Origin of the sequence: Streptomyces sp. NPDC001744, assembly GCF_042892575.1 — a bacterium.
GTDB lineage: Bacteria > Actinomycetota > Actinomycetes > Streptomycetales > Streptomycetaceae > Streptomyces.
The window spans coordinates 113,771-170,040 of sequence record NZ_JBIAUG010000005.1 but is presented as its reverse complement, the minus strand read 5'-3'; the positions used below and the strand labels follow the sequence as shown (position 1 = coordinate 170,040).

The window sequence follows — 56,270 nt, the reverse complement described above, 5'->3', positions numbered from 1 at the left end:
CCGGTTGCCGCGGCCGACGACGCCCTCGTCGCCGGACTCGATCGAGCTGCCGGTGAAGGTGAGGTACAGCTCGTCCTTCTCCGGCACGTCGCGCGTGTTGAGCCGGAAGCGCGTCTCGGCTCCGGGCAGGCGGAGGCCGGCCAGCCGGTGGCACTCGGCGAGGACGCTCTCGGTGTTCCGTACGTACTCCGCGCGGCTGGCGATGAGCCGCGACTTCTGCGGGACGCAGAGGACGACGTCCGCCTGGTCACCGTCCCAGTAGCCCATGAGCTTCACGTCTGATCCGCACCAGGCATGGGAGAGGGTGAAGTCGCTCTCCCCGGAGAAGTGGTCCACCAGTTCGCGGACGAACGACTCGAAGGGGTTCTCCGGCGCCCAGCCGGTTCCGAGGGAGGTGTCGTTCGACAACCGGACCCGGCGCTCACGCAGGTCGTCGAGGGAACGGGGGTTGAACCAGCGGGTGCGGTCCGGCACCGCGTCACCGGTGACGACCGCTCCGGGGCTGGAGTTGCTGGTGATGTTGAAGATGATGTTGAGGTGCTCCGACACCTCCGGGAGCCGCTCGGCGAAGAACGCCCTGACCTCGGCCTCGATGATCTCCTCGACGGGAATCTTCTCGCCCCCGCACATGGGCGCGGCCCGCCCGTTGACCAGGACGCGCACAGGGGCTGTCATGCGGCCGGCGCCGTAGCGGACCTCGCTGGCGCCGCCGAGGAGGGCGAGCTTGTCGAAGTTGTGGTGCAGCACCGCGCCGAAGCGCTCGACGGTGTAGCGGCTGTACGCGCGGGACAGCCGCTCGGCGAGGTGGTCGGCCAGGGTGTCCGGGTGACCGAGCCCCTTCCGCTCGACGATCGTGGTCGCACCGGGCCTGGCGGCGCCCGTCTCAATGGACAGGCAGCCACCCTCGGTCGTGATGGTTTCGCGCATGACAAACTCCGATCTCTCGGCCTGAGGAAGACGGGTGGGACGGATGAACGTCCTGGGTCAAAGCCGTTTGCCACGGGTTGAGTTGCTCGCATCGCCCTGCGGCGTTCTCGGTCTGCTGCGACAGTAGCCAGGGCACCCCAAGGCACCCCGGAAAATCCTTCCGGGGTCCACTTCGGCCACGAGGTGATGATCAGGACATGCGCGGGATGACACAGAACCTGACCATCGGGGAGCGCGTCGCCTGGTACCGGCGTCGGCGCGGCCTCTCCCAAGAGGTCCTGGCCGGCCTTGTCGGCCGGACGACGGACTGGCTGAGCAAGGCGGAGAACAACAGGATCGAGCTTGATCGCCTTTCGGTGATCACCTCACTCGCCGATGCGCTCGACATCTCCCTCGGAGACCTGCTTGCCGAGCCGACCCTCATGGAGTGGTCGGCCGACAGCGGGCGCCGGACCGTCCCTGCGCTGCGCGAAACACTCATGGACTACAAGCAGCTCACTCCTTTACTGAGCCTCGCAGCCGAGGATGAGCCCCCTGCCCTGCAGGACCTTCGAGGCAACGTGCGCGATGTGCTCGATGCCTACCAGGCATCCCGGTACGGCTTTGCCACCCGACGTCTCCCCCTTGTCCTGGCCGATGCCCTCGCCGCGTCCCGCGCCTACTCGGGGCACGAGGCAGAGGAAGCCCACGCGCTGCTCGCTCTCGCCTACCACGGGGCGGCCATGGTGCTGGGCAAGCTGGGAGAGCCCGAGCTGGCATGGATCGCCGCGGACCGTGGCCTGGCAGCAGCGCAGTCCAGCGGCCGCAGCGAGGTTACGGGATCGCTCTTCCGAGCAGTCACGCACTGCCTCCTGGCCACCGGACGCTTCACAGCCGCGGTCCAGCTGGTGAACGATGCGGCAGCCGTCATGCAGCCGGAGTTGGGCGCCGCCAATCACGAGTACCTCTCGGTGTACGGCACGCTGTTCCTCGCCGGCGCGATGGCCGCCGCGCGGGCAGAGGACCGGGCGACCACGCAGAACTTCCTCCGCGAAGCCGACGAGGCCGCGCAACGACTCGGCACCGACGCCAATCACATGTGGACGGCCTTCGGCCCGACCAACGTGGCCATCCACTGCGTGGCCACCGCCGGCGAACTCGGCGACATCCAGATCGCCGCAGACCTGGGCGCACGAATCGACACGACCGCCCTGCCGGTGGAGCGGCGCGTACGACACAGCCTCGAAGTCGCCAGGGCGCTGAGCTCCTGGAACCGCACCGACGAAGCCCTGGCCGTCCTGCTGGAAGCCGAACAGGCCGCGCCCGAGCAGGTGCGCCACCACTACCTGAGCCGGGAACTGGTTATCGGCTGGATACGTGGCACCAGAGGCCGGCCTGCCCATCCCGTGGCAGACCTGGCCCGCAGACTGGGCGTTGTCGCCGGCAGCTAAAGTCCGAACCGTGAGCGAGAACGAGCACGAAGCAAAGATGGCCCGCCCCCGCATGGCAGCCGGCGCTCTCTTCTTCGACGAATCCGATCGAGTCCTCCTCGTCGAGCCGTCCTACAAGGACTACCGCGACATCCCCGGGGGCTACGTCGAGGAGGGGGAGTCACCCCGACAAGCCTGCGTGCGTGAGGTGCAGGAGGAACTCGGCATCGCACCGCACATCGGTCGCCTCCTCGCCGTCGACTGGGCGCCGAACCAGGGAGAGGGCGACAAGGTCCTTTACCTCTTCGATGGCGGTCGCCTGAGCGTTGAGCACCGGGAGCAGATTGCATTGCAAGCGGACGAGCTCCGCGGCTACGACTTCCACAACCCTGACCAAGTGCCCGGGCTCACCATCCCCCGCCTCGCACGCCGAATCGCAGCGGCCATCCAGGCCCGAACAAACGGCCTGACCGCTTACCTCGAACACGGCCAGTCGCCGGAACCAGGGGCCTGACTGCTCCCCATCACGGCCACGGGGAATGGGAAGCACGGCCCGTGGCACGAAACCCCGTCGGCACGACGATTGAGGTCTGCCCTACCTGTCCAATTCCCTTCTCCCTACTGATCACGTCCTCCTAGACTGTGTGCCTTCGACACAGCAGGGTGGCGACGCGGTCAGGCACCACGAGGATGGAGTAGCTGGTGGGGGATATGGACGAGCGGCTGCGGAAACTGGCGAAGTCCTCTCCGAACTTCGGCATCCTCTACCCACTGAAGCCCCTGCTGTCGCTCTACGGCGCCCAGGCCGAGGCCACGGTCTTCACAAACCCGAACTCCTCGCTCGTCCAGGCGGGCCAGTTCGGCGAAGTCCTCGCAGAGGAGCTCATCACTCGGATCGGCATGCGGGTGGACGGCGATCGGCAGATCGACCGGTTGACCGCCCTGACGCGAGCCGGCGTCCTGATTCCCGAGACACGGCGGGATTTTGACCAGCTGCGGGTGGATCGCAACAAAGCTGCCCATGCCCACCTGTTCGATACGGCACGGGCGCTTGATGCCGTTCGCGTCTGCCACAAGCTTGGCCTGTGGTTCCACGACGCGATCTCCGGGCGCCGCACGGTCGTGGAGTTCGTGCCGCCTACGGATCCGCAGGCGGTCGAGCGCCTCTCGGATCCGGACGAGGTCGCGGAACTGAATGAGGCCCTGGACGGCCACCGCCAGGCACTGACCGATGCGCGCACGCGTCTCACGGAGTCCACGAGCGAGCTGGAGGCCGAGCGGAAGGCACGGGCCGAGGCGGAGCGCCTCATCGCCAGTGCCAGCACGAACAACGCGGAGCTCCTGGCCCAGATCGAGCAGTTGGCAGCGCAGGTTGCCGAGATGCGCGTTGCTCAGACGGCCGCCTACGAAGAGGCCCGTCAGGCTCCGCGCAAGGTCGATCCGGCGGCCCGTGACCTGATCATCCATCGTGCGCAGCGGCGTGCTCCGCTCAACGAGATCGAAGCCCGTAAGGAGATCGACAAGCTGCTGCGCGCCGCTGGCTGGGTGGTGCAGGACCGCAGCGAGGTCAACCCCATGGCTGGCCAGGGTGTGGCCGTGCGTGAGTTTACGCTCGCCACGGGAAGGGCCGACTACGTCCTGTACGTGGACGGACAGATCGCCGGAGTCATCGAAGCCAAGCGTGAGGGCACGCACTTGGCCAGCGCGGTCGCGCAGAACGACCGCTACGCGGGCGGAGTGCTCAAGGAGCACCGTCTCGCGGTATGGCGTGAGGATGAGCCGTTCGCCTTCCGATACGCGACCACTGGCACCGAGACGTACTTCATCAACCGGTTGGACCCCGAGGCGCGCTCCCGTGAGGTGTTCGCCTTCCACAAGCCGGAAACCATCGCCGACTGGATGCGCCGAGCCGAGGAGCACCCGGCGGCCCCGACCTTCCGCGCCGCCCTGCGCAGTGTTCCGGAGCTCCACCGCAACGGTCTTCGGCCGGCGCAGATCGAGGCGATCAAGGGCCTGGAGAGCTCGCTCGCCCTGGACAAGCCGCGGGCCCTAATTCAGATGGCGACCGGCGCGGGCAAGACTTACACCGCCGTCTCCCAGACGTATCGGCTGCTCAAGCACTCCCGAGCCCGTCGTGTGCTGTTCCTGGTGGACCGAAACAACCTCGGTAAGCAGGCGCTGGACGAGTTCCGAAAGTTCACGACCCCGGACGACGGCCGCAAGTTCTCCGACATCTACAACGTCGAGCGCCTGGGCGCGGCGGGACTGCAGGACAGCAGCTCGGTGGTGATCTGCACGATCCAGAAGATGTATCGCCTGCTAACCGGCGAGCAGCTCGTAGACGACGACTCGGTAGACGAGGCGAACGACGACACGGCGTACGAAGAGTCCTACGCCGCCGCGCGGCCCATCGAGGTGGGCTACAACCCGGCGGTGCCGATCGAGTCGTTCGACCTGATCATCGTGGACGAGTGCCACCGCTCGATCTACGGCCTCTGGCGCGCGGTGCTGGAGTACTTCGACGCCCACCTCGTCGGGTTGACAGCCACTCCAACCCTTCAGACCCTCGGCTTCTTCGGCCGGAACCTCGTCTCCGAGTACACCTATCCCCAGGCAGTAGCCGACGGAGTCAACGTCGACTTCGACGTCATCCGCATCCACACAGATTTGCGGGAGAACGGCGGCGCAACCATAGAAGAGGGCACAACGGTCAAGATCCGTGACCGGAAGACCCGCTACCAGCGCTACGAGCAGCTGGCGGACGACTTCACCTACACCACCCGTCAGATCGGACGCTCGGTGGTGGCCGTCGATGAGATCCGAGCCGTTCTCACCGCCTATCGGGACAACTGGCAGCGGTGGTTTCCCGGCCGCAAGGAAGTCCCCAAGACGCTGATTTTCGCGGTCGGTGAGGACCACGCCGAGGACGTTCTTGCTCAGGCCAAGGAGGTCTTCGGGCGGGGCGACGAGTTCGCCAAGAAGATCACGTACAAGAGCCGCAAGGCCGGCGAGGACCCTGACGAGCTGATTCGTGCACTGCGGACGTCCCCGCGCCTCCGGATCGCCGTGACCGTCGACATGATCGCGACCGGCACGGACGTCAAGGCGCTGGAGTGCGTGATCTTCTTGCGGGAGGTGCGCAGCGCGGTCCTCTTCGAGCAGATGAAGGGGCGCGGTGCCCGCACAATCGACCCGACTGAGCTGCGCGAGGTGACTCCTGGCGGGGATGAGCGGGTACGTAAGGAGCGCTTCGTTCTTGTGGACGCCGTGGGCGTCACCGACTCACCGCTCGTAGACGCCCGCCCGCTCGTCCCGGCCGGGGAACGCCAGGTCTCCCTGGCCAAGCTTCTCGACAAGGCTGGTACCAAGTCGATCAGCGCCTCCGAGGCGGAGATCCTCGCTGGCCGTCTGGCGCGTCTTAATCAGCAGCTCAACGACGGCGAGCGCGACCAGATCGCGAAGGCTGCAGGTGGCCGCTCCCTCTCGGAGATCGCGAGCACCATCGTCAAGGCCATCGACCCCGACAGGCAGGACCAGGCCAAGGCCGAGGGCGGCGAGAAAGCGGCCCACGCATTGGTCGTATCGGCAGTGGCTCCGCTCACGGGCAGCCCGGACCTGCGAAAGCTGATCATCGAGATCCGTCGGGACAAGGACTACGTAATGGACGAGACCACCGCGGTCTCGGTCACCGATGTCCACGCGATTCCCCGAGAGGAACGGGCGCGAGAGCAGGTCGACCGCTGGAGCCGCCTGCTCAGGGATGAGCGAGACAAGATTGCGGCGATCTCGATCGCTCTCTCCAGCCCCCGCTCGGTAGGGCCCACCGAGGCGTACGACGCACTCAAGGAGTTGGCAGACAAGATCCGCCGTCCCAACTTCGCCTGGACCCCTCAGGTCCTGTGGAACTACTACGAGGACCTCGGCCGCGCCACCGAGCAGTCTGGCAGCGAGGCCGGCGTACCTGATCTCATCTCGCTCATCCGGTACGAGCTCGGCATCGATTCGGAGCTCAAGCCGTACCGTGAGACGGTAGAGGAACGCTTCGAAGGCTGGCTGCTCCGGCAGAGGCAGGCTGGCGTGGAGTTCACGGAGGACCAGATGTGGTGGTTGGAGGCCATCCGCGACGTTGTTGCTAGTGACGTCGGCATCGCTCCGGCAGACTTCCGAGCCGAACCATTTAACAAGCGTGGCGGCGGCAAGGGCCTGGCCTTGGCCTTTCCGGGGCGCGACCCTCACGATCTCCTGAATGAGCTGAATCGAGAACTGGCTTGAGAAACACCGAACTGCCGCCGGGGTGGGACCTGGCTCCGTTGGCGGATCTCGTTTCAATTGATGGCGTCCTCAGTGATGGTGACTGGGTCGAAAGTAAGGACCAGGATCCCGACGGCGAGGTTCGCCTTGTGCAGCTGGCGGATGTTGGGGACGGCTTTTTTCGCGATCGGAGCAATCGATCGCTAACACTCGCAAAGGCTGACGAGCTCCGTTGCACCTTTATTCGGGAAGGTGACGTTCTCGTAGCCAGAATGCCGGACCCGCTGGGTCGCGCGTGTATTTATCCGGGAGGGAATCGACCTGCAGTCACTGTGGTCGATGTCTGTGTCATCAGGCCGGGCCGTTACGGTGTCGACAACCGATGGCTCATGTGGGCTATTAACTCTCCGCAAGTGCGAGGTCAGATTAGCAGCCTTCAGACCGGCACGACGAGGAAGCGAATCTCTAGGAAGAACCTCGAGACGGTTCAGGTCGCGGTGCCGCCGCTTGCGGAACAGCGCCGTGTGGTCGAGATTCTCGAAGACCACCTCTCCCGCCTTGATGCTGCCGTTCGAGACCTAGAGGCTGCCCACCGCAAGGTCTCCTCTTTCCGTAAGGCAATCCTGTTGTCACTCGTGCCGGGGGATTGTCCTGAGTCGTGGGAGGTCACGACGGTTGGCGAGGCAGGCGCTATCGACCTCGGCCGACAGCGACACCCGGACTGGCACCATGGCCCGGAGATGCATCCCTATTTGCGCGTAGCTAACGTATTCGAGGACCGAATCGACACGGCCGACGTCATGGAGATGGACTTCTCTGGGGTGTTCGATCGGTACAAGCTTGAGCCCGGAGACATCCTGCTCAATGAGGGTCAGAGTCCCCACCTGGTTGGCCGTCCCGCGCTTTACCGGGGTGAGCCTGCCGGCGTGGCATTCACAAATAGCCTCCTGCGCTTCCGTGCACGTCCTGATGTCTTGCCCGAATGGGCGCTGATGGTGTTTCGTCGGCACCTGCACGCTCGCCGGTTTATGCGGGAGGTTCGAATTACGACGAACATCGCGCATCTCTCTTCTAAGCGCTTGAAAGCCGTGGAGTTCCCGATTCCGCCGATGGAAGAGCAGAAGCGCCTTGTTCAGCGTTGCGAAGAACTACTGACAGACGCAGATGCCTTGGAACGCGGGCTGAGTCAGGGCCTCCAGCGCGCTAAGAGTCTTCGCAAGGCCCTGCTTGCCCGTGCCTTCGATGGCGCCCTCGTCCCACAGAATTCTGAGGACGAGCCCGCCAGCGCGCTACTCGAGCAGATTAGGGTCGGGCGAGCATCGTCGGGCCGGAGCGCGGCGACCGTCCGAGGTCGCCAGCCACGAAAGGCGGCGGGCACGACCGCATCCAAACTGGCTCCGGCTCCCTCGGCCGTCTCGTCCTCCGTCTCCCGTACCGCCGTTCAGCAGGAGTTTGAGCTCTGATGAGCACCACCGAGACCAACTCGATCACCCCCGCCAAGGCGGTCGTCCAGACTAACTCGCTCGTCGCCAAGCTGTGGAGCTACTGCAACGTTTTGCGCGATAACGGCTTGTCGACCATCGAGTACGTTGAGCAACTTTCGTACTTGCTCTTCCTCAAGATGGCTGACGAGCTCGCCGCCGATCCATTCGCTGAGGAAACGGCAGATCCGATCGTGCCCGCGAACTTGGATTGGCAGTCACTTGTCTCCAAGCGTGGTGAGGAGTTGGAAGCGCACTACCGCAGGGTGCTTACTGAGCTTGGCAAGCATCCTGGCACCACGTTGGGTACCGTCTTCGCAAAGGCCCAGAACCGGATCACGGAGCCCGCCCTCCTCGAAAAGCTCGTCGTCGAACTGATCGGGAAGACCGACTGGGTCCTCGAAGGCACGGACCTGAAGGGCGACGCTTATGAGGGGCTGCTTGCCAAGGGTGCTGAAGACACTAAGACCGGCGCAGGCCAGTACTTCACTCCCCGGCCGCTGATCGACGCCATGGTCCAGGTGATGCGGCCTGGCCCCACGGATACGATCACTGACCCAGCCTGCGGTACCGCTGGCTTCCTGATCGCGGCCCACAGCCACATCCGCGAGCATCACCTCAAGGGCCTCTCGCGTGAGCAGCGCCTCGCGCTGGGGCAGGGGACAATCTGGGGGAACGAGCTCGTCCCCGGTACAGCCCGCCTTGCCGCGATGAACATGTTGCTGCACGGCATTGGTGAGGCTGGTGGAGAATCTCTCATCACCACGGGTGACGCCCTTGCCGACGCACCTTCTCGGCGTGCCTCGCTCGTCCTTGCCAATCCGCCGTTTGGTAAGAAGTCGGCGATCACCGTCAGGGGTACGGATGGCAAGACGGACCGGGAGGACATTAGTTACGACCGGTCTGACTTCCGTGCGACGACCACAAACAAGCAATTGAACTTCCTGCAGCACATCATGTCGCTGATGGAGATGGACGGCCGCGCTGCGGTTGTCCTGCCCGACAATGTGTTGTTCGAGGGTGGGGCCGGCGAGAAGATCCGGCGGCGCCTCCTCCAGGAGTTCAACCTCCACACGATCCTGCGTCTGCCCACGGGCATCTTCTACGCTGGCGGCGTCAAGGCGAACGTCCTGTTCTTCGAGAAGAAGCCCCCGCGGGCCGACGACGTACCCAACACGTCTGAGGTCTGGGTGTACGACTTCCGGACCGGGATGCACTTCACGCTCAAGCAGCGACCCCTCCGCCTGGCCGACCTGGCCGACTTCATCGAGGCGTACAAGGCGGACGACCGCTCGACGCGCAAGGAGACCGAGGACGGCCGCTTCAAGCGGTTCACGTACGAGGAGCTCATCGCCCGTGACAAGGTCAACCTCGACGTCACCTGGCTGAAGGACCCGGCGCTCGACGACGCCGACAGCCTGCTCCCTCCCGAGGTCATCGCCCAGGAGATCGTAGAGGACCTCCAGGCCGCCCTCGCTGAGTTTGAGGCTATCGCCGAGGCACTGGGCGGCGAGGTCAAGCCGGACGTCGCAGCCGAGGAAGTCATCGCGGAGGCGTAGGTCCGGGGGGTCTTTCGCCCGTGCCGGTCTCGCCCAAGGCGCGAGGCCGGCACCGGAGCGCGTCGTGTGGGGTTCCCGTTTCTCCTCAGCGGGCTCCCCAGCCACGGTGCGCTTCGGGTCCGTGTGGGCTCCAGCCGTTCAGGTAGGGCGCCAGCTCCTCGGGCTTCGGTTCGCGAGCCGTGGGCATGGCGGGGAGATCGGTCAGTGGGTCGAGGCTCTGAACGTAGCGGCGTGCCCAGGCCAGCCACCCATGTGCCGAGGCCACCGCCGCCTCGTCTTCTCCGGCCGCCTCATGCAGCCGGCGCTCCAGGGCGTCGCAGTACGCGCTCAGGTTTGCCGCTTCCTGCCACTGGCCGGCTTGCGCACGGAGTACCTCGGCATATTGTTCCTGCGCGGCCAGGTCCTTCGCCTTCTCCATGGCCGCCCGCCAGCGAACCTCGCGCTCGGCCTTCGCCCGCTCCTCGTCCGCCTTCCGCTGCGCGTCCTCCACGGCGCGGGTCTCGACCTCCTGGAGTACGGCTCCCAGAATGTCCTCCAGGACCCAGCGCTTGCGATCGGCCCATCGGGACTGTCGACTGGATCGGCTGTAGCCGAGTTCGATCACGAGGCTCTTCGAGCGCTCCGGATCGGTGGACTGGGGAGACTCCTGCTGGATCGTAACGGTGTAGGTGAAGCCGTCCACGACCAAGTCCAGTTCGCCCTCACGGAGGGAGTAGCTGGAAGGGTAGTGCCGCCCGTTGTACGTGTAGGCACGGCTGCGCCGGCGGGAGGGAACTTCATGCTCTTTCACCTTGTGCCCGCGACGCACTGCCTCGGCGACGAGGCCCTGGAGAAGCAGCAACGATCGGCGGCGCAGCGGGGCGGGCACAACGAGTCGGCCCTCGTCGTCTCTCAGCGCAGCCACGATCGGATGCGGAGAGCGCAACTGAGTGGGTACGTGGACGGGCGGCGCCTCATCCGGCCTCTGCCTCAGTGAGTTGGGGTGTGGCCCCTCGACCAGAGAGATCTGCAGGTCGCGATTCCACATGCGGAGACTTTCGATGCGTTTACCCTCAGGGACGAGGCTGTGGCGCTTCGCGTAGTCGATCACGCGTCGCCACTCCGTCACCGTCACATCGTCGGGCTCGGTGATGGTGACCCGCCTGTCCGTAACGAGTCGCTCGATGAGCTCCTGCGCCTTAGTGCGACGGGCAAGTGCAACTGGCCTGTCGGCGTAGGACGCGGAGCGGGTGCCGCCTGCCGCCTTCCCCTCGGCGGTCTTCTTTTCCCCGTCATGCGCGGGGTCGTCCGGGTGGTGGCCGTGCTGGATGTAGAAGGTGCCTGCCTCGGTGACCTGGGCATCCACCTCACCCCCGCTGCGCTTGATCGTCACCAGCCCTCGGTCGCGCAGCGCGTAGGCGGTGCGGAACTCACCGGGGTCCCAGGAGGGCTCCTCGGACTCCTTGCCGTTCGCGAGCCGGCCGAGCAGGGCGAGCTGTCGTTCGTTCAGGGGAGACCAGCGATGCATGGCAACAGCTCACCCCGGTGCCGGGCCCGGTGCAATGACTCGTACGGGTGGTCGCTCTGGCAGCACCGGAGACCTGCGGGTTTGCGGTCGTCGGACGGCCTGCTTGCGTGAGCGCTGCGTGAGCGGACTGGGTGGCACTAGGGTGGACCCGGCGTCATGGTGATCACGGTCGGACGCCTCTGATCTGGGAAAACGGGATTCGGTGGCACCGTCCAGCACCAGTCGGGATGATCTTGCGGGCCCTCGTAATGCGTAGGTCTCGGGTTCGAATCCCGAAGGCGGCTCAGAAAGGGCCCAGTTCAGATGCACTCTGAACTGGGCCTTTGTGGTTTTCAAGATCGATCAGCAGGGGCGAACGGTGCTTCTGGGAGCACCGTGATCGCTTCCGGTGGGCATCCGGTGGACAGGTGGAGAGAACGCGTGCGGCACGGTGGACAAGCGGACGTCCGGGAAGGCTTTTCGGCCGGGCGGTGCTGAGGGGGAGATCCCTGGTCCGCCGGCCGTAACGCTGTGGGAAGCGGCTTGGAGGACCTCCACAAGACGGAGGGCCGGGGTGGGCGGTGAGTTCGCGCGCGGCGACTGTGCGGCGGGTGGGAGCGGCGGACCGACGCCCCGCCCATCCTGGAGTGGTCCTTCCCCGAGCCGTTGGGCCCGCGGAAGGTGATCGGGGAGTTCGCGATGGCCGACGTCGTGACCGTGCCCACCCACCTGGCCGCTCCGGACGTGACCACCTGCATGACGGCCGACGCCGACCGCGACGTCGTCGCCTCCGGCACGCCGGAGCCCGCCGGCACCGATGACAGCGGCCGTTCCGACCGGACGTTCCTCGTGGAGGCCGTCGTGCGCTCCGGAGGCACCGAACGGCGCGCGACGGCCCGGGGCAGGACGTCCACGCCGTCGCTGCCCCCTCGTCGTGGAAGCGTTCGCACGCGTGCTGACCGGCCGCATCCGTACGGTCGGCGTCGCCTCCGCGGGCGCGCTCTTCGACGCGCCCGACTTCCTCCGCGCTCTGTCCCCGCACCTCACCTTCGAAACGGGCGTGCGACGGGACGTCCGTCCGGGAACTGATGTCCTGTCCCGTACGTCCCAACAAGGGGACGGAAGGCGCAGCTTGGCGAGGGGGGAGCCGGCGTGACCGTGACACTGGCCGAGGAGATCATGCTGCTGTCGCTGGACGACGCGTCCGGGGCGGTGCGCGAGCGCCAGGCCTGCCAATGGGCGGTCGCGGGCGGGCTGGTCCTCGACCTGGTGCTCGCCGGCCGGCTCTCGGTGGACGGGGGCCGGATGGCCGTGGTCGACACGGCTTCGACGGGGGTGGGGCTGCTCGACGGCCGTCTCGCGATGATCGCCGTCCGGGCGGCGGGGCGCAGCCGGCCGCAGAAGGTGACGGCGTGGCTGACCAAGGACCACCGCAAGGCCCTGGACGCCACCGTCGCTTCCCTCGCGGAGCGCGGGCTCGTCGGCGAGGAAGAACGCAAGGTGATGGGGATGTTCCCGGTGCGGCGGTTCCCCGGGGTCGACGGCGCTGTCGAGAGGGAACTGCGCACACGGCTGGAAGAGACGGTGCTGCGGCGGGCCGAACCCGAGGACCGGACGGCCGGTCTCGTCGCGCTGCTGCACGGGGCCAAACTGCACCGGTTGGCCTTCCCCGGTCTGCCGTCGCGTGAGGTCGTTCCGCGGATGCGGGAGATATCCGAGGGGCAATGGGCCGGTGAGAGCGTCCGCAAGGCGATCCGGGAAATGCAGTCGGCGATGACCGCGGTCGCCCTCGTCACGATGAGGAGCTGAACCCCGGCGGTCCCCCGAACGAACTTCTAGTTGATTCCCTGGAAGAAGTCGTCGTCCGGCGGGGTGTTCCCGGCGGATTCGCGGATCTGGGCGATGAGTTCCTCGTCGCTCAGCGCGGGCGGCGGAGCCGGCGCCGAATCGAGAAGCGTGTGCAGGGTTTCACGGAGCGACTCGGAAGAGTCTCGCTCGCATTCCGGTTCCGGATCTCGCAGATTCTCACTCATGGCTCAACCCTAGGGCACGAGAAGCAGAATTGATGAGCCTCTCGCGCAGTTTCAGGGATCGCGGAGCACCACCGACACCTCGGGGGCCGCGGCGCGCATCCGGCCCCCAGAGTGCCGGGCCGCCGCACCCTTGGCAAGGGGTGCCCCGGGGCGGCGGGCGCCCGGCCCGCGCGCGGGGTGCGAAGCACCCGTACCCGCGCGAGCCGGGCCCCCTCCCGCTGTCGGGCAGTCGGATCCCCCTGTCTCTCCCCGTTCTCCCTTCCCCCGTGGGTCAGTCCCCGTCGCGGAGGTCCGTCCCGCCCATCCGGTCGCGCAGGATGCGCAGCGCGCGGGAGGTGGAGCTGCGGACCGTCGCGGCGGAGCACTCCATGATCTGCGCGACCTCCTCCGTGCCGAGGTCCTCCCAGTAGCGCAGGTAGACCAGGCCGCGCTGCCGAGAGGTGAGCGTGGCGAGCGCCTTGAGCAGGAGCAGTCTGTCCCCGATGCGGGCCGACTCCTCCGGCGTGGGCGCGGACTGGGGTTCCGGTAAGGAGTCCTGGAGCAGCTCGCGGGTCCAGCGGAGCTTGCGCCGTTCGTCGATGAAGAGCCGCACCATCACGGTGCGGGTGTAGGCGGAGAGCGAGCGGTGGTGGTCCAGCCGCTCCCAGGACCGGTACACGGCGATCAGTGTCTGCTGCACAAGATCGTCGGCCGCGAACCAGTCCCCCACCAGTACGAAGGCGTTGCGCCTCAGTGCTGTTCGGGCACCCACGACGTGTCGTGCGAAGTCCTCCTCGTGCGCTTTGTCCAATCTGTTCATCCCCGTTTCAAGATTCTTTGTCTTGGCGAACAGCGTTCCGACCTGTCCACCACGTGTAGAAGGCTGGAACCGTTCGCAGCAGATCGTGAATCCGAGCCGCGCACGGCGCCCAACGGAGTCAAACATGTCCTCTGCTCTCCCGCTAGTGATCAGAAGAAACAACATGATTGGCAATGCGCCGGCCTCATGGTGCGAAGCGGACTTGCACGTGCCACGAACGAGGGAATCAATTTGCGGCTTCAGCGAATGCGAATAGGACGAGATTTCGGCGTCGGACCGGTCGGACCGTCGGCGACCGCGGAGGGTGGGGAATGAGGACACTCCAGGCGACACCGCAAGGTGCCGCGGTACCCGAGTCGCTGCGCCGGATCGGCCGGCTGGTGTCGCCGTACGGACTGGTTTCCAGGCTCACCTGGCTGCCCGTCACCGAGGGCGAACCCGACTTCGCCGTCTTCTCCGGATCCCTCGGTGACCCGGGCGCGGTCCTCGCGACGCAGTCGGAGTGGACGCACGACGCCTCCTCCGGAAACTTCGACGGAGCCGGCGGGGCACTGGACCGGGAGACGGCCGCGCACCTCGCCGCCGCCGAGTCCCTGGAGCGGTACTCCTCGTGCGCCTGGTCCCCCCGGGACATGATCTGGGCGACCGCCGAGGAACTCGGCGAGGACGCCATCCCGCCCTGGGAGTGGCCGAACCTCGCACCGGCCGAACTGGCCGACCCACGCTGCGGCCTGGTCCCCACCGACCGGCGGATGCCGCTGCGCTGGGTCGAGGGCTGGTCCCTCGCCCGCGGCCGCAAGGTGTACGTCCCCGCCGTACAGGTCTTCCTCAAGTGCTCGCCCGAATCGGCCGCCGAGCGCTACGTCCACCCCGTCTCCACGGGCTGCGCCACCCACGCCGACCCGCTGGCCGCGATAGCCAACGGACTGATGGAAGTCGTCGAACGGGACTCCATCGCCCTGACCTGGCTGCAACGGCTGCGGCTGCCCCGGCTGGAGTTCTCGCCCGGGGAACTGGCCCCCGAACACCGGGCCTTCGTCGAACGGGCCGCGAACGAGAACATCCGCACCCTGCTCTTCGACGCCACCACCGACCTCGGCATCCCCGTCATCTACGGGGTGCAGCTCGCCGACCACGACCCGGACCTCGCCCAGCTCGTCGTCGCCACCTGCGACACCGACCCCGGCAAGGCCATCGCCAAACTGCACCGCGAGGCAGCCTCCCTGCGCATCGCGCTCCGCTCCCACGCGGGCCGCCACACGAACCCGGACGACCCGCAGGACATCGTCAGCGTCATCGGAGGCGCGCTGCTGGCCGGAAGGCCCGATCAGCGCCACCGGTTCGACTTCCTCCTGGAGGGCGAGCGCCCCGTACGGGCCTTCCGCGACCTGCCGCGGCCCGCTCCGGGGGCGGAGGAACTGCCGTGGCTGCTCGAACGGGTGTCCCGGGCCGGCGGTGAGGTCGTCGTCGTCGACATCACGACCGACGAGGCCCGCCAGGTGGGCGCCACCGCCGTACGGGTCATGGTGCCGCAGCTGATGCCGCTCTCCTTCGCCCACCGGGCCCGCTACCTCGCCCATCCCCGCCTGTACGAGGCCCCCCGCGTCATGGGACACCCCGTGCACGGCCTCGACGGCATCAATCCCGATCCGCAGCCCTTCGCATGAGGTGGGTCATGAATCGTCACCTGCTCGTACTCGCCTCGGGGGACTTCGGCAAGGACGTCGCACGACGCCTGCGGGACGAACCCCGGGAGCACGGACACAAGGTCACCCTGAGGGAGATCGACGAGGGCACCCACCCCAGCCTGTGGCCCCGCGCCGACCTCATCGTCCTGGCCGCCTCCCACGCACGGCCCCGCATCGACGAGGCCACCGACCGGGCCGCGTTCGCCTGGGGCACGCCCTGGTTCGGCGTCCACACCGACGCCACCGAGGTGCTGTGCGGCCCCGTGGTGGTCCCCGGCCGCACGGCCTGCCACCGCTGCTACCTCCGTCGCCGCGCCCAGCACCGGCGCCCCGGGCACGACACCGCCGACACGGCGGAGCGGCACCCGACGGGCTATCCGGCCCACCACGCGGGCATCGCCGCCGCCTTCGCCCGGCAGGCCGTCGAGGAGGCGCTGGCCGCCCCGGCCGACGCGGAGGCCATCGGCGGCACCGTGCGGAAGTTCGACCAGATCAGCGGCGCCACCAGCAAGGCCCCCGTGATCGCGGTGGACCGCTGCGACCGCTGCCGGACCGCCGCCGACGGCGACGCGCTGTGGCGCCGGCTGGCCACCATCACCGAAGGGCGGACAGTGTGAGCGACCGATCCATGATGACCGCCGAAACCGTCGGCTCCGCCGCACGGTTCGACCCGCAGCTGCGCATCCCCCTGCGGCCGCGGTTGCGCCGGGGCCTCGTGGTCGCCGTCGAGGCCGACCAGGTGGTGGTGACCGGACCGCCCAAGAAGCAGCTGTTCCGCGGCCGCTCCGCCACGGAGATGCTGCCCGCGCTGCTCGCCCTGCTCGACGGCGAACGGACCCACGACCGGCTCGCCGCGGAACTCGCCCTGCCCGAAGAGGTCGTGTTCAAGGCGCTCTCGCTGCTCTGGACCTGCGGTGTCGTCGAGGAGGGCCCGCCGCCGGAGCCGGAGCGCGCGGCGGTCGCGGACCTCGACGACCGGCTCGCCGACTACCTCTCCCGGGTGGGCAGCGCCACCGAGGTGAACCCGAGCTGGGAGGAGGCCGCGACCCGCCTGCGCACCGCGGGGATCGAGGTCTTCGGCGATCCGGGTCTGGCCGCGCTCCTGCGCGAGGAGCTCACCGGCTCCGTGGAGATCACCGAGGGGGCCGGAGGAACCCCCTCCGAGCGGGCGACCCTCGCCGTCTGGGCCGACACCGGAACCGACACCGACTCCGCAGGCCGGGACGTCCTCGCCGCGCACTGCTGGGACAAGGGCGTCCCGATGCTGCGCCTGAGCGTACGGGGGCGCCGGGCGGCCCTGGGACCGCTGGTCGATCCCCGCACGACACCGTGCCTGGACTGCCTGACCGCCGACGACGAGGACGACGACCGTACGGCGGGCCCCGGCGACCACGCCCTCGCCGCCGCGCTGTTCGCCCGCGACCTGTTCGCCGCGGTCTCCCGGACCACCCCGACACCGCTGCCGATGCGCTGGCGCGTGGTCGACCTGGAGACCCTCGGCCAGCGGGACACCGCCTCCGCGACCCGGCCCGGCTGCCCGCGCTGCTCGGTCGCGGACGGGCCGGTCGTGGATCGCGCCGCGCCGGCCACCCGCTTCGAGGCGTCCGTGGCCATGCCGCCGAAGGAGTTCGCCGACCTCAAGGCCCACCAGATGCACTACAAGCCGTCCAACCTGGCCCTCCAGCGCGTCTCCCGGACCTGGCCCGTCGCCCCCGCCGTCGCCCTCCCGCCGCCCGGCCACGCCCGGCTCGACCGCTCCGCGCGCTCCGTCCCGCCCCGGGAGACCGCCGCACCCGGCCCGGACGTCCTGTCGCTGCTGCTCTCCGTCACCGCGGGGATCAGGGCCGACCACGCCGACAAGGTGTCCCGCTGGACGGCGAGCGGCGGCAACATCGGCTCGGTGACCGCCTACGCGGTGGTCCGTGACGTCCCCGGGATCAGCCCCGGCGTCTACGGATACGTCGCCTCGGGGCACCGCCTCGCCAGACTCTCCTCCCGCGCCGACGCCCTGCCCGGGGACCGGCCGTTCAGCATGGTGCTGACCGGCGACTTCCCCAAGGTGGCCCGCAAGTACTCCGCCTTCGCCCTGCGGATCGTCCTGCTCGACAGCGGGTGCGCCCAGGCCACCGCCCGGGAGGCGGCCCACACCCTCGGCGTCGGTTTCGCCCTGCGCCCCCGCTGGGACGACGAGGCCCTCGCGGCGGCCCTCGGGATCAACCCCGACATGGAACCGGTCACGGCCGTCATCGACCTGGGAGACCCCGCATGAGCAGCCCGCACGACCTCGCGGCGGAACTCCTCACCGCGTTCCGCACCCCCGTTCCCGCCGGCGTCCCCGCAGGGCCGGCGCACGTACAGCCGGTGGCCCAGCCGCCCGCACCCCTCGGACCGCCCGTCGCCTTCGCCGGCCGGCGGCGGGAGCGCTCCTCCCTGCTCACCGTGCTGGAGAAGCGCCGCTCCATACGGTTCTTCGGACCGCAGCCCGTCGACGCCGGACTCCTCGCCGACGTCGCGGCCCGGGGCATCGAGGCGGACCGCGCGTCCTGGCGGGAGGAGGCGGAGCCGCTGCCGCTCCAGCTCAACGTCGTCGCCTTCCGCCTCGGCGGCCTGGAACCCGGCATGTACGCCCTGGACACGGGCGCGGCAGCGGGAGCCGGTCCGCAGGAGCGGTCCTACCTCCCCGTCGCGCCGCTCCCGGACGGCGAGGCCCTCCACGACCTCACCGTCCAGCGGGAGTTCTGCGACTCCGCCGCCATCGTCTCCCTCGCCGCGGACCTCGACCTGGCGAGCCGGCTGTACGGCGCCCACGGCTACCGGACGCTCATGACCCGTGCCGCGGCGGCCGCCTACACGATGTGGCTCGACGCCGTCGCGGTCGGACTCGTCGGCACCGTCTTCGCCGGGTTCATCCCGGCCTCCGTGAGGCTGCCGCTGCGCAGCGACGGGGCCAGCAGGCACCAGCTCTTCGCCCTGGCCCTCGGCGGCGCACCCGTGCCGCCCCCCACACCTCCGGGGCCGACCGGCCACCGGTGATCCGAGAGAGACCGACACCGAGAGAAGGAAGTGATCCGATGAACGACGCCACCGCGTGGGAGCTCGACCTCCACAGCGTCGACCTGGGTGACGACGCCCTGTCCATCGAGCAGATCCCCGAGGGCGTGGCGCTGGGCACCTTCAGCACCGCCTCCAGCGCGACCACGGCCAGCTGCCCGGTCAGCAGCGCCGGAAGCATCATGACCGCCAACTGCACGGGCTGACCCCAGCCCGGACCGCACCCGAAGAAGGGACACGCACCATGCCCGAACTGGAACTCTACGTACTCGACGACATCCTTCAGGACTCCCTGGAGATGGAGACGCTGGCAGACGGCAACGCGCTCGCGTCGGTCTCCACCGCGGGATCGGCCAGCTCGGCCTCCTGCCCGGCGACCACCGCCTCCTCCTTCACCTCCTTCTCCAGCTACACCTGACCGGCCCGGGGGTGCCCCACGGGTGCCTCCCCGCCGCGCCCATCCCGCCCGCAGCACCCTGACGAAGGGAACACGACCCGTGGACATCAACGAGGACGGCTTCGACCTGTACGCCCTGGACGGCGAGCTGTCCGTCGAGGAGCTGCCGCAGGGCAACGCGCTCGGCTGCTGGTTCTCCGCCGCTTCGGCGTCGACCGCGTCCTGCCCGGCGACCTCGGCCTCCAGCGTCGGCAGCGCCTCCACCTTCGGCTGACCGCCCCCACACGGCCCCGCCACCTCCAGAAGGGACATCCCCTGTGAACGAGTACGGCACCGACAAGCTCATCGACCTCTACGCGATGGACGAGGAGCTGTTCGTGGAGGAGCTGCCGCAGGGCAACGCCCTGGGCTCCTTCTCCAGCGCCACTTCGGCGAGCTCCTTCTCCTGCCCCGCCAGCTCGGCCAGCAGCGCCACCACGGCCTCCTGCGTCGGCTGAACCGCTCCGTCCCCGCCGGCCCGCTCGGGCCGCGCACCGAGAAACAGAGAAGAGGTGACACCCCATGAACGAGCACGGCACCGACAAGCTCATCGACCTGTACGCGATGGACGAGGAGCTGTTCGTGGAGGAGCTGCCGCAGGGCAACGCCCTGGGCTCCTTCTCCACCGCGACGTCCGCCGCCTGCGCGTCGTGTCCGGTCAGCTCGGCCAGCAGCGCCACCACGGCGTCGTCGTACGGGTGACCGGACCCGGCAGGCGGTGCCTCACTGGCTGACACCGTTTTCGGCACCTGCCCGCCGGGCTCGGCCCCTTCCTTCCGGCGGCGCCGTCACCGGCGCCGCCGGAAGGCGGCTTTCCCATTCGCAGCATCCTGCAACGCAGGGCCCGGGGTCAACGGGTCGCGGCCCGTCGGCCCCGGGCGTCCAGGAGTACAGGAGAGGTAGACAGTGATCAGTTCGCCACCGAAGCTCCGAGACGAGCTGGAGGTCATCCGCGGGATGGACGACATTCCGCTGATCTTCGATCCGGTCACCGGGAACTACCACCGCATCACCCGGGCCGGCGAGGTGGTCCTCACCTACCTGGACGGCACCCGCACCCGCGACGACCTCGTCGCCTTCCTCTCGCGCGCCGACCAGGACCGGGCCGCGGCGCTCTCCCGGCAGATCGACACCTTCCTGGCCGCCCTGGACCGCGGCGGGCTCCTCGTGGGCTCCGCACCGCCGGACAAGCCCCGGGACGGCCGCCGCGTGCGCACGTCCATGCTGATGCCGCGGATCATCCTGACCCGCTCCCTGCCCCGCCTCCTCGAACCCGTGGCCGTCCCGCTGCGCGCCGTACCGGCCCTCCTGCCGGTGCTCGTCGCGGTGCTCGGCGCACTCGCCGGCTACGCCTTCGGCCTCCACACCCTCTTCACGGCGACGCCGCCCCCGCAGGACCTCGCGGGACCCGCGTTCCTGATCGCCACCGGAGTGATGCTGCTGTACGTGCTGCTGCACGAGAGCGCGCACGCCCTGGTCGCCCAGGTCCTCGGCACACCCGTCCGCGGACTGGGGGTCGCCCTGCTCTTCTACTTCATGCCGGTCGCCTACGTGGACCGCACCGACGCCTACCGCTTCAAGGGCCGCGGCGGACGCGTCCTGCTGGCCATGGCCGGCATCCTCATGGACGGCTGGTCCTGCGCCCTGTCGGGGGCCGTCGCCCTGAACTCCACCGGACTCGTCCGCGACACCGCGGCCCTGCTGCTGGGCATGCAGCTCCTGATGCTGATCATCAACCTCAACCCGATGATGCCCAGCGACGGTTACACCGCCCTCGAAGCGGCCACCGGACTCACCAACGCCCGCGGGCGCGCGTTCGCGCTGCTGCGCCACACCGCCCGCCGTCAGGAACTCCCCCCGCACCTCGCCAACCTCAGCACGGCGGCCCGCCGCGGACACATGGCCTACGGCCTGTTCTCCGCGGCCTACGTCTGCCTCCTCGCCTACGCCATGTTCCACGCCGTCCCGGTCACCGTCGACCTCGCCCTCTCGGCGGTGGGCCGATGACCTCCTTCGTCATCTCCCCGGTGGTGCTGACCCGGGTGGCGGGACTGCCCTCCGACGTCCTCGACCTGGTCGCCCCGGCCACCCGCAAGCTGCTGGCCGAACACGCCGACGCCGTCCGGCGCCTGGGCGCCCTGGCCCCCGCGCTCACCGACGCCCTCTTCGCCCTCGTCCCCCTCCTCGACGACGACGTGGCGCTGCGCCGCCGGGTGCTGGCCGCCAAGCGGTCCGTCAACCGCCTGGACCCGCTGCCCGGGGACGCGGACGTACGGCGCCGGCTGGCCGACCGGCTCCCGGCCGACGCGGCGCCCCTGCTGGAGGACTGGGTACGCCTCACCGGCGAACGGCAGTCCCTGCTGCAGCAGTTGTCCGTCCAGCTCGCCGAGGACCGGGAGCGCTCCGCCGCCGCCCTGCACCGCACCCTCGAAGGAGGCGCGGACCTCACCGACGGCGCGGGGGACTGCGGCTTCGCCGCCTCGCTGGCCATCGCCGCCCCCGACTGGATACGCCACCGGGACCACCGGGCCCGCTCGGCGAAGAAGCTGAAGACGCTCTACTCGTACGTCGCCCGCGCCGCCGTCAAGACCAGCCCCTTCTCCGGGCTGACCACCGTCGGCGAGGCCGGAGCGCAAGGCCGCGGCCGTGGCCGCAGCCGCACCTCCGCGACCCTCGCGTACCTGGCGCTGAGCAGGCTCGCGCGCGACCCCGCGACGGCCGGTCTGCTGCGCTACCGCGCCGCACCGGTGTACCCCGGCACCGCCACCGAACCGGACGGGCTGCTCCTGCACAGCGAGGTGGTCATCACCGAGGGCGTGGTGTGGCGCCACGACCGGGCCGTCGAGGCCGACCACGCCCTGCCCGCGCTGGCCCGGCTGGACACCGGCGGCACGTTCCCCGAACTCCTCGCCTCCGTCGGCGGCGCCCGACCCTTCACCCGGTTCCTGCGCCTGCTGGACACCGGCGTCCTCCAGCCCCTCCCGCCCTGGGAGAAGGGCGAGGACCCCTTCCCCGTCATGGCCGCGCTGCTCGGCAAGGAAGCCGCCTCGCCGATCTCCCGCGAGGACCTCTCCCGGGCCCACCACCTCGGCGACGGGGTCCGGTGCCAGGACAGCGGGGGGCGGATCACCGCCGCGGCGGAGCTGCGGGAGCTCACCGGCGGATGGAACGCGCACGAGGACCGCGGGGAGCGCAAACCCAGCGGGCTGGTCTACGAGGACCGCGAGAGCGGCCTGAACCTCCCCGACCCGCTGGACGTGCCCGAGGTCCGGGCCGACCTCACGACGCTGGGCGCGCGGATGCGCCCGTACGTCTTCCGCTCACACCTCTACGACCTCCTCCTGGAGAGCTTCACCGCGGAGTACGGTGCCGGGGGCGTCTGCCGGGACCCCCTCGGGTTCCTCATGCGCCTCACCGTCGACCGGGACGCCAACCCGCCGGTGGAACGCGCCCTGTTCGCCGACATGGCGAGCCGGCGCGACCCGGCCGACCGGGCCTGGCTCCCGGTCGGGCCGACCAGCGCCCCGCCGAACGCCGGAGTCTTCTTCCAGCTGGAGGCCGCGGACCACGCCGACATCGAGGCGGGCCGCCACCACCTCGTGGTGAACCAATTCGGGGCCGGCACCGGAGGCCTCTTCAGCCGCTTCGGCCGGCTCCTCGGCGACGGCTTCCGCGAGCGCCTCGCCGCGCACATCGCGAACTGCTGGCCCGGGGTCCCCTGCCGGGAACTGGTGGTGTGGGGCGACTGCAACACCGTGCAGTCCGAATGCGGCGACCTCCTGCCGCCCCTCGTCCTGCCGGGCGAGGTCGGGGCCGCGCACGGCACCACCCTGGACGATCTCGTCCTCGCCCACGACTCCCGCACCGACACGCTGTCCCTCTTCGACCGCTCCGGCGACCCCGTCGGACTGGCCTACCTGGGCCTCATCCCGCAACACCTGCTCCAGTCCTACGTCCGGCTGCTGGCCGTGCTCGCCGACCCCTGGGTCAACGGATCGCCGCACTCCGACTACACGATGACCAAGACCCACGAACTGGGCCCGCTCTGCGGCGAGGGCGTCGTGGAACTGCCCCGCGTCACCGACGGCCCCGGCAACCGGCTCGTCACCCGCCGCGCCTCGTGGATCGTCCCCGCCTCCGCGATCCCCGGCCCCGGGCACGACGAGACCGGACTCGCCGTCCGGCTCGACGAGTTCCGCCGTACGCACGGCATCCCCGAGGAGGTCTTCGTGCACCAGCTCGCCGGCGCCGGCAACGCCCTCGGCATGAGCGCCGACCGCAAACCGATGTGGGTGTCCCTGGCCTCCCCGCTGTCCGTGGGGGTCCTGCACCACTGGCTGAGTCCGCGGACCAGCCACCTGCGCCTCGTGGAGGCACTCCCCGGGCGGTCCCGGCACGCCCAGCGCGACACCCTCGGCCGCCCCCGGGTCACCGAGCACGCGGCCCTGCTGGCCTGGCCCGAGGAGGACCGATGAGCACCGCAGCGCACCGTACGCACCTGGCAGACCCGGAGACGGACACGGACTGGTGGTACGTCCGCGCCTACCCGGGACACCCGGACGCCATCGACGAGGCCACCCGGGTGCTGATTCCCTGGCTGGCCGACCGGGCCACCGAGGAGGCGGCCACCGCCTGGTTCTTCACCCGCTACTGGGACATGAGCGGCCATCACCTGCGGCTGCGCCTGAGGTGCTCCGCCGACGGGACCGACCGCCTCCACGCGCGCCTGCCCGAACTCGTCGGACTGCTCCACGCGCTGGAGCGCCCCGGACCCGCGGAGCGCCTCGTCCCGGGCTCCGTGCCGCAGGGCCTGCCGATGATCAAACAGGTCCGCGGCTCCCTCTACTCGCCCGAACTCGCCAAGTACGGGGGCGCGCACGGCGCGGCCCGGGTGGAGGCGCTGTTCACGGCCTCCTGCCAGTGGTACGCCGAGCAGCGGATCGGCCACCTCGCACCGCTGTTCGACAGGGCCGCGCTGGCCGTCTCGTACATGGGCACGCTCGTGGCGGCGGCGTTCCCCGACCCCCAGGAGCGCACGGCGTTCTGGACCGCTCACCGCCGCCAGTGGGGGCGCCAACTGCGCATGGCCGCACCCGGCCAGACGGAACTGCACGCCCTGCTCGCCCGCGCCGCGCGGGGCACGGGCGAGGCCGCGGAGAACCTCGGCCCGGGCCTGCGGGAGAGCGCGGAGCGGCATGCGGAGACCGTCGTGGGGACCCTCGACGCCGCAGCCGTCGACGGCAACCCCGTACCGCGCGGGGAGTTGCTCCTGCACTACCTGCACATGGACCTCAACCGGTGGGGCTTCGTCCCGGCGGAGGAGAGCCTCCTGGGCGTGCTCGCATCCGCCAACTAGCGCGAACCGCAACGCACTTCCCTTCCTCGCATCCACTTGCCAACTTGGAAAGTGGATGCCAGGCTGGCAGGGCAGCGGTACGCACGGCAAGACCTCGGTGGAATCCGATGAGAGGCAGATGCGGAATGGCTGAACGAAGCCCGTCGCAGGACGCGGTGATCCTGCTGGAGAACGTCACCAGGCGGTACCCGGGCCCCCACGGGGACGTGGTCGCCCTGGCCGGCATCGACCTCTCGGTGCGGTCGGGGGAGATCTTCGGTCTGCTCGGTCCGAACGGAGCCGGCAAGACCACCACCATCGAGACCCTCGTGGGCCTGCGCCGGCCCACCGGCGGAACCGTCCGGGTCCTGGGCCACGACCCCGTCGCGGAGCGGGACGAGATCCGCCGACAGGTGGCGATCCAGCCGCAGCACGCCGCCGTGTTCGAGCAGCAGACGGTGGCGGAGCTGTTGCGCGTCTGGGCCTCCCTCTACCCCGACCCCGAGACCCCCGACGCCATCATCGAGCGGATGGGCCTGACGGCCTCGCGCGACGTCCGGATCTCGAAGCTCTCCGGCGGCCAGCGCCAGCGCCTCCTCGTCGGCACGGCGCTGATCTCCCGCCCCCGGCTGCTGGTGCTCGACGAGCCGTCGACCGGCATGGACCCCAACGCCCGGCAGGAACTGTGGGACGCCGTACGCGCACACCGCGCGGCCGGCGGCACCGTCCTGCTCTCCACGCACTCCATGGAGGAGGCCGAGACCCTCTGCGACCGGGTCGCCGTGCTCCACAAGGGCCGGGTCGCCGCCCGCGGAACCCCGCAGGAACTGATCGCCACCCACGCACCCGAACGCGAGGTGCACTTCACCGTCCCGGTCGGCACCGACCTCACCCCCCTGCGCACCGCGCCCGGGGTGTCGGGCATCGAGAGCCACGACTCCGGCGGCGACACGCGGGTCATCGTGCGGACCGGCGACTCCGACGCGGCGTTCGGCCTGCTCGCCGGCCCGCTCGGAGCCCGTCGCATCCAGATCAAGGAGGCCGGACTGGAAGCGGTCTTCCGCCTCCTGACGGGTGTCTCCTTCCACGAAGCGGGCGGCGACGAGCAGCCCTCGGAGCCGAAAGCGGTGATGGCATGATGTCCACGGCCTCGCGCGAGCTGACCCTCATGCACGCCCGCGAACTCGTACGCGACGCGAAGTACTTCTACTTCGCCCTGTTCTTCCCCTTCGGGATGCTGGCCATCTTCCTCGGCCTCGGCTTCGCCATGCCGAAGGACTCCGGCGCCCCGGACTTCCTGCAACTCGTCTTCCCCATGGCGATCTTCCTCGCCGTGACCAGCGCGGCCCTGACCGTCACCGCCGGACCCCTGGCCGGGTTGCGCACCAAGGGAACCCTCCGGCTGCTGGGCACCACCCCCGTCGGGCGGGCCCGCCTCGTCTTCACGCACATGATCGCCAGGGTGCTCATGGTCACCGTGCAGGCGGCGGTGCTGCTCGCGCTGGCGGTCGCCCTCGGCAAGGTGGAACTGTCAAGGCTTCCCGCGCTGTTCGCCATCGCCCTGCTCGGCCTCGCCATGTTCGGGGGCATCGGGTACCTGATCGGCGGCCGGCTGGCCTCCCCGGACGCCGCCACCAACGTGGGCACGCTCGTACAGCTGGCCGCCCTGTTCCTCAGCGGCCTGGCCTTCCCGCTGGAACTCATGCCCGACGCCGTCCGCACCACCCTGGGCCTGCTGCCCACGTCCTTCTTCGCCGACCTCATGCTCACGCAGATGTCGCAGGGCGAACCGGCCCACCCCGTCTGGCTGTCCGTCCTCGTCGTCGCAGCCACCACCGCGGTGGCGGTGTTCCTCGCCGTACGCACCTTCAAATGGGACCAGGGCGAGACCGCGTGAGGGCACGGTCGTGCGACCCACACCTTCCGACGTCCCGATGAAAGGCGCTGAGAGCGACATGCACGAGGAACAAGCCGGCGGAGCGGGCGGAGCGCGCGAGGCGAGGGAGGCCCTCGCCTCCGCGGACGCGGTGGCCTCCCGGATGCGGGGAGGGAACCGGCGCCCCGGGCCACTGGTGTTCCTCCTGGGCCTGGCGATGACGCTGATGACGGCCGCCTACGGGCTGTTCATCGAGCCCTCCGCCCCGGCGGCCGTCCCGGTCCTCCTGCTGGTCCCCTTCTTCGGCCTGGTGATCCACACGGCTACCCGGCCGGTCCTGCCCCGCCACCACCGCACCCTGTACGCCCTCACCACGACGGCGGGCGCGGCGGTCTACTCCCTCACCGTCACGCTCGGCACCGCGTTCTTCTCCGGAGAGGCGCTCTGGTGGGTGCCCGCGGCCGTCCTGTGCGGCCTGCCGTTCTTCGTGATCGGCGCCCTCGGCCGCAGGGCCGCCCGCACCCCCGGGGCCGGCACATGACGCACCCCCGCAAGTCCCTGGACACCGTGATCCACGCACCGGTGCGGTTCTCCATCGCCGCCGCGCTCTCCCCGGTCGACGAGGCCGATTTCCGCACGCTGCGCGACGCCATCGAGGTCACGGACTCGGCGCTCTCCAAGCAGCTCACGCTCCTGGAACAGGCCGGGTACGTCAAGGTCCGCAAGGCCTTCGTCGGCAAGCGGGCGCGCACCTGGCTCTCCCTCACGGCGACGGGCCGCGAGGCCTTCACCCGGCACCTGGCCGCCCTCCGGGACATCGCCGCGTGGCAGCCGGAACGAGAACCGGAACCGGATCCGGAACCGGCGCTCGAACCAGAGGGGTAGCCGTGACGGGAGGGGCGGCCGTGACCGGAGCCGGACCGGAACCGCTCCGCACGGGCCGCCCGCCGACCGACGCGCCACCGCCGGAAGGAACCCACGACGCATGTGGGCGGGGCGGCGTGAGGCACCGCGGGACAGCCCGGTGTACGCGCTCTGATCAGGCGAAACGCCGCGAGCGGGCATGGTGCTGCACCACGCGGCACGGATGCCTTCGGACGCGTCATGCGTAGGTCTCGGGTTCGAATCCCGAAGGCGGCTCGGAATTACCCCAGGACTCACTCGCCGTGACCTGGGGTTTTTCATGCCCTCCGTCCGGTGGGGCGGGGTGGGGTGGGGGCCGCTCGGCCGGGGTGTTCCCGGCGGTGGGCCCGGCCGGGCGGTCGCCGGGGCGGGCCCACCGGGGTGGGGCGTTCGGGTCAGGAGCGGGCGTACGCGGGGCGGGTGGCCGACACCAGGGGGGCGTCCGCCGTCAGGCGGGTGGTGGTCACGGACGCGGTGAAGAGCTCCTGGCCGTTCTGGTGGACCGTCACGCGCACCCGGCCGGTGTCCGCCTCCGGTTCGGCGTCCACCCAGCAGGGGGAGTCGAGTTCGGCGAAGCGCGTGAAGCGGGTCTCCATGGCCGTGGCGACGGTCGGCACCGGGCCGGCGACCACGTGGGCGGCCTGGCGGGCCGCCTCCAGGAGCACCGCGCCCGGGACGTGGTCGACGGGGTGGTCGAAGAGCACCGGGTGGTAGGTGTCCACCCGCAGCTGCCAGCGGCGCGGGGTGCGGGTGGCGGCGAGCACCACGTTCTCGCGCAGCTTGTGGCCGACCCGGTGGGCGGGGATGGGCGGCGGGACGGGGACGGCCGCCGCCAGGGCGGCCTCCTTGTCCGCGTACGCCCCGCGCAGCCGGTTGTAGACGGCCGGGGAGTGGCTGGTGAAACGCGTCTCCGCGCTGCCCAGGCGGAACCCGTCGCGGTGGGCCTCCACGCGCAGGGAGAGGGCGGACAGCCCGCCGCGCCGCCGCACGATGTCGTGGCAGGCGATGTCGAGGGTGATCTCGGCGGGCCGCAGGCCCGCGCGCAGCCCCCCGGCGACGGGGTCGACGGCGTAGCTGAAGTGCTCCCAGATGAGGTGGTGCCCGAACGGCACGGTGTAGGCGGCGTGGGAGAGCAGGGGGAAGACCTGGCGCACCGTCTCGGCGAACAGCATGGGGTCGTGGACGCCGTGCCGGGACCGGAGGACGCTGTGCGCGCGGGGCCACTGGGCGGTGACCGTGAAGGCGTCCTCGCCGGTGCGGTACCAGCCCGTCAGCAGTACCTCGGCGAGGGCGGCCTTGTGGACGTACTCGCGCGGAACGGTGGTGGTGACGGTGGCCGGCGGCTCGGCCGGCCCGCCGAACGCGGCGCGGAGGGCGGTGCTGGACGCGTGCTGGGCGTACTCGATCTCCATGTGATCCCCCTGGAAGATGTGTGGTGGCACAGGCGTGGGCACGGACGCGCTCGGGAAGGACGGGACGGGGCCCGGAAGCCGCGAGGGCGGCCGGGTTCGAGCACGGGTGCGGACGGCAGGTGCGGACGCGGGTACAAATCCAGTACAGAAGCTGGCGCGGTGCGTGTGCTGTTCCGGGTGCTGGAGCATGTGCGGGGCGGCCGCAGTTCGTGGTGCGCGGCCGTCGCACAGGCGTGGTGCCGGACAGGACGGGGGGCGGGTTCCGGGAGCCCCTCGTGGCTGGCTGCTCGGGATTAAAGTAGAGAGTGCTCGTTTTGTTTGTCGAGGGGGGAACGATCGAAACCCGAGAGTGGCTTGATCTGACTGCCGGAGGATGCGTTGATCGTCAGACGGGCCTCGGGCGACCCCTTCGCATAACATAGCGGGTGTTCGCTTTTTTTGGACGGGGGGCCGTCAGACAGTCGACCCAGTGGTAGTTGGAGTGATCGTGCCGCAGCCAAGGCAAACCCGCGCCATCCTGACCCGAGAGAAGATCATCCGGGCTGCCGCCGAGGTGTTCGACGAGAGCGGTTTCTCCGGGGCCAGCATGAACAAGATCATGCGCCGCGCGGAGACGACCATGGGCGCGATGTACTTCCACTTCGCGTCCAAGGAGGAGATCGCGCAGACGGTCATGAGCGAGCAGGCGTCCGACCTGACGTTCCCCGAGGGCGAGGACGGGCTGCAGCGGCTCTTCGACATCAACCTCGAGGTCGCCCACCAGATGCGCACCAACGTGCTCTTCCGCGCCGGCGTCCGGCTGGCCGTCGAGCAGGGCGACTTCGGCATGCGGGACGCCGCCCCGTACCAGCTGTGGGCGGAGATGTTCCGGGGTCAGCTGGAGGCCGCCGAGCGCCGGGGCGAGCTGCTGCCGGGGGTGGACACGACGGAGTTCGCCGAGATCCTCGTCGGCGCCTACACCGGCACCCAGCTGATGTCGAACATCACCACGGGCCGGGAGGACCTGATGGAGCGCATCGCCGCGCTCTGGCGCTACCTGCTGCCCTCCGTCGCCACGCCCGAGGTGATCGAGCGCCTCGACCTGCGCGGCCGCGAAGTCGTCGAGACCCGCCGGAAGAGTTCCGCGAAGAGCTCCTGACCGGGCCCGCCCGGGGTCGTGGACACCGGCCCCGGGCGGCACCGCTCGCATCCCGTACGTCAACTCCCTTGAGCGTGGGTAGAGTTGGTGGAACGTGAGCGATCCCGGGGTGTTCGACGGTGGATTTCAGGCCATGGCGGGTCCGCCGTCGCGTCCGCCGGGGAACAGGGCGCCCTCCGGCGCGCGCCTCGCGGGGCCCGGACCGGGCCGGGATCCCGGCCCCGGCCCGGATTCCGGCCCCGGAGCCTCCGGCAGGTTCCGGCCGCGCCGCCCCGGCCCGGGAGCCTCCGGGGGGGAGTCGCCGTGCCGTCCCGGTCCGTACGGATCCGGGGGGGAGTCGCCGTGCCGTCCCGGCCCGTACGGATCCGGCTGGGAGCGGCCGTGCCGTCCCGGTCCGGCGCCCTCCGGCGGGGTCCGGCCGTGGCATCCCGGCCCCGGCGCGTCCGGCCGGGGGTGGCCGTGCCGCCCCGGGATTCCCGACCAGACCACCTCCCACACCCTGGCCAGCCGGCCCCGCACGCTCCACGCGCCGTCCACGCCGGGAAGCCCGATGCCCGGGAGCCCGGCGCCCGGACGCGGGGCGCCCGCGGGCGCGTCGCCGCCCCGGCCGGTCCCGTCCGTGCCGCCGCCCGCGCGGCCGTCGTTCCCCCGGTCCGCCTCCGGGGCGCCGCCGGGGTTCCCGCTCCCGGACGGGGGCCGGTGCGCGCGCAGGGCCGACACCTCCAGGTCGGACACGACGCAGGCGACGAACACCCCGACGGTCTCCAGGTCCTCCTCGCGCAGTTCGCCGTCGCGGTGGGCGGCGGAGAGCAGCGAGTGCACGGCCGGCGCCCAGGAGTCGCGCCAGTCGTGCTCCACCGGCAGCTCGCGGGAGAGCCGCGCCGCCGCCCGCACCACGTCCTCCTCCTCCAGGAGGACGGCGAGCACCTCCGTGATCCCCGCGATCCCCTCGGCGGGGGAGCGGGCCTCGCGGACCTCCCGCGCGACGGCGGCCCGGGTCAGGGCGCAGCCGCGCTCGCACACCGCCTCCGCCAGCTCGTTCTTCGCGGGGAAGTGGAAGGTCAGGGCGCCGATGGTGGCCATGGCGGCCCGACTGATCCGGGTCAGGGAGGTGCCCGCGTACCCGCGGAGCGCGAACTCCTGGCCCGCTGCCTGGATGAGGAGCGCGCGCGTGCGTCCGCCCCGCTCCTGCTTCGTTGCTGATCGACCGTAGTTCGTCATGCGTGGCCCTTCACGGTGGTCGGCGTCCTTCCGGCCCCCCGGCCGTGGTCCTCATGTGTAAGGAGCATCCCAGAAAAACAAAGAGAGTACTCTCTATGATGTAGAAAAAAGAGCGAGCGTTCTCTACGCTTCTGCTGGAGTGAGGAGGAGATGCACGATGACTCGTAACGGACCGGTGCCCTCCGCCGCTGTCGCGCGGCCCCGGAGATGCGTGGACCCCAAGCTGGCCGAACTCGGCAACTTCCTTGCGGAGCGCCGCGCCGAGGTCACCCCGCAGCAGGTCGGACTGCCCGGCGGAGCCGCCCGCCGGGTACCCGGACTGCGCCGCGAGGAGGTCGCGATGCTGGCCGGCATCGGGGTGTCCTGGTACGCCTGGATCGAGCAGGGCCGTGCCAAGAACGTCTCCCCGGAGATCCTCGGCGCCATCGCCGGCGTGCTCCGGCTCGACGAGGCCCAGCAGCAGTACGCCCTGCGGCTCGCCGGGTACGCGGGCGCGGGGCGCCCGCAGTCCTGCGCGGACGACGAACTCCCGCTGCTCCTCAGGATCGTGGACGGGTTCCTTCCCAACCCCGCCTACGTCCTCAATCCCTACTGGGACGTGATGGTCGCCAACTCCTCCGCCACCCGGCTGCTGGGCCTGGCCGGCGAGCGGCCGAACTACCTGGAGGCGCTCTTCCTGGACCCGGCCGCGCGCGAACGGCTGCCGGACTGGGAACGGGACGCCGCCGCCGCGGTGGCGGCCTTCCGGGTGCAGAGCGGGGACATGCTCACCGACGCCCGGCTGGCCGCGCTGGTGCGCGGACTCGCCGAGCGCAGCCCGGTGTTCGCCTCGCTGTGGGCCCGGCACCTGGTCGCCGAGAGCGGCGGGGAGACCCAGTCGGTGCGCCACCCGGACCTGGGGGAGCTGGAGTTCACCCGGGTCTCGATGTGCGTGGGAGGCCGCCCAGGGGTGCAGGTGATCTTACTGACCCCGCAGTACGACACTGCGGAACTGACCGAACTGTGGGCGTCCCAGGCCCCTGTTGGCCCTGCCCCCGTCCCGTCGGCCCCTGCCCGATCGGCTCCCGTCCCGTCGGCTCCCGTCCAGCCGGTTCCCGTCCGATCGCCTTCCGTCCCGTCGGCTCCTGTCCAGCCGGCTCCTGTCCGGTCGGCTCCCGTCCGGACGATCCCCGTCCGTCCGGCTTCCGTCCGGCCGGCTCATGTCTGAACGGCTCCTGCCTGAACTGCTCCTGTCCGGTCGGCCCTTGGCCGGTCGGTCCCTGTCCGAACGGCTCCTGTCCGAACGGCTCCCGTCCGGTCGGCCCCTGTCCGGTCGGTCCCTGTCCGAACGGCTCCTGGCTGAACGGCTCCCGTCCGGCCGGTCCATACCCGAACGGCTCCCGTCCGGTCGGCTCCCGTCCGGTCGGTCCCTGCCCGAACGGCCCGCCACCGCGAGGTAGCCGGACCCTCCCGAACGGCGAACTCCCGAACCCGGGAACGCCGGTCCGTGCCCCATGGGCGAGCGCCTCCGGCCCGAGCGCCGTCCCCCGTTCCCCGTACCACCCGCCCGAGCACCACCAGCCCGACAGAGGAGTCGTCCGCCATGGCGATGGCCACCCCGTGGAACACCCCGGCCCGCACGGTCCGTTCGCTGAAGCTGGGGGACCACACGGTCACCTGGCTCCCCGACGGTTTCGTGCAGCTCGACCCGCGCCGCTGGCTGCCGGAGACCACGGCCGCCGACTGGGCCGGGGAGAACGCCGGACTGCTGGACCCCGAGGGCTGTCTCGCCGCCTCCATCGGCGCCCTGCTCATCCAGTACCGCGACCGGGCCATGCTGGTGGACGCCGGTTTCGGTCCCCACGACATCCCCGCCGCGCACACCCACCCCGCCCTCGGCGTGCTCGTCGGCGGGAAGCTGCCCGCGGCGCTGGAGAGCGCCGGCGTGCGGGCGGACGGCATCGAGCTGATCGCGTTCAGCCATCTGCACGACGACCACTTCGGCTGGGCCTTCCGTCCCGGCCAGGACGCCGCGTCCCCCTTCACCTCGGCCGTGTTCGCCGCCTCCGCCCCCGAGTGGGCGAACTGGCCGCAGCCGGTGGACGGTTCGCCCCGGGTCCGGGTGCTCACCGACGGCGAGGAGGTCTTCCCCGGGGTGACGGCCCGGGTGACCCCCGGCCACACGGCCGGTCACACCTCGTACGTGCTCGACACGGACGAGGGCCGGCTCATCGCCTTCGGCGACGTCTTCCACACCCCGGCGCAGCTCGCCCGGCCGGAGTGGAAGGTCTCCATGGACGCCCTGCCCGAGCAGGGCGTCGCCACCCGGCGGGCGATGCTCGCGGAGCTGGCCGCGCCCGGCACCCTCGCCTTCGCCAACCACTTCTCCGACGTCGTCTTCGGACGGCTGTCCGAGACATCCGGAACCGCCCGCTGGGAACCGCTGGAAGAACTCCGCGCATGACATGACGTCCGCAATCGGTTTTTCTTTATTTTTACCCGGCCTCGATATTCCCGAGGCCGGGCCTCCGTATGTTCGCTTTTCTGTGCGTCCTGTTGTCGGCGGCAATAGGTGCCGCAACGGCACCACCAATAAGGGCTGGGACATCGGCGGGTCCGCTGAAATGATTTCGGCATGACTCAGAGAATCGCAATCGTCGGCGCCTACGGCTCCGGGAAGACGCTCCTCGCCAAGGCCCTTTCCGAGGCGACCGGACTTCCCTACACGCAGGGGACCGCCATGCGCGAGCCCATCGGCGGCGAGGGGAAGCACATCTGGAACTGGACCCCCGGGGAGCTCCTCCAGCTCACGGTCAAGCGCTACGCCGAGCGCACCCTCAACGAGGCCGCCCACCCCGCCGGCTTCATCAGCGACGGCTCGATCGTCCACGAGTGGATCTTCGCCAAGCTCCGCCTGGTCACGGGCCCGACCCCGGGCACCGGGGCCCCCGTGGACAGCCGCTTCCGCGACGAGGTCACCGCCGCCTACGAGGACGTCGCGGACAACATCGGCAGGCTGGCCGTGCGGCACGCCAGGACGGCGTACGACGCGTTCTTCCACCTGCCGATCGAATTCCCGATGTCGGAGCAGAACCCGCCGATCAACGACATCTTCCGCACCCTCTCCGACGAGGTCCTGCTGCCCGCCCTCGCGGACACCGGACTTCCCGTCCACGCGATCACCGGCACGCCCGCCGAGCGTCTCCAGAAGATCCTCGACATCACCGGCCTGCCCGCCGTCGTCGACATCGACAAGGCGCTCGACGCCGTACAGGGAAAGTAGTCACGGCTCCGTTCCACTCACCTCGAAAGACTCGAAGCACTCGAAGCACTCGAAGCGCCACCAGAGAAAGGCACGAGAAAATGAAGCTCGATGTTCCCCAGTGGAGCGACAAGCCCGATCTCAAGCTGGCGATATCCGGTACGTACTCGTCCGGTAAGTCGACCACCACGGAAGCGCTCTCGATCGCGACCGGCATACCGCGCACGCACGCCAAGACCTCCCGCGAACTGCTCGTGGACCTCGTCCCGGGCAAGACGGTGATGGAACTCAACGCCATGGAGCTCGTCAAGCTGGGACTGCGCCGCTACGAGGAGCGCCTGGCCAACGAGTCCGGCACCGGGGCCTTCATATCCGACGGCGGCGTCTTCCACGAGTGGGTGTACTTCGAGGCCCGCATGCGGGTCGGCATCAACCCGGGCATGCCGTGGTGGTTCCAGGGCGTCAAGAAGGCCATGGGCGTGACGTCCAAGCGCTTCTACCAGAAGTACACGGACACCCTCGGCGAGATACAGAAGGACCGCGCCAAGCGTTCGTACGACGCCTACGTGCACCTGCCGGTGGAGTTCGACATGGACGCCGACGGCCACCGCCCGGTGTCCGAGCCCTTCCGCCGGCTCTCCGACGACCTGCTCGTCGAGGCCCTGGAAGAGATCAAGATCCCCTACCGCGTCGTCGGCGGCCCGATCCCCGAGCGGATCGAGAAGATCGTCGAGATCTTCGGCCTGCCGGTCGTCGTCCCGATCCCCGAGGCCATCGAAGAGGCGGAGCGACGCGTCGCCGCCGACATCGAGGACCTCCAGGCGAACCTCGCCTACATGGAGGCGCAGCGACGGAAGTCCTTCGGACGCCGCCTCGCCTACGCCTTCCGCTACTGATCCACCCCCCCCACCCGTACCCGACCGGAAGGAAACCGGCGTGCCCACGAGCGTGCAGGCCAAGCCGCGTCGTCTGGGAGCGATCCTCGGCCTCCTGGCCTTCGCCCAGATGATCATCGCGATCGACTACAACATCATGTTCGTGGCACTGCCCGACATCGGCAGCGACCTCGGATTCTCCGCCCAGAACCTCCAGTGGGTGATCTCCGCCTACTCCGTCGCCTTCGGCGGCTTCCTGCTGCTGGGCGGCCGGGCCACGGACCTCTTCGGCCGGAAGAACATGTTCCTCTTCGGCCTCTTCCTCTACGCGGCCTCCTCGGTCCTCGGCGGTCTCGCCACCGAGTCCTGGCTGCTCGTGGCGGCCCGGGTGGTCCAGGGCCTCGGCGGCGCGTTCCTGGCGCCGGCCACCCTGTCCCTGGTCACGACCCTCTTCGCGGAGGGCACCGAGCGCAACCGCGCCCTGGCGGTCTGGGGCGGTGCCGGCGGCTTCGGCATGGTCCTCGGCGCCATCCTCGGCGGCCTGCTCACCGACTGGTTCGGCTGGCAGGCGGTCATGTGGGTCAACGTCATCGCCGCCGGCGCGGCCATGACCTACGGCATCGGCGCCCTGCCGAAGACCGCGAAGGCCAGCACCCGCGGCTTCGACCTGCCCGGCGCCGTCACCGGCACCGTCGCCTCCACCCTCCTGGTCTTCACCCTGGTCAACGGGCCCGAGGCGGGCTGGGGTTCGCTCACCACCGTCGGCAGCCTGATCGGCTCCCTGGCGCTCTTCGCCCTCTTCCTCGGCATCGAGTCCAGGACGCGCGCGCCGATGATGCCGCTGCGCCTCTTCGCCAACCGCAACGTCACGGTCGGCACGTCGGTCACCTTCCTCTTCATGGCGACGTTCGGCGCCTACGCCTACTTCCTCACCCAGTACTGGCAGGTCGTCCAGGGCTACAGCGCCTGGGCCACCGGCTTCGCCTTCCTGCTCCCCTCCGGCTGCGTCCTGATCGGAACCGTCGCCGCCGGGAAGCTGATGAACGCCTACGGCGCCCGCAAGACCCTGCTGCTCGCCCTCACCGTCGGCCTGGTGGGCACCGTCGCCCTCGCGCTGACCCTGACGCAGAACTCCTCGTACGCCGTCATCGCCGCCCCGCTGATCGTCCTCTCGCTCGGCCAGGGCGTCATCTTCACGGCCATGTTCGCCGCCGCCACCACCGGCGTCGCCGACGAGGAGCAGGGCATCGCCTCCGGCATCGCCACCACCGGCCAGCAGATCGGCGGCGCCGTCGGCCTCGCCGTCCTGATCGCCGTCGCGGCCACCGCCGCCGGAGGCGACACCACCGACCCCGCCCGGCTCACCGACGGCATCCTCGTCGCGACCTGGGCCACCGCCGCCGGCATCGCGCTGACCTTCCTCGCGACGCTCGGCCTGAAGAAGCCGGCCGCGACGCGGATCGCCGCCGGTGACGCGAGCCCGGTGACCGCCGAACCGGCCCCGGCCGTCACCGAAGGCGTCTGACGCGACTCCCCCTCGCGCCGGACGCCCGTCGCACGGCCCCTCCCTCCACAGACCCCCGCGGGGGGAGGGGCACGGTGCGCAGGGCCACTCCCACCGAGGCCAGGGGCCCCGGCCCCGCCGGGGCCCCCGGCCCGACCCCGCCCGGAAAGGTTGGAGGACGCAGTTGAACGGCCACAGCACCGCATTCTTCGACGTGGACGGCACACTCACCACCGTCCCGAGCATGTTCCGCTTCCTGCGCCACTACCTCTCCGCGCGGGGGCACCCGCCCCACGAGTACGTCGGCCGCCGCCGCGAGCTGAAGGCGATGAACGAGATCGGCTGCCCCCGCGAGGCCACCAACCGCGCCTACTTCGCCAACCTGGAGGGCGCCCGGTCCGCCGAGGTCAACATCCTCGCCGAGGACTGGTTCCGCGAGGAACTGCGCGCCGGCGGCTTCTTCCACGAACACGGCGTCGCGGCCCTGCGCCGCCACCAGCAGGACGGGACCCGGATCGTCCTCGTCTCCGGCTCCTTCCCCGCCGTCCTCGACCCCATAGCCGACCACCTCGGCGCCGACGAGGTCTGGTGCACCGAGCCGGAGATCGTCTGGGGCCGCTACACCGGCAACCTGTACCGCCCCCCGATGCTCTCCGCCCTCAAGGCCGAGACGCTCCGGAACGTCGCCGCCGCGCACGGCACCACGCCCGAGCGCTGCATCGCGTACGGGGACCACGTCTCCGACCTGCCGATGCTCCGGGCCGCGGGCACCGCGGTGGTCGTCGGCGGCGACAAGGTCCTGCGCACCCACGCACGCATCAACGGGTGGTCCCTGCTGCCCGCCGCGCCGGTCCCGCCGGCGCTCGACCTGCCGCTGTGGCACACCGGCCCGACCGGCTTCCCGGCGGCCGTGACGAACGAGGTGAAAGAGGTGGAAAGCGTATGACTTCCTGGTTCTTCGACCGGATGCGGAGCTTCGGCGACGCCGACGCCATCGTCTTCGAAGGCGTCACCCACAGTTACGCCGAACTCGTGCGGCTCACCGGCGACTGGGAGCGGTTCCTCGACCGCCACGACATCCGGCCCGGCCGGGTCGTCGCGATCGAGGGCATCAGCAGCGTCGAGGCGTGCGCGGGGCTGCTCGCGCTCATCGGACGCGGCGCGATCGTCGTCCCGCTGACCCCCCTGCCGCAGGCCAAGCGCACCGAGTTCCTGGAGGTCGCCGAGGTCGAGACGGTCATCTCGATCGACTCCACGCACTGGCGGCGCGGCGTCGAGACCACCGGCCGCGAGGCCGGTCACGAGCTCTACGGCCGGCTCCGCGCCGACGGCGTGCCCGGCCTGGTGCTCTTCAGCTCCGGCACCACCGGCCGCAGCAAGGCCAGCGTCCTGGACTTCTCCAAGGTGCTCGCCAAGTACGGCCCGCCGACCCGGCCCGCCCGCACCCTGGGCTTCCTCAGCCTGGACCACATCGGCGGCATCAACACCCTGCTGCACACCCTCAGCCAGGGCGGCGCCCTCGTCACCGTCGGGGAGCGCACCCCCGAGACCGTCTGCGCGGAGATCGAGCGGAGCCGCATCCAGATCCTGCCGACCACGCCGACGTTCCTGAACATGCTGCTGATATCCCGGGCCTACGAGCGGTACGACCTCGATTCGCTGAAGCTGATCACCTACGGCACCGAGCCGATGCCCGAGGGCACCCTGACCCGGCTGGCCAAGGCGCTGCCCGGCGTCCGCCTGAAGCAGACCTACGGACTCTCCGAACTCGGCATCATGCCCACCAAGTCCCGCGACGACGGCAGCCTGTGGGTGAAGCTGGGCGGCGAGGGGTTCTCGTACCGGATCGTCGACGGCACCCTGTGGATCCGCTCCGACATGGCGATGCTCGGCTACCTCAACGCCCCGGCGCCCTTCGACGAGGAGGGCTACTTCAACACGCAGGACGCGGTGGAGACGGACGGCGAGTACGTCCGCATCCTGGGCCGAACGTCCGAGCTGATCAACGTCGCGGGGGAGAAGGTCTACCCCAACGAGGTCGAGAACGTGCTCCTGGAACTCGACTACGTCGCCGACGCCGTCGTCTCGGGCCGCCCGAGCCACGTCACCGGCCAGGTCGTCAAGGCGGTCGTCAAGCTCACCGGCCCCTGCGAGGACCCGCGGGTCACCGCGCGCCGGGTGCGCGAGCACTGCGCGCGGCGCCTGGAGGCGTTCAAGGTGCCGGTCGTGGTGGACGTCACCGAGACGGACACGCACTCGGACCGCTTCAAGAAGATCAGGGTCGCGGCGTGAGCGGGACCCGCGTCGCGGTGGTCAGCGGCGGCAGCCGCGGACTGGGCCGGGTGCTGGTGGAGCGGCTGCTGGCCGAGGGCTGGCGGGTGGCGACGTTCAGCCGCAAGCCCAACGGGTTCACGGAGGCGACGGCGCGGGAGCGCCCGGAGGACTTCCTGTGGGAGTCGGTCGACCTCCACGACACCCCGGCGCTCCGGCAGTTCGTCAAGACCGTGAAGGAACGGTTCGGCTCGCTCGGCCTGCTCGTCAACAACGCGGGCGTGCTCCACCAGGAGCTCTTCGCGACGATCGCCCCCCGCAGGATCGACGACCTGCTGGCCGCCAACCTGACGGCGCCCGTCCACCTGACCCAGGCGTGCGTGCGGCTGATGATGCGCGACGGCGGATCGGTCGTGAACATCTCGTCCATCAACGCCGTCCGGGGCTACCGCGGCGTCGGGGTGTACGCGGCGGCCAAGGCCGGCCTGGAGGGGTTCGGCCGCGCCCTCGCCAGGGAACTGGGGCCGGTCGGCATCCGGGTCAACACCGTCACCCCCGGCTTCTTCGACAGCGAACTCACCTCGGACGTCACCGATCGCAACCGAGAGAAGATCCAGCACCGCACCCCCCTGGGGCGGCTCGGCACGGCGGAGGAGATCGCGGACGCGGTGCTCTTCCTGGCCTCCCCGCAGGCACGTTTCATCACCGGTCAGTCATTGGTCATCGACGGAGGAATCACATGCTGAACGACCAGAACGTCAAGGAGATCATCGAGCGCGAGATCCAGTCCGTGGTGCTGAGCTCGGACCAGGAGGAGCTGTCGCTGGACGACGAGCTGCTCAAGTCCGGCGTCAACTCCCTGATGCTGGCGCAGCTGCTGATACAGCTGGAGACCGAGCTGGGCGTGGACCCGTTCGGCGAGCAGCTCTCCATCACCGAGGTCCGCACGCTGCGCGAGCTGGTCGGGGCCTACGAGGCCGCGCTGGAGCGGGCGGCGACCGGTGCGACGGTGGGTGCGTGAGCCGTGTCCGTCGCCACTTCCGCACTGACCCTGAAGTCGATCGACGACTACCTGGGTCCGGGTGAGGGCCGGTTCTTCTCCCGCGGGTACCAGCGGGCCACCTACCTGGTCCGGGACGTCGTCGCCACCCCCCTCGGCACCGAACGGCCCGGCGTCCGGGCCACCGTGGACGTCGGCTACCCCGCCGACTGGTCCCGCAAGAAGGACGGCACGGACCTGCGTCCGCACCTGAGCACCGTGGACGCGCTCGTCCTCGGCGTCCAGCTCGCCGAACTGCACCTCGTCCACGCGTACGGCCTGCGGGGCGCGGCCCGCTCCACCATGCGGCTGCGCGCGGTCGTGCTGCGGGCGGGCGGCGCGCCGCAGGAGGAGCTGCTGGGGATCCCGGCCTCCTCGCGCCTGGTGCGCACCGAGGAGGTGCCGGGCGCCGCCGGCCGGTTCCTCTCCGTCCACGACGGCGCGGTGGGCTCCCTGCGGGTGCGCTGCGAGATCGAGCACGACGCGGGCGAGCGGGCCACCGGCGAGGGCCGCTTCGACAGCCTCGACGAGGGCCTCGGCGACGGCCGGTTCCGTTTCTACGGCGAGGGGTTCAAGCGGCGCCGGCACGTCATCGGCAACGTCGAGGTCGACATGGAGGAGCTGACCGCCGGGGCGGACGTGCACTTCCGGGACGACCGGCCCGCCGGCGGGGTGGCCCTCGGCGTGGACGCGGCCACCGGGCCCGCGGTGTCGCCGGTGGACGCGTTCGTGGTCAACCTCCAGCTCGTCCAGGTGCTGATGTACGAGCTGGACCGGATCGACCGGGCGAACAGCAACACGCTGTGGATGATGCAGACGGTGCTGACCGCGGCGGACACCGTCCCGCCGCTGCCGACCGACCCCTCGGAGCCGGGGCGGGCCACGGCCCGGCTGCTCTCCAAGCGGCTGCTGCCACTGCGCGGGGGCATCTGGCGCAGCGTCGAGATCGAGGCGGGCCTGGCCGGGATCGGCCTGCGCTGCTCCTTCGCCCACGAGCTCCCGCCGGAGGCCGCCGCCAGGGCGGTCTGACCCGGGCTCCGGGGCCCCGGCCCCGCCGGAGCCCCCGTACCGGAGCCCCCCGTACCGGAGTCCGGCGCCTCCCCCTCGCCGGGCCCGACGCCCCCCGTGCCCGGGACGCGCCGCGCGCCGCGCGCCGTGTTCCCGGGCCGGGCCGGGCGCCCCCTCGCGTACTCCCGTGGAACGACCCGTACCCCCGTACACCCACCGACCAAGGAGCACCAGCAGATGCGTCTCGCCGTCTCCGGGACCTACGCCGCGGGGAAGACCTCCACGGCCATCGCGCTCTCCCACTACACCGGCATCCCCTTCGCGCCCGCCCGCTCCGTCCGCGAGATCCTGCCCGACGCGGTGCCGGGCCGGGCGCTCGCCGAGGTGACCCCCGCCGAGTACCTCCAGCTCGCGGTCCGGCGGCACGCCGGGCGGGTGTGGAACGAGGCACGGCTCGGCGACCGGCTGATCTCCGACGGGTCCTCGCTCCAGGAGTGGATCTACGCCGCCGCCCGCGTCCGGTTCGGGATGGACCCGGCCGCCCCCGCCCCGGTCCCCCCGCGCTCCGCCGCCATGGAGTTCTTCGCGGACGCCGTCGACCAGCTCGGACACGCCTTCCGGCAGCACGTGCGGGAGACGTACGACGGCTTCGTGCACCTGGTGGCCCCGCCGGGCGCCGCCGGAAAGCCCGAGGGGCACCGGAGGATGCATCCCGCCTTCCGCGCGTTCTGCGACGACATGCTGCTGCGGACCCTGGAGGGCCTCGGCCTCGCCCACCACGTCGTGGCGGAACCGGACCGGGCCGAGCGGCTGCGGACCATCGCCGTGCTGTACGGACTCGCCCCCGTCCGCTCCGCCGAGGAGGCCCTCGCGCTGGCCGCCGAGGAGTACGCCGCCATCGACTGGCGGCTGGAGCGCGACCGGACGCAGAGCACCGCCTCGCTGGTCGCGGCGAGGACCCGGTGAACGGCGGCACGGCGGCGCACGAGCGCCGCTGGCTGATGCTCCCCGTCGTCCTGGCCGCCCTGTTCATGGCCCAGTTCGACCTCTACGTCGTCAACGTCGCCGCCCCCACCCTGAGGGACCAGCTCGGCGCCGGGCCGGTCGCCCTCGAACTCGTCGTCGCCGGTTACGCCTTCACCTACGCCGGCGGCCTGATCACCGGCGGCCGGCTCGGCGACCTCCACGGCAACCGCGTGATGTTCCTCGGCGGGACGCTCGCCTTCACCGCGGCCTCGCTGCTGTGCGGCCTGGCCCAGACCCCCGGGCAGCTGGTCGCCGCCCGGCTGCTCCAGGGCCTGGCCGGGGCCGCCATGGTGCCGCAGGTGCTCGCGCTGATCACCGGCGTGTTCGGGCCGGACGAACGCCCGCGCGCGCTGGCCTGGTTCGGGGTCACCGTCGGGATCGGCGCCGTCGCCGGGCAGGTGCTCGGCGGCGCGCTCCTGGAGGCGGGTTCCACCGGACCCGGCTGGCGCCTCGTCTTCCTGGTCAACGTGCCGGCCGGGCTGCTGACCCTCCTCCTCGCCCGCCTCGTCGTGCCGGGCCCGCCGAAGGTGCGGTCGGGCACCGGCCTCGACCCGGTCGGCGCCCTCGGGGTCCCGGCCGGCCTCGCGCTGGCCCTCGTCCCGCTGATGACCGGCGGGACCGGCGGGTGGCACGCGTGGTCCTGGATCTGCCTGGCCGCCGCCGTGCCCGTCCTGGCCGGGACGTTCGCGTGGGAGCGTCGGCTCGGGCGGCGCGGCGGCTCCCCGCTGCTCGACCTGTCGCTGTTCTCCGCCGCCTCCTTCCGCCGGGGCCTGGTGGTCAGCGGGGCCGTCTTCGGCGCCTTCTTCAGCTTCCTGTTCGCGCTCACCCTGGTGCTCCAGTCCGGCCTCGGGCTCTCCCCGCTCGGCGCCGGCCTCGCCTTCGCGCCGCTCGGCCTGGCGTTCTCCGCCGCCTCCATGGCCGCCCGGCGCGTCCCGCCCGGCAAGGGCACCCGCACCGTGCTGGCCGGGATCGCCGTCGCCGCGACCGGGCTGCTCGCCCTCCTCGCCGAACTCCTCGCCCTGCCCGGCGAGCCGGGCCTCGCCCGGCTGCTGCCGCCGATGGTGCTCATCGGGTTCGGCAACGGACTCGCCGTCCCCGCGCTGACCGGCGCCGTGCTGTCCGGCGTACGGCCCGGCCAGGCCGGCTCCGCCGCCGGCGTGCTCACCACCGCCCAGCAGTTCGCGAGCGCGGTCGGCGTCGCGCTGATCGGCTCCGTCTTCTTCGCCGTCCTCGACGGCCGGACCGGGCCCGCCGCCCACGCCGAGGCGCTGCGCTGGGTCGCGGGCACCGGGCTCGTCCTGGTGCTGGTGGCGGCCGCGGCCGCCCGCTCGCTGCCCCGCCCGGCGGCGCCCGCCGCCCCCGCCGCGCCCGCCGCGGCCCCCGTTCCCCAGACCACCGGAAAGGCATGACATGCGGCACCGGACGCAGACCCCCGCCGGGGTCCCGGCCGAGGACCCGGCCCGGGAGCTTCCCGAGGTCCCGGCCGGGAACACGGCCGAAGCGCGCAAGAAGAAGATCGCCCTGCTCTTCGAGCGGATCATCACCCACGGCGACCTCGACCTCGCCGACGAGCTGTTCCACGAGGACTTCACCTGGCCCCAGTTCGGGCTGCGCGGACCCGAAGGGGTGCGGCAGTGGGTGCGCGCCTTCCGGACGGCCTTCCCCGACATGGTCGACCGGGTCGTCGAGCAGTGGGCCGAGGGCGACACGGTCATCACCCGCGTGGAGTGCACCGCCACCCAGCTCGGACCGTTCCGGGGGCTGCCCCCGAGCGGACGCAGGGCCACCTTCGCGGCGCTCGGCATCGACCGGTTCCGCGGCGACAAGGTCATCGAGCGCTCGGCGCACTTCGACCTCGCCGACCTGATGCGCAAGTACGGCCACACCGAACTGCGGGTGCCCGAGGTGGACCGGCCGTGAGACCCGCGCCCTTCTCCTACGTCCGCCCCCGCACCGCCGGGGAGGCGGTGGACCACCTCGCGGCGGCGGCCCGCGACGGCCGCGAGGCCCGGGTCCTGGCCGGCGGCCAGTCCCTGGTCCCGCTGCTCAACCGGCGCCTCGTCCGGCCCGACCTGCTCGTGGACCTCGGCCGGCTGCCCCGCCTCGCCGGCGTGCTGGCGGACGGGACCGGCGTACGGATCGGGGCGACGACCCCGCACGCCGTACTGGAGCACGGCGCCGACCCCGTACTGCGCCACCGGCTGCCGGTGCTCGCGGAGGCCGCCGCCCTGATCGGGCAGCCGCCCGTACGGGCGCGCGGCACGGTCGGCGGCAGCCTCGCGCACGCCGACCCGTGCGCCGAGTGGTGCCTGCTCGCGGTGCTGCTCGACGCCGAGCTGACGCTGCTCGGGCCGGACGGCACCCGGACGCTGGACGCGCCGGCGTTCCTGCGGGGGCGCCACCGCACCGCGCTGCGGGCGGGGGAGATCCTCACCGCCGTCCGCTTCCCGCACGCCGAACCGGCCGCCGTCCTCGTCGAGTACGGCGTCCAGACGGGCCGGCTGCCGGAGGCGGCCGCCTCCGCCGCGCTGACCCTGGGCGCCGACGGGCGGATCACGGCGGCCCGGATCGCGGTGGCCGGCCCGTGGGAGGTGCCGGTGCGCGCGCACGCGGCGGAGGCCCTGCTGACCGGCGCCCGCCCGGAGCCGGACGCCTTCGCGGCGGCGGCCCGGGCGGCGGTCGCGGCGGCGGGGGCCGGGGGGCCGTCCGGTGGCTCCTCCGGGGCGTACGGCGACTCCTTCGACGACTCCTCCGGTCCGTCCGGCGGTCATTTCGAGAGCGGTGAACTCGCCTCCTTGGCCGAGGTGTTGCTGCGCCGCGCCCTGGCCGGGTCCGCCGGCCGGGCCCGCGCGGCGGCGGTCGCGCACCGTCCCGAGGCGGTGGCGGCATGAACCGCGGCCCCCTCCCGACGCCCGGCCCTCCCCCGGCGGGCCGCTCCCCGGAACCCGCGGGCGGTCCCACCGCCGCGCCCCCGCCCGGCGGCACCCCACCCGGCACCGTCCCGGTCGGACTCGCCGTCAACGGCGACGCGCCCCGGACCCTCGACGTCGAGCCCCGGCGCAGCCTCGCCGACGTGCTGCGGCGCGACCTGGGCCTGACCGGGACGCCGGTCGGGTGCGAGACCGGGGTGTGCGGCTCGTGCACCGTCCTGCTGGACGGGGAGCCCGTGCGGTCCTGCGTCGTGCTCGCGGTGCAGGCCGACGGGCAGCGCGTCGAGACCGTCGAGTCCCTCGCCGGGGACGACGGCGGGCTCGGCCCGCTCCAGCGGGCGTTCCGTGACAACTTCGCGCTCCAGTGCGGCTTCTGCACCCCCGGTTTCCTCATGCTCGGCACCGCCCTGCTGCGCCGCGAGCCGCACCCGGACCGGGCGCGCGTCCGGGAGTGCGTGTCCGCGAACCTCTGCCGCTGCACCGGCTACCAGCCCGTGATCGACGCGATCGAGGCGGCGGGCCGATGAGCGCCCTCGGACGGTCCGTGCCCCGCCTGGAGGACGACCGGCTGCTGCGCGGACGCGGCCGCTTCCACGACGACGTCGTGCGTCCGGGGCAACTGTGGATGCGCGTCGTGCGGTCGCCCGTCGCGCACGCCGCGCTCCTCGGCACCGACGTCTCGCGCGCCGCCGCGCTTCCCGGCGTCGTCGCCGTGATCACGGCGGACGACCTGCCGCCCGGCATCCGGATACCGGTGCGCCAGCCGCATCCCGGACTCGACTTCACCCCCCACCTCCAGCCGCCGCTGGCCACCGGGGAGGTCCGCTACGCCGGTGAGCCCGTGGCCGCCGTACTGGCCGGGGACCTCTACCTCGCCGAGGACGCGGCCGACCTCGTCCGGCTCGACCTCGACCCGCGCGAGCCCGTCCTCGACGCCCGTACCGCACCCCCCGGCGAGGGGGTCGGCACCGTCGAGTTCGGGTACGGGGACGTCGACGCCGCCTTCGCCGGGGCCGCCCACGTCGTCACCGCCGACCTGCGCACCGGACGGCACAGCGGCACCCCGCTGGAGCCGCGCGGCCTGGTCGCCGAACCCGACCACGACACCGGACGGCTCACCGTCTGGGGCGCCGCCAAGATCCCGCACATCAACCGGCGGGTCCTGGCCACCCTGCTCGACCTGCCCGAACACCGCATCCACCTGCGGGAGACGGACGCCGGCGGCAGCTTCGGCATCCGGGGCGAGTTCTACCCCGAGGACTTCCTCGTCCCCTTCCTCGCGCTGCGCACCGGCCGTCCGGTGAAGTGGAGCGAGGACCGGGCCGAGCACATGGTCGCCGCCAACCACGCCCGCGAGCAGCAGCACCGGATCGAACTGGCCCTGGACGCCGACGGGAACCTGCTGGCGCTGCGGGACGAGGCGTGGCTCGACAACGGCGCCTACGTCCGCACGCACGGCGCGGTCGTCGCCGCGCTCACCGCCTCGATGATCTCCGGACCGTACCGGCTGCCGGCCTGCCGCTCCCGGGTGCACATCGTCAAGACCCACAAGACCCCGATCGGCACCTACCGGGCACCGGGCCGCTTCCAGCACAACTTCGTGCGCGAGCAGGCCCTCGACGTGGCCGCCGGCCGGCTCGGCCTGGACCCGGTCGAGCTGCGCCGGCGCAACCTGCTGACGGCGGACGAACTCCCGCACCGGCGTCCGATGTCGGTCTTCGGCTCCCCGATGGTCCTCGACGGCAAGGACCACCTGGAGCACTTCGACAAGGCCCTGGCCGACGTCGGCTACGAGGACTGGCGGGCGGAGGCGCGGGCCGCGCGCGCCGCCGGGCGGACGGTCGGCACCGGGTGCGCGGTCATCCTGGAGAAGGCGGGCCTGGGCTACGACAGCGCGGTGGTGGACATCGGCGTGACGGGCGCGGTCCGGGTGGTCATGGGCGGCGCCAGCGTCGGCCAGGGCATCCGGACCGTCATGGCGCAGATCGCCGCCGAGGAGCTGGGCGTGCCGGCCGGATCGGTGCACGTGGTGCTCTCCGACACCGACCTGCTGTCCGACGGGGGCGGCACGTTCGGCAGCCGCTCGACCGTGGTCGGCGGGACGGCGGTGCGCGAGGCCGCCCTGAAGGTCCTGGCGAAGGCGCGCGCGGTGGCGGGCGAACTGCTCGGCGCCGCGCCGGAGTCGCTCGTCCCCCGGGACGGCGGGCTCGCCGTCGGGGGAGAGCCCGGCCGCCGGCTGGACTGGGGCGCGATCGCCGCCGCGAGCTTCGGGCCGCGCTGGACGGCGACCGGCGACGAGCCCGGCCTCATCGGGCGGGCGACGTACGCCGCGCAGGGCATGACGTACCCCTACGGGGCCCACTTCGCGCAGGTCGAGGTGGACCCGGACACCGGGGCGGTCCGGCTGCTGCGCTACGCGGTGACCTACGAGGTCGGTCGCGCCGTCCACCCGGAATCCGTCCGGGGCCAGCTGCTCGGCGGCGCGGTGCAGGGCATCGGCGGCGCGCTGTCCGAGGAGTTCCGCTACGACGGGCACGGCGTCCCGCTGACACCGACGCTCGACGACTACCTGTGGCCGCGCGCGGCCGACCTCCCCGAGATCCGGGTGGTGGTCTACGAGGACGCGCCGGCACCGGGCAATCCGCTCGGCCTGCGCGGCGCCGGCGAGGGGGGCACCGCGGGCAGCGGCGCCGTCCTCGCGGGCGCCGTGCGGGACGCCCTGGGGCTCGCCGGCGACGTCGGCGCCCTGCCCCTGCACCCCGCCCGGGTGCGCTCGCTCGTCCGGTCGCACCGGAGGAAGAGGAACCAGAACGACCAGGGCGACCCGAACGAAAACGCCGGCCGCGACGGCCGCGCCGACCGCGACGGCCCTGCCGACCCCAACGACCCCAACAAGGAGGAATCATGACCGTGGACCAAGCGGTTCTCGACTGGCTCAACACCGATCCCGACTGGGATCTCCCGGATCCCGGACCCGACGGCCCGCTCGCCGTGGACGTGACCGCACCCTCGGCGGCCACGCTCGCGGAGGCCGGACCGGCGGAGCGCCGGGAGATCCTCTTCGACTACGTGTGCCGGGAGGTGGCCCGTTCGGTGGGCATCGCCCCGGCCGACCTGGACACCGAGCGGTCGCTGGTCGGCGTCGGCGTCGGCTCGATGCTCGGCTGCGAACTCCGGTACCGGCTCCTGGACGCGCTGGGCGACGCGCCGGAACTGCAGGAGATCCTGACGGCGGAGAGCACGCGCGCGCTGGCCTCGATGCTGGTGGACCGGCTCGGGTATGGCGGATGACCGCGACCCTGGCGCCGCCGGCCGGCGCGGACGTGTGGCTGCTGCGGCAGCCCGGGCCGGACAGCATCACCGGCGTCCTGGAGATGGGGGAGCTGGACGAGGCGGAGCTCCAGCGGGCGCGGGCCTGCCGTCGCCAGGCCGGCGGGTACCTGTACGCGGCGGCGCACATCGCGCTGCGGCGGGTGCTGTCCGCCTACGTGGGCGAGCCCGCGAAGGACCTCGTCTTCGGGCGGGGCCCGTGCCCGTGCTGCGATCTGCGGCACGGGCGGCCGATGCTGGTGAGCCCCGAGTCCGACCTGCACTTCTCGCTGTCGCACAGCAGCGGGATGGTGCTGATCGGGGTGGCGCGGGTGCCGATCGGCGTGGACGTCGAGAGGACGCCGAGCGAGGAGACCGCCCGGGTGTGCGCGCAGGCGTTCCACCCGGAGGAGCGCGCGGAGCTGGCCGAGGTCCCCGCGTGCGCGGGGACCTCGGCGTTCGGGCGGCTCTGGACCCGTAAGGAGGCGTATCTGAAGGGGCTGGGCACCGGCCTCGGCCGGGACCTGTCCCTGGACTACTTGGGGTGGGAGACCGAGAAGCACCCCGAGGGGTGGTCGGTGGTGGACGTGCCGGCCGGCCCGCGCCACACGGCGGCGGCGGCGATCGGCCACGACGGTTCCCCCCAGGGCCCGGTGATCCTGCGCTGGCTGCCGATGGAGAGCCTGTACAGCGGCACCCGCGCCGACCTGGCGCGGCGGAACTCCGTGCTCGCGGAGCTCGCCGCCTGAGACCGGCGCGCTCCGGGACCCCGGCCGGGTGACACGCCCGGCCGGGGTCCCCGTGCGCGCGGCGCCGGACGACCGGCGCCCGATGCCCGGCGCCGGATGCGGTGCGGTCCGTCGTGCCGTGCGGTCCGCCGTGGCGTGGGCCGCGCACCGGGCCCCGTCGCACGGCGGGTTCCGCACGTCGGGGCTCCCGCGCCGCAAGTCCCTTGACCGGCAAGGGCTTTCGCGCGCGCCGGCGCACCGCGCGCTTCCCGGTCGCGCCCCCCTCGGCGGCCGTGGCGGTGCTCCGGCGAGAACTTGCCAAAGTCGTCCGGCCGGGTCCCCGGACTCCCAAAACAAAGAGAACACTCGCTATTCTTGGGCTCTGGCCACACGACCCGCTCGCCGGAGGGAGCCCGTCATGCCCGTACCGCAGGCCGCGCGCGTGCCGGAGACCGTGCCGACCACCGATCCGCTGGCCCGGCGCCTGTTCCACCGCCTGCCGCGTGCCGACCAGCGCCGCTGGGCCGGCGCGTACCTGTCGGGTCTGGTCACCACGCCCGGCAGGAAGTCCGTGCGCAACATGGCGCGTTCCGCCGGCGCGTTCGAGACCGCCTCCCAGTCGCTGCACCAGATCGTCAACTCCAGCCCCTGGGCGTGGGAGCCGGTCCGCCGCGAGCTGGCCGGCTGGTGCGGGGAGCGGGCGCGGGTGCGGGCCCTGCGGGTGGCCCCGGTCGTCGTCCCCAAGCGCGGGGAGCACTCCGCCGGGGTGCACCGCCGTTTCGACCCGGCCGACGGACGGTCCCTCAGCTGCCAGCTCGCCCTCGGGGCGTTCCTCGTCACCGACCGGGGCACCGTTCCCGTCGACTGGCGCCTGAGCCTGCCCGGCCGGTGGAGCGAGGACGGCGCGCTGCGCGAGCGGGCCCGGATACCGGAGACCGTCCGCGACGGGTTACCCGGCCGGCTCGGCCTCGACCTGGTCGACGCCGCGGCCGCCCACCCCGTCACCGCCGGCCTCCCGGTCCTCGCCTGCGCGGAGGCGCCCGGCGAGGCCCTCCGGCTCGTCGCGGGCCTCGCCCGGCGGTCCCTCTCCTTCGCCGTCTCCGTACCGGCCGCCACGCCCGCGCTGTGCGGGCCGCCCGGCGACCGGACCGTACGCACGGCCCCCCTCGCCGACCTGGTGCGCCGCCTCGACCCGGCCGGGACCGCACGCGCCGTCCCGCCCGGGCCCGCCGGGGGCCGGGCGCGCCGCGTCCCCGCCGTCGTCCGGCTGCCCGGCGTCGCCGTCCCGCTGGCGCTGCTCACCGAGCGGACCGACGGGGCCGGGCGGCCGGTGCGCTACTGGATCACCGGAACCGACGGCGACTCCGCCCCGCTCGTCCGCCCCGGCGCCGCCGCGCTCCCCCTGGAGGTCCTGGAGGAGTGCGGGCTCCGCGACTTCGAGGGGCGCTCCTTCCCCGGCTGGCACCGCCACATGACCTTCGTCGCGGCGGCCGCCGCCCACCGGCTGCTCGGCCGGGGCTCCGTCCTGCCGACCGCGCTCTGACCCGAGGAGTCGACGTGTACGTCCTGACGGCGGAAGCCCCCGCCCGCGACGCCGTGCCGACGGCGGACCCGCCGGCGGCCGCCCCCTCCGAAGCCCCCCGGCGGCCGCCCGCGCCGCCGCGGCCCGCCCCCGGAACGCCGGCGCCGTCCGCGGACGTGGCCCACGTGCCGGTCGACGCGCTCCTGGAGGCGGACTCCCCCCGGCTGGCCGGGGTCGACCACGACCACGTGCTGCTGCTCGCCGGAGTGGAGACCGCCCTCCCGCCGATCGTGGTGCACCGCCCCACGATGCGCGTGATCGACGGCGTGCACCGGCTGCACGCGGCCCGTCTCAACCGCCGCGGGACGATCCCCGTCCACTGGTTCGACGGCACCGAGCGGGAGGCGTTCCTGCTGGCCGTCGAGGCCAACAACGGGCACGGCCTGCCGCTCACCCTCGCCGACCGCCGCGCGTCGGCGCGCCGCATCCTGCGCCTCTGGCCCGAGTGGTCCGACCGGGCGGTCGCGGCGAAGGTGGGACTGTCCGGCAAGACCGTCGGCGTGCTGCGCCGCGCCGACGCCGGGAGCGGCGAGACGCCCGCCGTGCGCGTGGGCTGCGACGGCCGCGCCCGCCCGCTGACCGCCACCGAGGGGCGGCTGCGGGCCGTGGACTACCTCGCCGTGCGGCCCGACGCCTCGCTGCGCGAGATCGCCCGCTCCGCCGGCATCTCCGTGGAGACCGCCCGCGACGTGCGCGACCGGCTCGGCCGGGGCGAGGGACCGCTGCCCCCCGGCGGCACCGGCCCCCGGGGCACGCGGGCGCGGGAGCCGCGCGGGTGCGCCGGACGGGTGGCGCCGGCGGACCTGCCGACCGTACTGGACTCGCTCCGGCGCGATCCCGCCCTCAAGTACAGCGACGAGGGCCGTGCGCTGATCCGCTGGCTGGAGACCCGGATCGTGCGCGAGGAGGAGAGCGGACTGCCGCTGCGCGCCCCCGCCCACCAGGCCCCGAAGATCGCCGCGATGGCCCGTGCCTGCGCCGCCTACTGGGAAGCCATAGCCACCGAGCTGGAACAGCGCGGCGCGCGCCACCCGTAACCACTCCTGAGAGATGATGAGATGACGGACGTCGCCTCGAACACCGCCCCCGCCCCGGCCCCCGGCAACCCCTGGGCCGCGTTGGCGGCCCTCTGCGTCGGCTTCTTCCTGATCATGATGGACACCACCATCGTGACCGTCGCCATCCCCGGCATGATGGCCGGACTGGACGCCGACCTCAACCGGATCACCTGGGTGCACAGCGTCTACCTGCTCACCTACGCCGTCCCGCTGCTCGTCGCGGGCCGGCTCGGCGACCGCTTCGGCCGCAAGCCCGTCTTCCTGACCGGCATGGCCGTCTTCACCGCCGCCTCCCTGTGGTGCGGGCTCTCCGGCACCGTCGGGACGCTCACGGCCGCCCGCGCGGTCCAGGGGCTCGGCGCGGCCCTCATGGCACCGCAGACGATGGCCTTCGTCACCACCCTCTTCCCGCCGCGGCGCCGCGGCGCCGCCCTCGGCGTGTGGGGAGCCGTCGCGGGCCTGGCCACCACCGCGGGGCCGCTGCTCGGCGGCTTCCTCACCGGCTCCGCCGGCTGGGAGTGGATCTTCCTGGTGAACGTGCCGATCGGACTGGTGGGCCTCGTCATGACCGCGAAGCTGGTCCCCGGCGGCCAGCCCCGCAACCACCGCCGCTTCGACCTGCCGGGCACCCTGCTCTCCGGACTCGGGCTGTTCGCCCTCGTCTTCGGCCTGCAGAACGGCCAGCACTACGACTGGGGAACGATCGCCGGTCCGCTGGACGTCGTCACCGTCATCGCCGCGGGCCTCGTGCTGCTCGTGGCGTTCGTCGTGTGGCAGCGCGTCAACCCGCGCGAGCCGCTGATGCCGCTGTCGATCTTCGGCCGCCGCCACTTCGGCTCCGCCGCCTTCGCCGCCGCCGCCATCGGCTTCGCCGTCACGGGCCTCTACCTGCCGCTGACCCTGTTCATGCAGGACGTCATGGGGCTCAGCCCGCAGCAGGCGGGTCTGCTGATGGTGCCCATCGCCGTCTCCAGCGGCCTGGCCGGGCCCTTCGCCGGCACGCTCTCCGACCGGGTCCCCGGCAAGTGGGTGGTCCTCGGCGGCTTCCTGGTCTTCGCCGCCGGCCTCGGTCTGCTCGCCCTCGCGATGTACGCCCACGCGGGCGTCTGGCCGACCGCCGGGGCCCTGTTCCTGGCCGGCATCGGCACCGGGGCGGCGTTCGGGCCGATGGCGAACGTCGCCACCGGCACGCTGCCCGTCGAGATCATCGGCGCCGGCGCGGGCGTGTACAACTCCGTGCGGCAGGTCGGCTGCGTCATCGGCGCCGCCGCCGTCGGCGTGCTGACGCAGGCACGGATCGAGCGGTTCCCCGACGACCTCGGCCGGGCCGCGGGCACCACCCTGCTGCTGCCGGTCGCCGTTCTCCTCGTCGGCGCCGTCGCCTGTCTCCTGATGCCCTCCGACCCGGCCGGAAAGACCCGTGCGGAAACACCGGGAACAGCGGGGGGAACCACCGAGAATTCCGACCTGGAAAAGGTCGGTTGATGCAGGGCGAAGCAATTGAGAAACACCATGAAAGGAACACGGCAGATGTCTGGCGACCGTGCACAGATCGACATCACGTCCCTCGCGGAAAAGGTGACCGGACCCGTTCTGACACCCGGACGGAAGGGGTATGAGGAGGAGCTCACCGGATTCCAGGCCGGATACCGCCACGACCCCGCCGTGGTCGTCGGCGCGGCCACCGCCGAGGACGTGCGCGCCGCCGTCGCCTGGGCCGCCGAACGGGGGCTCCCCGTCACCGCGCAGTCCACCGGGCACGGCATCACCGTCCTCGACCGGGGCGGCCTGGTGATCACCACCGGACGCCTGGACGGGATCACCGTCGACCCGGCCGCCCGCACCGCGCGGATCGGCGCGGGGGCCCGCTGGGAGCAGGTCGTCGCGCGGACCGCGCCGCACGGCCTGGCCCCGCTCAGCGGCTCAGCCGGGCACGTCGGCGTCGTCGGCTACACCCTGGCCGGCGGCCTGGGCCTGCTGGCCCGCGAGTTCGGCTACGCCGCCGACCTGGTCCGCTCCCTGGACGTGGTCACCGCCGACGGGCGGCTGCGCACCGTCACCGCCGACTCCGACCCCGACCTGTTCTGGGCGCTGCGCGGCGGCCGGGACAACTTCGGCCTGGTCACCGCCCTGGAGATCGACCTGCTCCCGGTCGCCCGGGTCTACGGCGGCGGACTGTACTTCGACGCCGGCCGGGCGGCGGAGGTCCTCGCGCACTTCAAGTCCTGGACGGCGACCGCGCCCGAGACGGTCACCGCCTCCGTCGGCATGATCGAGTACCCGCCGATCCCGGTCTTCCCGGAGCCGCTGCGCGGCCGCCACGTGGTGCACGTCCGCCTGGCCACCACCGACCTCGCCGCCGGACCCGAGCTGGCCCGCCCCTGGCGGGAGTTCGGCGTCGAGGTCCTCCACGACCACCTGGGCGAGATGGACTTCACCGAGGTCGGCTCCATTTACGCCGAACCCGACTTCAGCCACGCCTACGACGGCAACGCGGTGCTGCTCAGCGAACTCGACGACACCGTCCTGGAGGCCGTGCGGACCCTGGCGGGGCCCGGCGCGCCGGTGCCCTGCATCGTGGACCTGCGCCACCTCGGCGGGGCCCTGTCCCGCGAGCCCCGGGTGCCCAACGCGGTCCCGTACCGGGAGGCGGGGTACATCCTGCGGGTGCTGTCCGGCTCCGACGACGCGCCCGCCGGGGCCATCCGCGCCGCCCACGCGGCCCTGGACGAGGCCGTGCGGCCCTGGACGCTGGGCCGCTCGCTGAACTTCGTCTACGGCGAGCGCTCCGCGGACGACTTCGCCGACGAGCTCTACGACCCGGCGACCCGCGCCCGCCTGGCCCGCCTGAAGGCCGTGTACGACCCGGGCAACCTGTTCCGGAGCAACCTCAACATCGCGCCGGCCGCGTAGGCCCGCCCGCACGGAAGTGCCCCGGGACCGACGCGGTCCCGGGGCACTTCCCGGTTTTCCCGTGGCTCCGTGGCCACGGTGCTCCGGGCCCCGTCCCGTACGCCCCGGGAGGGGCGGGGCGTGCGGGACGGGGGCGCTACGCCGTCGGCCGGCCGAGCCCCACCCGGTTGCCCGCCGGGTCCCGCACGTACGCCACCCGCTCGCCCCAGGGGGAGTCGGCGGGCTCCCGCAGCACGGGCGTGCCGGCGGCCCGCAGCTCCTCCACGGCGGAGTCCACGGACCCGACGAAGACGAACAGGTCGACGGTGCCGGCCGGCTCGCGCGGCACGTCGTCGTCCCGGCTCACCGCGAGTTCCGCGCCGTCCCGGCGCATCGCGACGAACTCCGGCTCGCCCCCGGCGGGATGGCGGTGGACGGGCGCGAAGCCGAGCCGCTCGTAGAAGGCGGCCGTGGCCGCCACCCGGTGGGTGCGCAGGACCGGGAAGGCGCGCCGCGCCGGGGGACGGCCGCCGCCGGTGGCCCCGCTCACGCGGCCGCCCCGCCGGCGACCGGGCCGGCGCCCCCGGCGCGGTCGGCGAGGACCTTCCACACCGGCAGCCGGGTGCGGCCCCTGGCGTCGAGCTCGGGGCGCCGGCCGGTGCGCTCGAAGAACTTCTCCATGCCGGTGGCCACGCCCGCGTACTCCGCCAGGTCCATGGAGGTGATCCGCCAGCCCGCCTCCGTCAGCGTGGTGCTCAGCTCGTCACCGGAGACCGACAGGGGAGCGGGCATGCCCCCGGGGACGTCGGCGAAGCACAGCACGCTCAGCCGCGCGCCGGGGCGGGTGACCCGGTGCAGGGCCGCCGCGTACAGCGGCCGGGCCGGGCGGGGCAGGGTGTGGAACAGGGCGCTGTCCAGGACCGAGTCGAAGCGGCCCTCGTACCCGGCCAGGTCGGTGGCGTCCGCGACGGCGAACTCGACGGGCAGGTCGCCGGCGCGCAGCCGGGCCTGCTCGACGGCGGCGGAGGCGGCGTCGATCGCCGTCACCCGGTGGCCGCGGCGGGCCAGGAAGACGGCGTTGTCGCCCGGCCCGCAGCCGATGTCGAGCACGGCGCCGTGGAACCGGCCCTGCTCCTCCAGGGCGACGACGACGGGCTGCGGTTCGCCGATGTCCCAGGGCACGACCTTGATGGAGGCCCCTTCGAGCAGCTCCCCGCCCGTGTAGACGGCGTTGAAGTCGGCGGCGGCGTAGTCGAAGGACTGTTCCGTGGCGCTCACGCGGATCTCCTTGGCGTCGGTGGCTCGCGGTATCCGCGGCAGTATGGCGCGCCGCCGGGCCGTCCAGGAATGCCCGGAGGGTTTCCGCGCACCGGTCCGTACGCCGTTTTCCGGGTCCCCCGGTGTCCGTCCGAGGAAATTCCTCGGTCGGACACCGGGAAATGCGCGCCGGACCGTCTGTCCGTATGCGGACACATGGACACCCCCGCACGCTTCGGGGTGAATAGGAGGCACTGCGGGACGTCCGGAAAACCCGAAAGGGCCGTGCGGAGAAGGAGTTCGACTGTGGCTGGCAAGGTCTGGTTCATCACCGGCACGTCCCGGGGTTTCGGCAGGGTCTGGGCCGAGGCCGCGCTGGAGCGCGGCGACCTCGTCGCCGCCACCGCCCGCGACACCGGCGGCCTGGACGGTCTGGTGGCGGCGTACGGCGACGCGGTCCTGCCGCTCGCCCTCGACGTCCGGGACCGGGACGCCGCCTTCGCGGCCGTCGCCGCCGCCCACGAGCGGTTCGGCCGGCTCGACGT

55 protein-coding genes and 1 pseudogene (2 of these 56 running past the window's edge) are annotated in these 56,270 nt (G+C 72.0%); 48 read left to right on the top strand and 8 right to left on the bottom strand.

Annotated features, from left to right (window positions below; all coding sequences use genetic code 11):
• On the bottom strand, window positions 1-927 hold the 5' portion of the coding sequence (locus tag ACFYZY_RS08735; protein WP_388691006.1) for a methionine adenosyltransferase. 321 nt of this gene lie to the left of the window's left edge; the window shows 927 of its 1,248 coding nt (coding positions 1-927); it begins with the start codon at window positions 925-927; the stop codon falls past the left edge of the window.
• A gap of 206 nt (window positions 928-1,133) precedes the next feature.
• Here ACFYZY_RS08735 and ACFYZY_RS08730 point away from each other — a divergent pair, with 206 nt between their 5' ends.
• From ACFYZY_RS08730 to ACFYZY_RS08710, 5 genes are all read left to right on the top strand, one after another.
• Window positions 1,134-2,357: a helix-turn-helix transcriptional regulator gene (locus ACFYZY_RS08730; RefSeq protein ID WP_361604193.1), complete on the top strand. Its 1,224-nt coding sequence runs from the start codon at window positions 1,134-1,136 to the stop codon at window positions 2,355-2,357.
• Window positions 2,358-2,367: 10 nt separating this feature from the next.
• Window positions 2,368-2,850, top strand: a complete 483-nt coding sequence (locus ACFYZY_RS08725; protein WP_361604196.1) for an NUDIX hydrolase — start codon at window positions 2,368-2,370, stop codon at window positions 2,848-2,850.
• 197 nt (window positions 2,851-3,047) lie between these two features.
• On the top strand, window positions 3,048-6,608 hold the full coding sequence (locus tag ACFYZY_RS08720) for a DEAD/DEAH box helicase family protein (protein WP_388691340.1): 3,561 nt from the start codon (window positions 3,048-3,050) through the stop codon (window positions 6,606-6,608).
• Window positions 6,605-8,050 carry a restriction endonuclease subunit S gene (locus ACFYZY_RS08715; RefSeq protein WP_388691002.1) on the top strand — a complete coding sequence of 482 codons (1,446 nt, stop codon included), beginning with the start codon at window positions 6,605-6,607 and terminating at the stop codon, window positions 8,048-8,050. Before ACFYZY_RS08720 ends, ACFYZY_RS08715 begins: the two co-directional genes overlap by 4 nt.
• The gene (locus ACFYZY_RS08710; protein ID WP_388690999.1) at window positions 8,050-9,627 is read left to right on the top strand and encodes an N-6 DNA methylase; all 1,578 of its coding nucleotides are present in this window, start codon (window positions 8,050-8,052) and stop codon (window positions 9,625-9,627) included. Before ACFYZY_RS08715 ends, ACFYZY_RS08710 begins: the two co-directional genes overlap by 1 nt.
• 85 nt (window positions 9,628-9,712) lie before the next feature.
• Here ACFYZY_RS08710 and ACFYZY_RS08705 read toward each other — a convergent pair whose 3' ends face one another.
• Window positions 9,713-11,134, bottom strand: a complete 1,422-nt coding sequence (locus ACFYZY_RS08705; RefSeq protein WP_388690997.1) for a cell envelope integrity protein TolA — start codon at window positions 11,132-11,134, stop codon at window positions 9,713-9,715.
• A 567-nt stretch (window positions 11,135-11,701) separates the two neighbouring features.
• Here ACFYZY_RS08705 and ACFYZY_RS08700 point away from each other — a divergent pair.
• Together ACFYZY_RS08700 and ACFYZY_RS08695 are read left to right on the top strand one after the other, a co-directional pair.
• Window positions 11,702-12,269: pseudogene (locus tag ACFYZY_RS08700) on the top strand (hypothetical protein); the annotation flags it as partial.
• On the top strand, window positions 12,266-12,922 hold the full coding sequence (locus tag ACFYZY_RS08695; protein ID WP_388690994.1) for a GPP34 family phosphoprotein: 657 nt from the start codon (window positions 12,266-12,268) through the stop codon (window positions 12,920-12,922). The pseudogene ACFYZY_RS08700 and the gene ACFYZY_RS08695, both read left to right, overlap by 4 nt.
• Window positions 12,923-12,948: 26 nt before the next feature.
• On the opposite strand, the gene ACFYZY_RS08690 is transcribed toward ACFYZY_RS08695, so the two are convergent.
• Both ACFYZY_RS08690 and ACFYZY_RS08685 read right to left on the bottom strand, forming a co-directional pair.
• Window positions 12,949-13,146 (bottom strand): hypothetical protein, encoded by a 198-nt coding sequence (locus ACFYZY_RS08690; protein ID WP_388690992.1) that lies wholly within the window; start codon window positions 13,144-13,146, stop codon window positions 12,949-12,951.
• Between the two features lie 271 nt (window positions 13,147-13,417).
• Window positions 13,418-13,945: a SigE family RNA polymerase sigma factor gene (locus ACFYZY_RS08685; RefSeq protein WP_388690989.1), complete on the bottom strand. Its 528-nt coding sequence runs from the start codon at window positions 13,943-13,945 to the stop codon at window positions 13,418-13,420.
• Window positions 13,946-14,256: 311 nt separating this feature from the next.
• On the opposite strand from ACFYZY_RS08685, the gene ACFYZY_RS08680 reads away from it, so the two are divergent.
• From ACFYZY_RS08680 to ACFYZY_RS08605, 16 genes are all read left to right on the top strand, one after another.
• A complete protein-coding gene (locus ACFYZY_RS08680) occupies window positions 14,257-15,612 on the top strand; it encodes a YcaO-like family protein (protein ID WP_388690986.1) in 1,356 nt (451 codons plus the stop codon).
• Window positions 15,613-15,620: 8 nt separating this feature from the next.
• On the top strand, window positions 15,621-16,250 hold the full coding sequence (locus ACFYZY_RS08675; RefSeq protein WP_388690984.1) for a TOMM precursor leader peptide-binding protein: 630 nt from the start codon (window positions 15,621-15,623) through the stop codon (window positions 16,248-16,250).
• Window positions 16,247-17,902, top strand: coding sequence for a hypothetical protein (locus tag ACFYZY_RS08670; RefSeq protein ID WP_388690982.1), 1,656 nt, complete (start codon window positions 16,247-16,249; stop codon window positions 17,900-17,902). The genes ACFYZY_RS08675 and ACFYZY_RS08670 overlap by 4 nt, the downstream gene beginning before the upstream one ends.
• Window positions 17,899-18,666 carry a hypothetical protein gene (locus ACFYZY_RS08665; RefSeq protein ID WP_388690980.1) on the top strand — a complete coding sequence of 256 codons (768 nt, stop codon included), beginning with the start codon at window positions 17,899-17,901 and terminating at the stop codon, window positions 18,664-18,666. Before ACFYZY_RS08670 ends, ACFYZY_RS08665 begins: the two co-directional genes overlap by 4 nt.
• 38 nt (window positions 18,667-18,704) lie before the next feature.
• Window positions 18,705-18,890, top strand: coding sequence for a thiocillin family RiPP (locus tag ACFYZY_RS08660; protein ID WP_381416877.1), 186 nt, complete (start codon window positions 18,705-18,707; stop codon window positions 18,888-18,890).
• A 38-nt stretch (window positions 18,891-18,928) separates the two neighbouring features.
• Window positions 18,929-19,102, top strand: coding sequence for a thiocillin family RiPP (locus ACFYZY_RS08655; RefSeq protein ID WP_381416878.1), 174 nt, complete (start codon window positions 18,929-18,931; stop codon window positions 19,100-19,102).
• A 79-nt stretch (window positions 19,103-19,181) separates the two neighbouring features.
• Entirely contained in the window at window positions 19,182-19,355 is a 174-nt protein-coding gene (locus ACFYZY_RS08650; protein WP_381436703.1) for a thiocillin family RiPP, read from the top strand.
• A gap of 43 nt (window positions 19,356-19,398) precedes the next feature.
• Entirely contained in the window at window positions 19,399-19,578 is a 180-nt protein-coding gene (locus ACFYZY_RS08645) for a thiocillin family RiPP (protein WP_388690976.1), read from the top strand.
• A gap of 64 nt (window positions 19,579-19,642) precedes the next feature.
• A complete protein-coding gene (locus ACFYZY_RS08640) occupies window positions 19,643-19,822 on the top strand; it encodes a thiocillin family RiPP (protein WP_381416881.1) in 180 nt (59 codons plus the stop codon).
• Window positions 19,823-20,026: 204 nt separating this feature from the next.
• A complete protein-coding gene (locus ACFYZY_RS08635) occupies window positions 20,027-21,127 on the top strand; it encodes a hypothetical protein (RefSeq protein ID WP_388690973.1) in 1,101 nt (366 codons plus the stop codon).
• Complete coding sequence (locus ACFYZY_RS08630) at window positions 21,124-23,595, top strand: hypothetical protein (protein ID WP_388690970.1); 2,472 nt, start codon at window positions 21,124-21,126, stop codon at window positions 23,593-23,595. Before ACFYZY_RS08635 ends, ACFYZY_RS08630 begins: the two co-directional genes overlap by 4 nt.
• Complete coding sequence (locus ACFYZY_RS08625) at window positions 23,592-24,476, top strand: lantibiotic dehydratase C-terminal domain-containing protein (RefSeq protein ID WP_388690967.1); 885 nt, start codon at window positions 23,592-23,594, stop codon at window positions 24,474-24,476. The genes ACFYZY_RS08630 and ACFYZY_RS08625 overlap by 4 nt, the downstream gene beginning before the upstream one ends.
• A 125-nt stretch (window positions 24,477-24,601) precedes the next feature.
• Window positions 24,602-25,594: an ABC transporter ATP-binding protein gene (locus tag ACFYZY_RS08620; protein ID WP_388690964.1), complete on the top strand. Its 993-nt coding sequence runs from the start codon at window positions 24,602-24,604 to the stop codon at window positions 25,592-25,594.
• Complete coding sequence (locus ACFYZY_RS08615) at window positions 25,591-26,352, top strand: ABC transporter permease (RefSeq protein WP_388690961.1); 762 nt, start codon at window positions 25,591-25,593, stop codon at window positions 26,350-26,352. Before ACFYZY_RS08620 ends, ACFYZY_RS08615 begins: the two co-directional genes overlap by 4 nt.
• Window positions 26,353-26,410: 58 nt before the next feature.
• A complete protein-coding gene (locus tag ACFYZY_RS08610; protein WP_388690959.1) occupies window positions 26,411-26,872 on the top strand; it encodes a hypothetical protein in 462 nt (153 codons plus the stop codon).
• Window positions 26,869-27,216 carry a winged helix-turn-helix domain-containing protein gene (locus ACFYZY_RS08605; protein WP_388690956.1) on the top strand — a complete coding sequence of 116 codons (348 nt, stop codon included), beginning with the start codon at window positions 26,869-26,871 and terminating at the stop codon, window positions 27,214-27,216. Before ACFYZY_RS08610 ends, ACFYZY_RS08605 begins: the two co-directional genes overlap by 4 nt.
• Before the next feature lie 413 nt (window positions 27,217-27,629).
• Here ACFYZY_RS08605 and ACFYZY_RS08600 read toward each other — a convergent pair whose 3' ends face one another.
• The gene (locus tag ACFYZY_RS08600) at window positions 27,630-28,646 is read right to left on the bottom strand and encodes a ScbA/BarX family gamma-butyrolactone biosynthesis protein (protein ID WP_388690953.1); all 1,017 of its coding nucleotides are present in this window, start codon (window positions 28,644-28,646) and stop codon (window positions 27,630-27,632) included.
• A gap of 487 nt (window positions 28,647-29,133) precedes the next feature.
• Between ACFYZY_RS08600 and ACFYZY_RS08595 the strand changes: the two genes are divergently transcribed.
• Window positions 29,134-29,784, top strand: coding sequence for a ScbR family autoregulator-binding transcription factor (locus ACFYZY_RS08595; RefSeq protein ID WP_388690950.1), 651 nt, complete (start codon window positions 29,134-29,136; stop codon window positions 29,782-29,784).
• A 126-nt stretch (window positions 29,785-29,910) separates the two neighbouring features.
• On the opposite strand, the gene ACFYZY_RS08590 is transcribed toward ACFYZY_RS08595, so the two are convergent.
• On the bottom strand, window positions 29,911-31,005 hold the full coding sequence (locus tag ACFYZY_RS08590; protein ID WP_388690947.1) for a TetR family transcriptional regulator: 1,095 nt from the start codon (window positions 31,003-31,005) through the stop codon (window positions 29,911-29,913).
• Between the two features lie 211 nt (window positions 31,006-31,216).
• On the opposite strand from ACFYZY_RS08590, the gene ACFYZY_RS08585 reads away from it, so the two are divergent.
• The 23 genes from ACFYZY_RS08585 (at window position 31,217) to ACFYZY_RS08475 (ending at window position 54,489) form a co-directional block, all read left to right on the top strand.
• Window positions 31,217-32,212: a helix-turn-helix domain-containing protein gene (locus ACFYZY_RS08585; protein WP_388690945.1), complete on the top strand. Its 996-nt coding sequence runs from the start codon at window positions 31,217-31,219 to the stop codon at window positions 32,210-32,212.
• A 375-nt stretch (window positions 32,213-32,587) separates the two neighbouring features.
• The gene (locus ACFYZY_RS08580; RefSeq protein ID WP_388690942.1) at window positions 32,588-33,448 is read left to right on the top strand and encodes an MBL fold metallo-hydrolase; all 861 of its coding nucleotides are present in this window, start codon (window positions 32,588-32,590) and stop codon (window positions 33,446-33,448) included.
• Window position 33,449: 1 nt separating this feature from the next.
• Window positions 33,450-33,623, top strand: coding sequence for a hypothetical protein (locus tag ACFYZY_RS08575; protein ID WP_388690939.1), 174 nt, complete (start codon window positions 33,450-33,452; stop codon window positions 33,621-33,623).
• A complete protein-coding gene (locus tag ACFYZY_RS08570; protein ID WP_388690937.1) occupies window positions 33,620-34,267 on the top strand; it encodes an AAA family ATPase in 648 nt (215 codons plus the stop codon). Before ACFYZY_RS08575 ends, ACFYZY_RS08570 begins: the two co-directional genes overlap by 4 nt.
• Window positions 34,268-34,347: 80 nt before the next feature.
• Window positions 34,348-35,142, top strand: a complete 795-nt coding sequence (locus ACFYZY_RS08565) for an AAA family ATPase (RefSeq protein ID WP_388690934.1) — start codon at window positions 34,348-34,350, stop codon at window positions 35,140-35,142.
• Between the two features lie 40 nt (window positions 35,143-35,182).
• Entirely contained in the window at window positions 35,183-36,646 is a 1,464-nt protein-coding gene (locus tag ACFYZY_RS08560) for an MFS transporter (RefSeq protein ID WP_388690931.1), read from the top strand.
• 163 nt (window positions 36,647-36,809) lie between these two features.
• Complete coding sequence (locus ACFYZY_RS08555) at window positions 36,810-37,571, top strand: HAD family hydrolase (RefSeq protein ID WP_388690928.1); 762 nt, start codon at window positions 36,810-36,812, stop codon at window positions 37,569-37,571.
• Window positions 37,568-38,917, top strand: a complete 1,350-nt coding sequence (locus ACFYZY_RS08550; RefSeq protein WP_388690925.1) for a class I adenylate-forming enzyme family protein — start codon at window positions 37,568-37,570, stop codon at window positions 38,915-38,917. The genes ACFYZY_RS08555 and ACFYZY_RS08550 overlap by 4 nt, the downstream gene beginning before the upstream one ends.
• Entirely contained in the window at window positions 38,914-39,642 is a 729-nt protein-coding gene (locus ACFYZY_RS08545) for an SDR family NAD(P)-dependent oxidoreductase (RefSeq protein ID WP_388690921.1), read from the top strand. Before ACFYZY_RS08550 ends, ACFYZY_RS08545 begins: the two co-directional genes overlap by 4 nt.
• Complete coding sequence (locus ACFYZY_RS08540; RefSeq protein ID WP_388690920.1) at window positions 39,636-39,917, top strand: acyl carrier protein; 282 nt, start codon at window positions 39,636-39,638, stop codon at window positions 39,915-39,917. Before ACFYZY_RS08545 ends, ACFYZY_RS08540 begins: the two co-directional genes overlap by 7 nt.
• Window positions 39,918-39,920: 3 nt before the next feature.
• Entirely contained in the window at window positions 39,921-40,964 is a 1,044-nt protein-coding gene (locus ACFYZY_RS08535; RefSeq protein ID WP_388690917.1) for an AvrD family protein, read from the top strand.
• A gap of 216 nt (window positions 40,965-41,180) precedes the next feature.
• Window positions 41,181-41,909 (top strand): AAA family ATPase, encoded by a 729-nt coding sequence (locus ACFYZY_RS08530; protein ID WP_388690915.1) that lies wholly within the window; start codon window positions 41,181-41,183, stop codon window positions 41,907-41,909.
• Entirely contained in the window at window positions 41,906-43,378 is a 1,473-nt protein-coding gene (locus tag ACFYZY_RS08525) for an MFS transporter (RefSeq protein ID WP_388690912.1), read from the top strand. Before ACFYZY_RS08530 ends, ACFYZY_RS08525 begins: the two co-directional genes overlap by 4 nt.
• Before the next feature lies 1 nt (window position 43,379).
• Window positions 43,380-43,889 carry an ester cyclase gene (locus ACFYZY_RS08520; RefSeq protein ID WP_388690910.1) on the top strand — a complete coding sequence of 170 codons (510 nt, stop codon included), beginning with the start codon at window positions 43,380-43,382 and terminating at the stop codon, window positions 43,887-43,889.
• A complete protein-coding gene (locus ACFYZY_RS08515; protein WP_388690908.1) occupies window positions 43,886-44,860 on the top strand; it encodes an FAD binding domain-containing protein in 975 nt (324 codons plus the stop codon). Before ACFYZY_RS08520 ends, ACFYZY_RS08515 begins: the two co-directional genes overlap by 4 nt.
• Window positions 44,857-45,426 carry a (2Fe-2S)-binding protein gene (locus ACFYZY_RS08510; RefSeq protein WP_388690905.1) on the top strand — a complete coding sequence of 190 codons (570 nt, stop codon included), beginning with the start codon at window positions 44,857-44,859 and terminating at the stop codon, window positions 45,424-45,426. Before ACFYZY_RS08515 ends, ACFYZY_RS08510 begins: the two co-directional genes overlap by 4 nt.
• Window positions 45,423-47,807, top strand: a complete 2,385-nt coding sequence (locus ACFYZY_RS08505; protein WP_388690902.1) for a xanthine dehydrogenase family protein molybdopterin-binding subunit — start codon at window positions 45,423-45,425, stop codon at window positions 47,805-47,807. The genes ACFYZY_RS08510 and ACFYZY_RS08505 overlap by 4 nt, the downstream gene beginning before the upstream one ends.
• Window positions 47,804-48,190, top strand: coding sequence for an acyl carrier protein (locus ACFYZY_RS08500; RefSeq protein ID WP_388690899.1), 387 nt, complete (start codon window positions 47,804-47,806; stop codon window positions 48,188-48,190). The genes ACFYZY_RS08505 and ACFYZY_RS08500 overlap by 4 nt, the downstream gene beginning before the upstream one ends.
• Window positions 48,187-48,957, top strand: coding sequence for a 4'-phosphopantetheinyl transferase family protein (locus ACFYZY_RS08495; protein ID WP_388690896.1), 771 nt, complete (start codon window positions 48,187-48,189; stop codon window positions 48,955-48,957). The genes ACFYZY_RS08500 and ACFYZY_RS08495 overlap by 4 nt, the downstream gene beginning before the upstream one ends.
• A 397-nt stretch (window positions 48,958-49,354) precedes the next feature.
• Window positions 49,355-50,479, top strand: a complete 1,125-nt coding sequence (locus ACFYZY_RS08490; protein ID WP_388690894.1) for an IS701 family transposase — start codon at window positions 49,355-49,357, stop codon at window positions 50,477-50,479.
• A gap of 14 nt (window positions 50,480-50,493) precedes the next feature.
• Window positions 50,494-51,555 (top strand): ParB/RepB/Spo0J family partition protein, encoded by a 1,062-nt coding sequence (locus ACFYZY_RS08485; protein WP_388690891.1) that lies wholly within the window; start codon window positions 50,494-50,496, stop codon window positions 51,553-51,555.
• A 21-nt stretch (window positions 51,556-51,576) separates the two neighbouring features.
• Complete coding sequence (locus ACFYZY_RS08480) at window positions 51,577-53,061, top strand: DHA2 family efflux MFS transporter permease subunit (protein WP_388690888.1); 1,485 nt, start codon at window positions 51,577-51,579, stop codon at window positions 53,059-53,061.
• 45 nt (window positions 53,062-53,106) lie between these two features.
• On the top strand, window positions 53,107-54,489 hold the full coding sequence (locus ACFYZY_RS08475; RefSeq protein ID WP_388690886.1) for an FAD-binding oxidoreductase: 1,383 nt from the start codon (window positions 53,107-53,109) through the stop codon (window positions 54,487-54,489).
• Window positions 54,490-54,625: 136 nt separating this feature from the next.
• Here the strand turns inward: ACFYZY_RS08475 and ACFYZY_RS08470 are convergent, their stop codons facing one another.
• Complete coding sequence (locus ACFYZY_RS08470) at window positions 54,626-55,018, bottom strand: VOC family protein (RefSeq protein WP_388690883.1); 393 nt, start codon at window positions 55,016-55,018, stop codon at window positions 54,626-54,628.
• Window positions 55,015-55,746 carry a class I SAM-dependent methyltransferase gene (locus ACFYZY_RS08465; RefSeq protein ID WP_388690880.1) on the bottom strand — a complete coding sequence of 244 codons (732 nt, stop codon included), beginning with the start codon at window positions 55,744-55,746 and terminating at the stop codon, window positions 55,015-55,017. The genes ACFYZY_RS08470 and ACFYZY_RS08465 overlap by 4 nt, the downstream gene beginning before the upstream one ends.
• Window positions 55,747-56,031: 285 nt before the next feature.
• On the opposite strand from ACFYZY_RS08465, the gene ACFYZY_RS08460 reads away from it, so the two are divergent.
• On the top strand, window positions 56,032-56,270 hold the beginning of the coding sequence (locus tag ACFYZY_RS08460; protein WP_388690877.1) for an SDR family NAD(P)-dependent oxidoreductase. It continues 574 nt past the right edge of the window; the window shows 239 of its 813 coding nt (coding positions 1-239); it begins with the start codon at window positions 56,032-56,034; its stop codon lies beyond the right edge, outside the window.

Excerpts from the sequence above, each read along its gene's own strand:
- ACFYZY_RS08730 (WP_361604193.1), top strand. The coding sequence starts at position 1,134 with ATGACACAGAACCTGACCATCGGGGAGCGCGTCGCCTGGTACCGGCGT.
- ACFYZY_RS08720 (WP_388691340.1), top strand. The coding sequence starts at position 3,048 with ATGGACGAGCGGCTGCGGAAACTGGCGAAGTCCTCTCCGAACTTCGGC.
- ACFYZY_RS08710 (WP_388690999.1), top strand. The coding sequence starts at position 8,050 with ATGAGCACCACCGAGACCAACTCGATCACCCCCGCCAAGGCGGTCGTC.
- ACFYZY_RS08705 (WP_388690997.1), bottom strand. The coding sequence starts at position 11,134 with ATGCATCGCTGGTCTCCCCTGAACGAACGACAGCTCGCCCTGCTCGGC.
- ACFYZY_RS08690 (WP_388690992.1), bottom strand. The coding sequence starts at position 13,146 with ATGAGTGAGAATCTGCGAGATCCGGAACCGGAATGCGAGCGAGACTCT.
- ACFYZY_RS08685 (WP_388690989.1), bottom strand. The coding sequence starts at position 13,945 with ATGAACAGATTGGACAAAGCGCACGAGGAGGACTTCGCACGACACGTC.
- ACFYZY_RS08680 (WP_388690986.1), top strand. The coding sequence starts at position 14,257 with ATGAGGACACTCCAGGCGACACCGCAAGGTGCCGCGGTACCCGAGTCG.
- ACFYZY_RS08675 (WP_388690984.1), top strand. The coding sequence starts at position 15,621 with ATGAATCGTCACCTGCTCGTACTCGCCTCGGGGGACTTCGGCAAGGAC.
- ACFYZY_RS08665 (WP_388690980.1), top strand. The coding sequence starts at position 17,899 with ATGAGCAGCCCGCACGACCTCGCGGCGGAACTCCTCACCGCGTTCCGC.
- ACFYZY_RS08660 (WP_381416877.1), top strand. The coding sequence starts at position 18,705 with ATGAACGACGCCACCGCGTGGGAGCTCGACCTCCACAGCGTCGACCTG.
- ACFYZY_RS08655 (WP_381416878.1), top strand. The coding sequence starts at position 18,929 with ATGCCCGAACTGGAACTCTACGTACTCGACGACATCCTTCAGGACTCC.
- ACFYZY_RS08640 (WP_381416881.1), top strand. The coding sequence starts at position 19,643 with ATGAACGAGCACGGCACCGACAAGCTCATCGACCTGTACGCGATGGAC.
- ACFYZY_RS08630 (WP_388690970.1), top strand. The coding sequence starts at position 21,124 with ATGACCTCCTTCGTCATCTCCCCGGTGGTGCTGACCCGGGTGGCGGGA.
- ACFYZY_RS08625 (WP_388690967.1), top strand. The coding sequence starts at position 23,592 with ATGAGCACCGCAGCGCACCGTACGCACCTGGCAGACCCGGAGACGGAC.
- ACFYZY_RS08620 (WP_388690964.1), top strand. The coding sequence starts at position 24,602 with ATGGCTGAACGAAGCCCGTCGCAGGACGCGGTGATCCTGCTGGAGAAC.
- ACFYZY_RS08615 (WP_388690961.1), top strand. The coding sequence starts at position 25,591 with ATGATGTCCACGGCCTCGCGCGAGCTGACCCTCATGCACGCCCGCGAA.
- ACFYZY_RS08610 (WP_388690959.1), top strand. The coding sequence starts at position 26,411 with ATGCACGAGGAACAAGCCGGCGGAGCGGGCGGAGCGCGCGAGGCGAGG.
- ACFYZY_RS08605 (WP_388690956.1), top strand. The coding sequence starts at position 26,869 with ATGACGCACCCCCGCAAGTCCCTGGACACCGTGATCCACGCACCGGTG.
- ACFYZY_RS08600 (WP_388690953.1), bottom strand. The coding sequence starts at position 28,646 with ATGGAGATCGAGTACGCCCAGCACGCGTCCAGCACCGCCCTCCGCGCC.
- ACFYZY_RS08590 (WP_388690947.1), bottom strand. The coding sequence starts at position 31,005 with ATGACGAACTACGGTCGATCAGCAACGAAGCAGGAGCGGGGCGGACGC.
- ACFYZY_RS08580 (WP_388690942.1), top strand. The coding sequence starts at position 32,588 with ATGGCGATGGCCACCCCGTGGAACACCCCGGCCCGCACGGTCCGTTCG.
- ACFYZY_RS08575 (WP_388690939.1), top strand. The coding sequence starts at position 33,450 with ATGACGTCCGCAATCGGTTTTTCTTTATTTTTACCCGGCCTCGATATT.
- ACFYZY_RS08570 (WP_388690937.1), top strand. The coding sequence starts at position 33,620 with ATGACTCAGAGAATCGCAATCGTCGGCGCCTACGGCTCCGGGAAGACG.
- ACFYZY_RS08565 (WP_388690934.1), top strand. The coding sequence starts at position 34,348 with ATGAAGCTCGATGTTCCCCAGTGGAGCGACAAGCCCGATCTCAAGCTG.
- ACFYZY_RS08550 (WP_388690925.1), top strand. The coding sequence starts at position 37,568 with ATGACTTCCTGGTTCTTCGACCGGATGCGGAGCTTCGGCGACGCCGAC.
- ACFYZY_RS08540 (WP_388690920.1), top strand. The coding sequence starts at position 39,636 with ATGCTGAACGACCAGAACGTCAAGGAGATCATCGAGCGCGAGATCCAG.
- ACFYZY_RS08530 (WP_388690915.1), top strand. The coding sequence starts at position 41,181 with ATGCGTCTCGCCGTCTCCGGGACCTACGCCGCGGGGAAGACCTCCACG.
- ACFYZY_RS08520 (WP_388690910.1), top strand. The coding sequence starts at position 43,380 with ATGCGGCACCGGACGCAGACCCCCGCCGGGGTCCCGGCCGAGGACCCG.
- ACFYZY_RS08510 (WP_388690905.1), top strand. The coding sequence starts at position 44,857 with ATGAACCGCGGCCCCCTCCCGACGCCCGGCCCTCCCCCGGCGGGCCGC.
- ACFYZY_RS08505 (WP_388690902.1), top strand. The coding sequence starts at position 45,423 with ATGAGCGCCCTCGGACGGTCCGTGCCCCGCCTGGAGGACGACCGGCTG.
- ACFYZY_RS08500 (WP_388690899.1), top strand. The coding sequence starts at position 47,804 with ATGACCGTGGACCAAGCGGTTCTCGACTGGCTCAACACCGATCCCGAC.
- ACFYZY_RS08495 (WP_388690896.1), top strand. The coding sequence starts at position 48,187 with ATGACCGCGACCCTGGCGCCGCCGGCCGGCGCGGACGTGTGGCTGCTG.
- ACFYZY_RS08490 (WP_388690894.1), top strand. The coding sequence starts at position 49,355 with ATGCCCGTACCGCAGGCCGCGCGCGTGCCGGAGACCGTGCCGACCACC.
- ACFYZY_RS08480 (WP_388690888.1), top strand. The coding sequence starts at position 51,577 with ATGACGGACGTCGCCTCGAACACCGCCCCCGCCCCGGCCCCCGGCAAC.
- ACFYZY_RS08475 (WP_388690886.1), top strand. The coding sequence starts at position 53,107 with ATGTCTGGCGACCGTGCACAGATCGACATCACGTCCCTCGCGGAAAAG.